The organism is Leisingera methylohalidivorans DSM 14336, from assembly GCF_000511355.1.
Taxonomy (GTDB): Bacteria; Pseudomonadota; Alphaproteobacteria; order Rhodobacterales; family Rhodobacteraceae; genus Leisingera; species Leisingera methylohalidivorans.
The window spans coordinates 3,731,887-3,789,268 of the sequence record NC_023135.1 but is presented as its reverse complement, the minus strand read 5'-3'; the positions used below and the strand labels follow the sequence as shown (position 1 = coordinate 3,789,268).

Genomic DNA, 57,382 nt, shown 5'->3' with positions numbered 1-57,382 from the left:
CGGAGCAGCGGCTGTCCGAGAAATGACAGTCAGCCCGTGGTCCGCGGCAAAGGCGGCTGCGCCGCGTACCGGCACCAGCGCTGCGGCCGGCAGCAGGCGGGCCGATTTCACCAGCGCTATCGCCAGCCGGTGCAGGTCTGCGCTGCCGCCGCGCTGGCTTGCCAGCGGGCCCTTCATCGGTGTGTTCAGATCATCTGCCGGATCCGCCAGCGCCTGGATCCAGTCCAGGCCTTCGGATTCAGGCACGGTTACGCGGGCAACGTCTTCATCATAGACGCGGGCTTTAAGTGTTTCCGCCCTGCGCGCCGTCACCGCCAGTGACAGGTCTCCCAATGCCCGCATGGCATCCAGGCGGGCATTGGTCAGCGTCTCGACCGCTATGGCCAGAGCCGCGTCATCGCCGCAGGTCAGGACCACCGGCAGGCCCATGCGCAAATCGACCCGGGCGCGGGCCAGCAATTCGATCATGGTGGGCATCAGGCTCATTCGGGGTTTCCGGTGTTATTTTGTAACAAAGGCTCGCTGTCTTTACGCCCAAATGCAACGGATGTGAAACAATTTCCCTGCCATGGACACGTCGGCGTGAGAGTATTGCAGCAAATCTTGCCGAGGGCGCAAGGGATGCGCATGTGTGGTCATGTGAACAGGAGGGCGAGCCGATGGCGCAACTGAAAAAAATTCTGCTGGTTGACGATGATGAAGACCTGCGAGAAGCCTTGAGCGAGCAGCTGGTGATGACCGAGGACTTCGATGTATTCGAGGCTGAAAACGGTCAGGGCGCGATGGAGCGGGCCAAGGAAGCCCTGTATGATCTGATTATCCTGGATGTCGGCCTGCCGGACACCGACGGGCGCGAGCTGTGCCGTCTGATGCGCAAGCAGGGGGTGAAGGCGCCGGTGCTGATGCTGACAGGCCATGACAGCGATGCAGACACCATCCTGGGTCTGGATGCCGGCGCCAATGACTATGTCGCCAAACCCTTCAAGTTCCCGGTTCTGCTGGCACGGATCCGCGCTCAGCTGCGCCAGCACGAACAATCTGAGGACGCGGTCTTTGCGCTTGGGCCGTATACTTTCAAACCGTCGATGAAGCTTTTGATCGCCGAGGATGAACGCAAGATCCGGTTGACCGAGAAAGAAACCAACATCCTCAAGTTTCTCTATCGCTCCAGCGATGGAGTGGTGCCGCGCGACGTGCTGCTGCATGAGGTGTGGGGATACAATGCTGGCGTCACCACGCATACGCTTGAAACCCATATCTACCGTCTGAGGCAGAAAATTGAGCCTGATCCGTCGAATGCGCGCCTGTTGGTGACGGAATCCGGGGGCTACCGGCTGGTCGCCTGATGTATGCTGCGTTGACCCGGATCAAAGAAGACCCTTTGGTTCATCTTTGAAACAGGCCCTATCCCGCGCATATCCGGGTCACGATATGCACCTCCCTGTTGGACTTGGCCGGGCATGACGCCCGGCCTTTTTTGTCTGGGTTGTTTGCACCCGCTGAACATTTCATCTCTGGCCCTTCCCGGCCCAGGCAGGCAGTATCGCGCCCGAACCCGGATTTCATCATGAGGCGCGCGATGCCATTTACTCTTGCCACCTGGAATATCAATTCGGTCCGCCTGCGCGAACCGATTGTGCAGAAGCTGTTGCAGGAGGAGGGGCCGGACGTGCTCTGCCTGCAGGAGTGCAAAAGCCCGGTGGAGAAGATTCCGTTGGAAGGCTTTGCGGCTCTGGGCTACGGCCATGTGGTTGCGCGCGGCCAGAAAGGGTACAACGGGGTGGCGATCCTGTCGCGCCTGCCGATCGAGGATGCAGGGGATCAGGATTTCGCAGGTCTTGGCCATGCCCGCCATGTGGCCGGGCGGCTGGAGAACGGAGTGGTGATCCACAATTTCTACGTCCCGGCGGGCGGTGATGTTCCGGACCGGGAAAAGAATGTGAAATTCGGCCAGAAACTTGATTACCTTACGGAAATGCGCGACTGGTTCCAGTCGGATAAACCGGAAAAGTCCATTCTGGTCGGCGACCTCAATATCGCCCCCCGCGAGGATGATGTCTGGGACCACAAGAAGCTGCTGAAGGTCGTCAGCCATACGCCCATCGAGGTGGAGCATTTCGCAGAAGTGATGGACGCGGGCGGATGGTCTGATGTGACCCGGAACGATGTTCCCGACGGCCGCCTGTACAGCTGGTGGAGCTACCGGGCCAGGGATTGGGATGCCGCCGACAAGGGACGCCGTCTCGATCACGTCTGGGCGACGCCGGACATCAAGAACGCGGCCCACTCCAGCCGTATCCTGCGGGATGCCCGCGGCTGGGAAAAACCCAGCGACCATGCGCCGGTGTTTGCGACCTTCGATCTGTGACGGCAGGCGGAGCGCTCCCGCTTGACCCGTAACATCTCTGGGATGTTTCTCCTTCGTTGAGCATGGCACCGCGAGGGGGCTGGCGCCGAGAGATCCCGTTAACGGGGACGGGAGCACCGCCGCACAGCGCAACCGGCAGACCCGCACCCTGGTCCAGCCCTGCCCGCAAGCTGATGGCGGTTGTCACCAGAGGCGCAACCGTCATTATTATCGCAACGCTTCACAGGCTCGCATGCCGCGCCCGGGCGGCGTCATCCGTGGGCATCATCTTTCCCGGATAACGCCATAGGATCGGCTCTGCGGCAGGCCACCTGCAAACTCCTCTCTTGGTTTCCGGCGCTTAGGATTCCATATAGGGGACAAGTTCCAAGCGGAGAACAATCTGATGACCGAAATTCTTGGCAGCACCGCACCGGCAGGTGATCTGATCAAAGACGTGACCGAAGCCACTTTTATGCAGGACGTTGTCGAAGCGTCGATGCAGGCGCCGGTGATCGTGGACTTCTGGGCGCCCTGGTGCGGCCCGTGCAAGACCCTGGGCCCGATGCTGGAGGCGGCTGTTACCAAGGCCAAGGGCGCGGCCACCATGGCCAAGATCAACGTGGACGAAAACCAGCGCCTGGCGCAGGCACTGGCGCAACAGGGGCTGCCGTTGCAGTCGATCCCCACAGTGGTCGCCTTTGTGGAAGGGCGCCCGGTCGACATGTTTCAGGGCGCTCTGCCAGCATCGGAGATCGAGGCCTTTGTGAATAAGGCCATTGAGGCCGGCGGCGGATCAGCCGACGGCGGTCTGGCCGAGGCGCTGGAAGCGGCCGAACAGATGCTGGCTGAAGGCGCCGTGGCGGATGCCGCCCAGACCTTTGCCGCGATTCTGGGTGAAGATGACAAAAGTGCTGCTGCTTACGGCGGATTGGCACGCGCGCATATCGCGCTTGGCGATCTGGATCAGGCAGAGGCCGTTCTGAATGGTGCGCCCGCCGAAATCGCGGATGCAGCAGAGATCGAAGCAGCCCATGCGCAAATCGCCCTGGCGCGGCAGGCAGAGAACGCAGGCCCGGTGGGGGAGCTGAGCGCAGCGGTGGAGGCCAGCCCGGATGACCTGCAGGCGCGCTTCGACCTGGCGCAGGCGCTTCACGCAGCAGGAGACGCGGAAGCTGCAGTGGATCAACTGCTGGAGCTTTTCCGCCGTGACCGCGAGTGGAACGACGGCGCCGCCAAGGCGCAGCTCTTCACCATCTTCGATGCGCTTAAACCCAACGACCCGGTGGTTCTCAACGGGCGGCGGAAACTTAGCTCGATGATATTTGCCTAAGACCGGGGCAGCACTACACTCTGTCCCATGATCCAGCCTGCTGATCTGCCGGACACGATTGCCGTGTTCCCATTGCCCGGGGCGCTTTTGCTGCCCCGGTCGCGCCTGCCGCTGCACATCTTCGAGCCGCGCTACCTGCAGATGCTCGAAGACACTCTCAAAACGCCGCAGCGGCTGATTGGCATGGTGCAGCCCTGCCCGGGTCCGCAAGGGACGGGGGACGAGCTGCACGCGATTGGATGTGCCGGGCGCGTCACGCAGTTTTCCGAGACGGAAGACGGAAGATACCTGGTCACGCTTTCAGGCGTGTCCCGGTTCCGGATTACCCGCGAAGCCAACGGATTTACCCCCTATCAGCGTTGCGATGTCAGCTGGACGGGATTCGACCGGGACCTTGGCCGCTCCGAGGCGGATGATACCCTTGACCGGCCTTCCTTCCTGGACCTGCTGGAGCGTTTCTTTTCTGCCCGGAGCCTGTCGACTGATTGGGAAGCCTTGAAAGATGCGGACGACGAGCTGCTGATCAATTCCCTGGCGATGCTTCTGGAATTCGACATTGAGGAGAAACAGGCCTTGCTCGAAGCGCCCTGCCTTGCCACAAGGCGGGAAACGCTTGTCACTTTGATCGAATTCGCCCTGCGCGGCGGCTCTCAGGAGGAAACCCTGCAATGACCGAGACACAGGCGCCCGCCTTTGACCGCCGGATGCTGGAAGCATTGGTCTGCCCGCTGACCCAGGCGGTGCTGGAATATGACGCCCCGGCGCAGGAGCTGATTTCACGCAAGGCCAACCTTGCCTTTCCGATCCGCAATGGCATCCCGGTGATGCTGGTGGACGAGGCCCGCGCGCTGGAGTGACAGCGTATCAGGTCAGCGCCAAGGCAATCAGATTGCCTGCCCCTTCAGCAACTTGGGCAAATCGCCGGTCAGGCCCGCAGCCTCGCGCACGAAATTGCGGCGCAGGCCTGGAACTGCCCCTGCCAATCCCATGCCGATGTCCCGTCCCAGCCGCAGCAGCGGGTTATCGTTGGAAAACAGCCGGTTGAATACATCCGTGGCCGCGGCCAGTGAGGCGGTGTCGAAGCGGCGCCATTGCTGGTAACGTTCCATCACCAGGGATGAGCCGATATCTTCGCCCCGCCGTGTGGCTTCGGTGATGACTTCCGCCAGAGCGCCGACATCGCGCAAGCCCGCATTCAGCCCTTGGCCCGCTATCGGATGCATCCCATGCGCCGCATCGCCCACCAGCGCCATGCGGTCGCCGATAAAGCTGTTGGCGATGGTCAGGTTCAGCGGGTAAGTGAAACGCTTGCCCGCCAGGGAAATCTCTCCGAGGAAATCGCCAAAGCGCGGCCGCAGCGCCTGAATATATTCGGCGTCATCCAGCGCGTGGATGGCCCTGGCGGTCTCCGTCCGCTCGCTCCACACGATGGAGGAGCGGTTGCCCGGCAGCGGCAGGATCGCCAGCGGCCCAGGCGGCATGAAAAACTGATGGGCGATGCCGTGATGCGGTTTTTCGTGGTCGATGGCGCAGACCAGGGCCGTCTGGCCGTAATCCCAGCCGGTGCGCCTGATGCCTGCACGCTGCGCCGTGCCGCTGCGGCGCCCGTCCGAGCCGACCAGAACCTGGCCGCGCAGCTCTCCGCCATCGTCCAGCGTGACAGTTACACCGGTCTGGTCCGGCGCCTGCGCCACCACGGTGCGCCCGCACACCAGGGTGATTCCCGGCGCGTCTTCCATTGCCTGCAGGAAGGCCCGGCGCAGGAAACGGTCTTCAACCATATAGCCCATCGGGCCTTCTTCCAGCTCGGCATGATCGAAATGGATGAAAAACGGTGACGGGCCGTGACCCGCATGTCCGTCTGTCACCTTGATCTCCAGCATGGGTTGCGCCTTGTCCCCGACATGCTGCCAGACGCCGGTCTGCTGCAGCAGCCGCTGCGAGGCCAGCGCCAATGCATAACCGCGCCCGTCAAAGCCCTCGTCAGCAAGTTTGTCCGGGGTCAGCGCGTCGACCACAGTGACGCTGTGGCCGGTCTGCGCAAGGGCCAGGGCCAGCGCGGGGCCGTTCAGCCCGCCGCCTACGATCAGGATATCAGACGCATTTTTCATGCCCCGCAATATGCGCCTGCTGACGGGATTGTCCATCCGCCAAGCGCGGGATTGTGCCCGTGTCTTACTGCAGCTACCGTTTGCATTAACTGCATTTGGGGAGACGGGCTGATGCAAGATTGGCTGACAATGACCGCCGCTGATCTGGGGCGGGGGATCAAGGCGGGTGAAATCGGCCCGCTGGCGCTGACCAGCTGTTATCTGGAAGCCATTGACGCGCACCCGCTGAAGGACCGGATCTATAGCCAAGTGACCCATGATCGCGCCCTGGCCGAAGCCGAGGCTGCACAGGAGCGTGCGGATTTGGGCCTGCGCCGGTCGCTGCTGGACGGGGTGCCGCTCAGTTGGAAGGATCTGTTCGACAGCGCAGGCACCGCAACCGAATCCGGTTCGGATCTGCTCAAGGGCCGGGTGCCGGACCACGATGCAGCAGTCCTGCGCAACACAACCCTCATGGGGGCGGTCTGCCTGGGCAAGACCCATATGAGCGAATTGGCGTTCTCTGGCCTTGGCTTCAATCCGATCAAGGAAACGCCTCCCTGCGTGAATGATCAGCGTGCTGCACCGGGGGGATCGTCTTCCGGGGCGGCTGCGTCTGTAGCCTTTGGTCTGGCCGCCGCCGGGATCGGCTCTGATACGGGCGGCTCGGTCCGTATACCGTCTGCCTGGAACGATCTGGTGGGTCTCAAGACCACCGCAGGCCGGATTGCCCAGGAAGGCGTGGTGCCGCTGTGCCTGAAATTCGACACCATCGGCCCGCTGGCCCGCTCGGTGGAGGATGCCGGGCTGCTGCTGGGGGTCCTGGAAGGGACGACGGGACCGGATCTGCGCAATCCTGCGCCGCTCAAAGGGCGCCGTTTCGCGGATCTGCAAACCGTGGTGCAGAACGATCTGGATCCGCAAGTTGCCGCCGCCCACCGTGCGGCACTGGACAGGCTAAGACAGGCCGGAGCGGAGATTGTGCCGCTGGAAGTGCCCGAGCTTGAAGAGGCGATGGGGCTTAGCCCGATTCTCTATACCACCGAAGCCTACGGCCTGTGGAAAGACGTGATCGAAGCCGCGCCGCACCTGATGTATGCGGAAATCCTTGAACGCTTCCGCTCCGGCGCGCAGTTCAGCGGTTCGGATTATGTCGCGGCCTGGGGTAAGCTGGAACAATGCCGGATGGCCTGGGATCAAGCGGCAGCCGGGTTTGATGCGGTGCTCAGCCCGGTATCGCCGATCATGCCGCCAAATTTGGACAGGCTGCAAAGCGATCATGACTTCTATGTGCAGTCAAACCTGCTGGCACTGCGCAACACGCGGATCGGCAACCTGATGGGGCTGTGCGCGCTATCTCTGCCCACCGGCACTCCCAGCTGCGGCCTCCAGGTGCTCGGCCAGCCGGACTGCGAGGAAGCCTTGCTGCGCACCGGTGCGGCGATTGAGATGGCCTTGGCCTGAAAGCCACATTCGGCCCAGCGGGCCACTCACCGGGTGGACGCATCCGCCCGCCACCTGTAACCTGAGGCGCAAACGGGGCGCCAATGATCCTGTGACCGAGGCATTAGATATGGACTTTCCTGAGCGGTTTTCGAACCTGCCAGCCTATGCGTTTCCGCGCTTGAGGGCGCTTTTGGACCATCACACCCCCGGCGGGGATGTGGTGCATATGACCATTGGTGAGCCGAAACATGCGTTTCCGGCCTGGGTCACCGATGTCATCACTGAAAACGCTGCCGGGTTTAACCAGTATCCTAACAACGACGGCACGCCCGAGCTGCGCGGTGCCATCGCGGGCTGGATTGCCCGCCGCTACGGCGTGAGCACGGACCCGGAGACGCAAGTTATGGCGCTGAACGGGACCCGCGAAGGGCTGTACAATGCCGCCATGGCGCTGTGCCCGGAGCAGAAGAACGGGCAAAGGCCGGTGGTGCTGATCCCGAACCCTTTCTACCAGGTCTATATGGTGGCCGCGATTTCGGTGGCGGCAGAGCCGGTATTCGTGCCTGCAACGGCGGCCACCGGCCATCTGCCGGACTATGAGAACCTGCCCGAAGAGGTGCTGAACCGCACCGCAGCGGCCTATATCTGCTCGCCCGCCAACCCCCAGGGCGCTGTCGCGTCGCGCGGCTACTGGATCCGGCTGATCCAGCTGGCCGAGAAGTACGATTTCCGTATCTTCGCGGATGAATGCTATTCCGAGATTTACCGCGATGAAGCCCCCGTTGGCGCATTGACCGTCGCTCAGGAGCTGGGTGCCGACCCCGAACGTGTTGTCCTGTTCAACTCCCTGTCGAAACGCTCAAACCTGCCGGGGCTGCGCTCCGGTCTGATTGCCGGCGGCCCCGAAACCATCAAACGGGTCAAACAGCTGCGTGCCTATTCCGGTGCCCCGCTGCCGGCCCCCCTGCAGGCGGCCGCGGCCAAGGTCTGGGGGGATGAGACGCATGTGGTGGAAAACCGCGCGCTTTATCAGGAGAAATACACGATAGCCGACGAGGTCTTTGCCGGCCTCAACGGCTATATGGCGCCCGAAGCGGGCTTCTTCCTTTGGCTTCCGGTAGAGAATGGCGAGCAGGCCGCACTGAAGCTGTGGCAGGAGACCGGCGTGCGGGTGCTGCCCGGCGCCTATCTGGCGCAGGGCGCGCCCGGACAGAACCCGGGCGAAGGCTACATCCGGGTGGCGCTTGTCGCCCCGGCCGAGGACACCCGCAGGGCGCTGAGCACTCTGCGCGGCTGCCTATACTGAACTTTCGCAGCGCGGCTCCTGGCTGGGGGCCGCGCAGCCAAGACCAATAAACGGACAGGTTCGTGACTTTGCGGGTAACAGCGGGCACGGGCAAAGGAAACGGAACTGAGGTAGGCATGGCATTTCAAACACGCAGCCGCGATCCGCTGCTTGACAGCAATATGCAGGCGGCCATTGAAAAGCGCGGCAAGGAACTGATCGGGATTGCATTGATCCTCGCGGGGCTGGTGGTTGCCGCCATGCTGGGCTCGTATACGCCGGACGATCCGAACTGGACCGTGTCCACGGATGCGCCGGTGCAGAATTGGATGGGCCGTCCCGGCGCCTCTGTCTCCTTCATCCTGATTACCCTGTTCGGCAAAGCCAGCTGGGCCACGCCTCTGTTCCTGTCCGCCTGGGGGCTGCGGTTCGTGCTGCACCGGGGCGAGGACCGGGTGGTCTGGCCGCTGCTTTTGTCGGTGCCATGGCTGTTGGTGGTGGCGCTGCACATGGAAACCCTGAACGCCAGCAGCACCTGGCAGCAGAACTACGACTTCGGCCTTGGCGGCATGGTCGGCTACACCTTCCTGGGCGCATTGCTGGCGCTGCTGCCTGTGGGTCTGCATTTCATGGTGAAAATCATGTCGCTGCTGAGTGCTGCGGGAATGCTGGCGCTTGGCTGCGCGGTGCTTGGGTTCACATGGCCCGAGGTGAAGAAGGGCCTGCACAAGGTGATGATCGGTCTGATCCTGGGCTATGGCGCTGTGGCCGCCTTGCTCGGCCGCGGGGCGTCCAGCGGGCTGCAGGCTGCGATGACCTATCGCAAGGGGCGGGCGGAGCAGGTGGACGGTTCTGACTACGAGGGTGCAGAACCCGAGCCCGAGATGTTCGAGGACTATTCTGAAGACAGTTACAACGCTTACGATTTTCAGGAAGAGCAGGAAGAACCCGCGAAAGGCGGCCTGCTGTCGCGTGTGCCCGGGCTGATCCGCCGGGTTGCGCCCGGACCGGCACCTGAAAGTGTTTATGCTGCTGAGACGCAGGATGAGGATCTGCCCGAAGCCCTGACAGATGGCGAGGGTGGAGAAGACCGGATCTCCCAGAAAATCGCCAACGCCGTGCGCATTCGCCGGGCAGCAGAAGTGCCGCCGGAGCAGGATCCGGCCCTGCCGCTGACCAAAGGCCGCGGCCAGCGCCCTGCACCGCTGATCTACAACCCTGCCGCGGCCCACGACGGCCTGCCGCCGGAGCCGCCGCTGACCTCTGCGTTCGCACCGGTGCCGCCGGTGCCGGAAGATCCCTCGTTGTCCTGGCAGGCTCCCACTGATGACGCGTATGGTCCGGACGCAGCGGATACCGGCCTTCGGGACGAACCTGAGATTGCAGATTTCGCTCCGGATCACAGCATGATTGCCCCGGACCACGTGCCGGCCGAGGCTCTGCCGGATGCTGCGGAACCGCCTGCTCCGGTTCCCTCCGCGCCCGAGCCGCGCCCGGCGCCGGGACCGCGCCTGACCGTGGACCTGCCGGTGGCCGAGCCGCGCAAGGCGGTGGTTGAAAAAACGGCCCGTAAAACCGTGCAGCCCTCGGCGCGTGCCAAGGCCGAAGCTCAGCCCAACCTGGCATTCGATGACAGCGGCAGCGATTTTGAACTGCCGCCGCTGAGCCTGCTGACCAACCCGAACGGCATCGAGCGTCACCATCTGAGCGATGAAGCGCTGGAAGAAAATGCGCGGATGCTGGAGGCCGTTCTCGATGACTATGGCGTCAAGGGAGAGATTACCTCGGTCCGTCCCGGCCCTGTCGTCACGATGTATGAGCTGGAACCGGCTCCGGGCCTCAAGGCATCCCGGGTGATTGGTCTTTCCGATGACATCGCCCGCTCGATGTCGGCGCTTTCGGCACGGGTATCGACTGTGCCGGGCCGGACGGTGATTGGCATCGAGCTGCCGAATGAGAAACGCGAAAAGGTGGTCCTGCGCGAGATCCTGTCGTCCCGGGATTTCGGCGACGGCAACCACGCGCTGCCGCTGGCGCTGGGCAAGGATATCGGCGGTGATTCCATGGTCGCCAACCTCGCCAAAATGCCCCATCTGCTGATTGCAGGCACCACCGGCTCCGGTAAATCGGTGGCCATTAACACTATGATCCTGTCGCTGCTGTATAAGCTGACGCCGGATGAATGCCGCCTGATCATGATCGACCCCAAGATGCTGGAACTTTCCGTCTATGACGGCATCCCGCATCTGCTCTCACCTGTTGTGACCGACCCGAAGAAGGCCGTGGTGGCCCTGAAATGGGTAGTGGGCGAGATGGAAGACCGCTACCGCAAGATGTCCAAGATGGGTGTGCGCAACATCGCAGGCTACAATGGACGCGTGAAGGAAGCGCTGGCCAAAGGCGAGATGTTCTCGCGCACCGTTCAGACCGGCTTTGATGATGACACCGGTGAGCCGGTGTTCGAGACCGAAGAGTTCCAGCCCGTTGTGCTGCCCTATATCGTTGTGATTGTTGACGAGATGGCAGACCTGATGATGGTCGCCGGCAAAGAGATCGAAGCCTGTATCCAGCGTCTGGCGCAGATGGCACGGGCTTCGGGGATCCATCTTATCATGGCGACTCAGCGCCCCTCGGTTGACGTGATCACCGGCACCATCAAGGCCAACTTCCCGACCCGGATTTCCTTCCAGGTCACCTCCAAGATCGACAGCCGCACCATTCTGGGTGAAATGGGGGCCGAACAGCTCTTGGGCATGGGCGATATGCTGTACATGGCCGGCGGCGCCAAGATCACCCGCTGCCACGGGCCGTTCTGTTCGGACGAAGAGGTCGAGGAAGTGGTCAACCACCTCAAGCAGTTCGGCCCGCCCGACTATGTCGGCAGCGTTCTGGATGGTCCGGCTGACGACAAGGCTGATAACATCGATGCGGTTCTGGGACTGAACACCGGCGGCAACACCGATACCGAGGATGCCTTGTACGACACCGCGGTTGCGATCGTGATCAAGGACCGCAAATGCTCCACCTCCTACATCCAGCGCAAGCTGGCGATCGGTTACAACAAGGCCGCGCGGCTGGTTGAACAGATGGAGGACGAGGGTGTCGTTTCGGCTGCCAACCACGTGGGCAAGCGGGAAATTCTGGTGCCAGAGCAATAGGCTGACAAAAATCTGCCGATGCCGGGCCCGCAGGGGGCCGGCATCTTCACTTCTGCCGCAGCGTGCCTATGTTGAGGCTATGAAACGGATTGTACTAGCCCTTGCGCTGACCTTTGCCGCCCCGGCCGCCCCGGCCGCCTGGGCGGCTGAACAGCTGAGCCTCAATGAGATTTCCCGCTATCTGAACGGGATTTCCACCGCGGCTTCGCCCTTCACCCAGATCAATGACGACGGCAGCCTGTCGACCGGAAAGCTTTACATGCACCGCCCGGGGCGGATGCGGTTTGAATATGACGGCAAGGGCGGCGGCACTGTGGTTGCCGGCGGCGGCGCAGTGGTGATCCACGATCCCAAATCAAACCAGCCGCCCGAGACCTACCCGCTCAAACGGACGCCGCTGTCGATCATCCTGGACCGCAACGTGAATTTGGGGCGGGCCAATATGGTGGTCGGCCACAGTTTTGATGGAACCTCCACCATCGTGCGGGCGCAAGACCCGGAACACCCGGACTATGGCAGTATTGAAATGATGTTCACCGGCGCCCCGGTAGAGCTGCGCAAATGGGTCATTCACGACAGCGCGGGCGGCCAGACAACCGTGATCCTGGGGGCAATGGAAACCGGCCAAAAACTGTCCTCCAGCCTGTTCACCAACAGCGGCAGATCCCGCTAGGGCAGCGGCTCCCGCGCCCGCGGCTGCTCCGGGTTTGCCGGAACAGCCTGGCGGCCTTGGGCCCGGCACCCGGCTGGCGCCCGGCGCAAAACCGTCTCAATTCAGCTGTCAGGGAACAATCGCACGGCCTGGCATTGCGCCTTGGCGCAGTGCCAGGCCCAATGGTGTCTGCGGCTTTAACAGAGAAAGCCGCAGACACGGGCGGGAGACCGCCCCTTAGGTATCTCAGCGGAACTTACGGCAGGTCGCGAGCTGGGCCTGATAGGCCTGGGCGCGGGATTCGACTTGCCCTGCAACACGCTGCAGCCACGGTTTGGACCGGTAGCTGCCGCGCGAATAGCCATAATGCCCTTCGTGGTAGGCGAGGTATTGATTGCGCGCGTCATAAAGCTGGATGCCGTTCTTTTCGCGGCTCTGGCGCATGTACCAGCCCATGAAATCAGCCGCATCGCTGATCCGGTCGCGTTTGGCCCGCCGCCGCCCGGTATCGCGCCGGTAATCGTCCCAGGTTCCGTCCAGTGCCTGGCTGTAGCCGTAAGCACTGGATTGCCGCCCGACCGGGATCACGCCCAGCAGGTACTGATGCGGCGTGCGGGCATCGCCGCGGAACCGGCTTTCGTGATAGATCGTTGCCATCTGCACATGCACCGGGACACCCCAGCGGCGCTGGGTAGCGCGGAAGGCTTTCAGGTATTCGGGCCGCTGCTGGATGATGCTGCACGCATTATCCAGATTGCGCGGCGGCGCTTTGTGCCCGCCTCCGCAAGACGCAACCGCCATGAGGAGAACGAGGGCGCTGAAGAGTCTGCTCATTGCCTCTGCCCATATTTTTTTGGGTTATTCTGCGGGAAGTTTAGCGGATTGCGGCATGCGAGGAAATCACATTTACAGAAGCCGCGACAGAAGCAGTGGCAGCAATGCCGCTGACATCAGGGTTGAAACCACCACAAGCCCGGCGACAGCGCTGGAATCGGCTTCAAACTTCTCTGCCAGCAGATAGGCGGTCACGGCAACAGGTGTCGCGAACTGCAGAATCAGCACCCCGGAGGCTGTCGGATCCAGCCCGAAAGCAAACGCCAGCGCCCAGCCCGCCGCGGCGCTGATCAGGAATTTCACCAGCGAAAATGCAATGGCGGTTCCCGTCTTGCCCGGGGTCAGCCGTGCGACCGCTGTGCCCAGGGTGATCAGCATCAGCGGCACCGCCATCTGCCCGGTCAATTCCAGCGCATTGGTCAGGAAACGCGGTGTTTCCCAATCCTGCCACAGGAACAACCCGCCCAGCAGGGTTGCCCAGACCATCGGCTCCCGGATTACTTTGCTGCCGGCGCTGCGGCCTGCTACCAGATAGATGCCGTAAGTGAAGGACAGGATCGCCGAAACGGCAAGCATGACAATGGCATAGCCAAGCCCGGCCTCGCCAAAGGCAAACATCGACAGCGGGATGCCCAGATTGCCGGTGTTGCCGAAAATGAAGGGCGCCAGATAGGTCCGGCGGTCCAGGTGCGCCATGCGGCAGGCAATTTCGCCTGCGCCGGCCAGCACCGCATGGCCTGCCAGCGCGGCCAGCATGAATGCGCTGAGCGCCCCTTTGTCCAGCTCCGATTTCATCAGTGCGGTGAAGATCAGGCAGGGCACGGCGAGCGTCATCGCCAGCCGGGTTACAAACTGGGTCCGGTACTCAAACCCCAGTTTCACCCAGATGAACCCGGCCATGGCCAGCAGGAACACCGGGGCAGTTATTTCGAGCACTGTCAAAGCGAGGTTCACAGTCTGTTTCCCTGAAAATTTACGTCAAGAGTTGGACAATTGCTTGGCGGGCGCGCTATTTACAATGAACGGGGGCGAACATGATCATGATGAGAACACGCGCAAAATACAACCTCGGGCAGGTCGTCCGCCACCGGAAGCATCCCTTCCGCGGGGTGGTCTTTGATGTTGATCCTGAGTTCTCCAATACCGATGAATGGTATGAGGCGATTCCGGAAGACAGCCGCCCGGTAAAGGACCAGCCGTTCTACCACCTGCTGGCGGAAAACGACCAAAGCTATTATGTGGCCTATGTGTCGGAGCAGAACCTTGTCGCGGACTATTCCGGGGAACCAGTTGGCCACCCGGATGTCCCTGAAATGTTTGGCAATTTCGATGGCGGCGCCTATTCGTTGCATTATCAGCTGAACTGAACTCCGCTGTTTCAGGCGGGCAGGAACACCCGGAAATCAATATCCCAGTGCGCAGCCGTCCTTGCGCGGATCACTGGCGCCTTCCAATACGCCTGAGGCGTGCATCCGTATCGCCTGAGCGCCGCCCAGCGGTGTGTCCGGCACAACCACACGGTGCCCCGCATCTGCAAGCTTCCGGCGGACCTCAGCAGCATAGCCGCGCTCCAGTTTCAGCACGCCGCCATCGGCAAAGCAGCGGGGCGCATCGACAGCGGATTGCAGGTCCATGCCAAAATCAGCGAGGTTTGAGACCAGCCGGGCGTGCCCGGTCGGCTGATATCCGCCGCCCATCACCCCAAAGGGCATGACCACCTCTCCGTCCTGCTGCAGCATGGCCGGGATGATCGTGTGCATCGGCTGTTTTCCGGGGCCGAATTCATTCGGATGGCCCGCCTCCAGGGTAAAGCCAGCGCCGCGGTTCTGCAGCAGGATGCCGAATTTTTCCGACGCAATGCCAGAGCCGAAGCCGTGGAAGATAGAATAGATCAGGGAGACCGCCATGCGGTCTTTGTCCACCACAGTTATATAGACCGTGTCCCTGTGCACCGCCTCCGTTAGCGGCTGCGCTGCCGGCAGGGCGTGCTTGGGGTCAATCAGCGCGGCAAGCCCGGCAGCCGTTTCAGGCGCCAGCATATGCGCCAGCCGGGTGGTGTGGCCAGGATCGGCGAGGAAACGGTTGCGCGCATCATAGGCAAGCTTGGCGGCCTCCGCCTCGATATGCGCACGGTCTGCGCCAAAGGGATCCATCCCGGCGATGTCGAAATGCTTGAGGATGTTCAGCAGCAAAATGGCGGTTGCGCCCTGGCCGTTGGGCGGATGTTCGGTCAGACCCAGGCCTTTGTAGCGGCCGTCAACCGGTTGCGTTGCAAAGCTGCCAGCCGCGGCGAAATCCTCCAAAGTGTGGACGCCTCCAAGCTCCGTCAGTGCGGCGGCCATATCTTCGGCCACTTCCCCGCAATAAAAGGCATCCCGCCCGTTTTTGGCGATGCGGCGCAGCACCTCGGCTTGTCCGGGCGCGCGGAACACATCGCCGGTTCTTAACGGCTGGCCGTCTCTTAAATAATGGCGCCGCGCAGCTCCCTGCAAAGCCTTCTTGCTGTTTTGCCAGTCAAAGGCGGTGCGCGGTGCCACGGGAACGCCCGCTTCGGCATAGTGGATTGCCGGTTGCAGCAGTGCATCCAGCCCAAGCCGCCCTTCGCTTTCGGCCAGGCGGCAGAACGCGTCAATCGCGCAGGGGATCGTCACCGCATCGGGGCTGTCCAGCGGCACGGTTTCCAGCCCTTGTGCCCGGAGTGCTGCAGCGCTGGCCCCGGCAGGGGCGCGGCCCGATCCGTTCAGCGCCTGAATGCCGTGTCCCGGGCGGGAATATAGAACAAAGCAATCCCCGCCGATTCCTGTCATTTGCGGTTCGCAGATCCCCAGCAAGACCGCCCCGGCCAAAGCCGCGTCCATTGCATTGCCGCCGCGTTTCAGGATGTCGACGGCGACACTGGTGGCCAGAGGATGCGAGGTTGCGCACAGGCCGTTTTGGGCAAAGACGGCTGATCGCCCCGGAAGATGGAAGTCGCGCATTTTCCTGCTCCTGCTGTCACTTGCCAAAGGCTAGGCGCACGCGGCGGGAACGCAACTTAAATCTACCGTGGTTCTGAAGGAACGGAACGTCATCGTGAAGCAGGAAAGCCGGCCGAATGAATTATCCCCGGAGCCGCGCACTGGTGGGGGCTAGAACACGCGGCACCGGGGGAAGCTCATTTCAGCTACAGTTCACACTTCGCATATCTATCTGGCTGAGGTGGGCCGGGAGTGCGGCAGGATTATGGCACAGCGTTAAAATGCAGCAAACCGGCGGCCGTGCCCGCCCCGGCGAAACAGGGTCCAGTTCAGACTTCGGCTGAAGGGCTGGTCACTTTGAACTCGAAGCAGAGCGACAGATTGTTGCTTCCTTCCGAGCGCTCATATTGGACTTGGCTTGCCAATTCGCGTATCAGAAACCAGCCGAACCCGCCTTCAGGCAGATTTTCGGCTGCAACGCTGATATCAGCGGGTTTGCCCTCCGGCAATTCGCCCTTAGGGTAGGGAGCGCCAGCGTCCTGGATGCTGATCCACAAGTGTTCAGGATAAAGCTCGCCCTGAATCCGCACGTTTCCTGGAGGTGCACTTTCATAGGCGTGTTCAACGACGTTGTTCACGGCCTCGGTCAGAGCAATTTGCACCTCATCCACACGGGCTCCCGGCACTCCCAGGGACCGAAGCCGGGCCACAATCGAGGAAATGCCGGAACGGGCATCCAAGTTTGTCGCCGTGAACGAGCAGGCAAAGGTTTTTACCATCGATTTCTCGCTTTACGCTGACAGCGCATTCGTCTTCAGGAGCTTGCGCCAGCCGGAGCGATTGCGTCGCTAAGCGAACCATAAAGGTCAAAGATCGTATCCATGCGGGTCAGCCGGAACACCTTTTCGACCATGGGGGTCAGTCCGGCGAGATCCAGTTTCCGGGTGCCGCCAAGCTGTTTCATCGCGGCGACGATCGCGCCAAGCCCGCTGGAGTCGATAAACTGCACTTCGGAAAGATCCAGGATGACACGGTCGGCACCGGATTCTGTTTCCGCGCGCATGTCCTCCTTGAACTGGATGGCCATGGCGGCATCAATGCGATCGGCATTGACTTTGACGATTTGTGCGTCGTCCGTCATGGTAGTGGTCAGGCTCATTTCAGTCCCCCGGGATGTAACGTCATTTGCCAGCACTCTAGACCGCAAAGCTTACTATTCTGTAGGTATTATTTTGACGATTGGAGGAAAATTGCATGAAAGATGTTGTTATCGCCGGAGCGGCCCGGACGCCTATGGGCGGGTTCCAGGGAATGTACGACGGGGTGACGGCTTCGGAGCTCGGCGGCGCGGCCATCCGGGCGGCCCTTGAAGGCGCCGGTGCTGCCACTGTCGATGAGGTGCTGATGGGCTGCGTTCTGCCTGCGGGCCAGGGCCAGGCGCCGGCGCGTCAGGCGGGTTTCGCCGCGGGCCTGGGTGAGGAGGTGCCGGCCACGACCCTTAACAAAATGTGCGGCTCGGGCATGAAGGCGGCGATGATCGCCTTTGACCAGATCGCACTGGGCCATGCCGGGACAATGGTGGCCGGCGGCATGGAAAGCATGACCAACGCGCCTTATGTGCTGCCCAAGATGCGCGGCGGCGCCCGTCTCGGTCATAGTCAGGTGATTGACCACATGTTCCTCGACGGGCTGGAGGATGCCTATGACAAGGGCCGCCTGATGGGCACCTTTGCCGAGGATTGCGCTGAAAAATACCAGTTCACCCGCGAAGCTCAGGACGAATACGCGCTGAAATCGCTCGCCAACGCGCTGGAAGCCCAGGACAGCGGCGCATTTGACGGGGAAATTGCGGCCGTTACCGTAAAAACCCGCAAAGGCGAGGTGGTGACCGATGCGGATGAGCCGCCGAAATCGGCGCGCCCGGAAAAGATCCCGACTCTGAAGCCGGCGTTCCGCAAGGACGGCACTGTAACGGCGGCGAATGCCTCCTCCATTTCCGACGGCGCGGCAGCACTGGTTCTTGCCTCAGCCGAGGCTGCCGCGGCACAGGGATTGCAGGTCCGCGCCCGGATCCTCGGCCATGCCAGCCATGCGCAGGCACCGGGCCTGTTCACCACCGCGCCGGTTCCGGCGGCGCAAAAGCTGCTGAAAAACATTGGCTGGCAGGTTGAAGACGTCGATCTGTGGGAAGTGAACGAAGCTTTTGCCGTGGTGCCGATGGCCTTCATGCATGAGATGGGCATTTCCCGCGACAAGGTGAATGTAAACGGCGGCGCCTGTGCGCTGGGCCACCCGATCGGGGCCTCCGGCGCGCGGATCATGGTGACCCTTCTGAACGCATTGGAAAAACGCGGTCTCAAGCGCGGCGTGGCCGCCATCTGCATCGGCGGCGGCGAGGGCACGGCGATTGCAATTGAGCGGGTCTGACATTCACCTTTGTAAAATTCTCCGAGGGTGAATTGACCGTCAGGTCAAGAGGGGGCATTGAGCCCCCTCAATGCGTTGAAGGAGAACCGGACATGCGGGCCGATTATGAAACCCTGGCCAAGACAATCGCGTCGCTGACCGAAGGCGAGACGGATGAGGTCGCGCTGATGGCCACTGTCACCTGCGAAGTGCATCATGCCGACGACCGGTTCGACTGGACCGGATTTTACCGTGCTGTTGCTCCGGAGTTGCTGAAGATAGGCCCGTATCAGGGCGGCCACGGCTGCCTGCAGATCCCGTTTTCCCGTGGTGTCTGCGGTGCGGCGGCGCGCACCGGCGAGGTGCAGCTGGTGGCGGATGTGGAGGCGTTCCCCGGCCATATCGCCTGTGCCTCCTCAACCCGTTCGGAACTGGTGCTGCCGGTCCGGAACGGGCAGGGGGAGTTGATCGGGGTGTTCGACATCGACAGCGACCAGCCGGACGCTTTCACAGCGGAAGATGCGGATCACCTGGCCGCAATCCTGCATGAGGTGTTCCGCCGCATCTGATTCGCGCATTCAGGGGCTTTGCCCCTCGGCCTGCGGCCTTATCCCAGAGTGTATTTGACCAGAAAGAAGCAGCCCGGCGCCTGATGGCGCTGGGTTTTTCCTTGCCGGTTACATGCGGCGTGAAAAAATGCTTGGAAATTTCACCCACATGCGGCATCGTGAAAAACGAGATGATTTTTTCACGAAGGGGGAGAGAGCCGGTGAACGATCAAGCCTTGGCAGCGGCGACATTGGGGGCCGATATCCGGGCCCTGCGCAAGGCGCGCGGGCTGACGCTGTCGGATATCGCGGCGATGCTGAACCGCTCGGTCGGCTGGCTGAGCCAGGTTGAGCGCGACATGTCCGAGCCTTCGATCTCCGACCTGCGCCAGATTGCCGAGGCCCTGGGCGTGCCGATGTCGATGCTGTTTGCCCATACCGGCGCCCCGGCGGACGAGCATGGCTACGTTGTCCGCGCTGGATCGCGCCGTCCGATGGGCTCGGGCGAGGAAGGGCTGATCGAAGAGCTGCTGTCGCCCGACCTGACCGACGATTTCGAGATGGTGCATTCCACCTTCCGCCCGCACTCAAAGATGCAGAAACCGGCGCACAGGCCGACGCAGGAGGTCGGCTATGTGATCTCGGGCAAGCTGGACCTGCTGATCGGCGGCCGCAGCTTCACTGTCGGCCCCGGCGACAGCTTCCGGATCAAGCACGAACCCTACCAGTGGTCGAATCCCTATGACGAACCTGCAGTGGCCGTCTGGGTGATCGCGCCGCCGGTTTATTAGGAGGGAACGATGATCAGGGGATCCTGCCTGTGCGGAGATATCCGCTTTGAAACCGCGGCGCAGCCGCAGGCGGCATCGATGTGCCATTGCAGCCAGTGCCGCAAGCAATCCGGCGGCATCTGGGCCTCGGCCGATGTGCATGACGAAGACCTCGCCATCACCGGACCGGTGAACTGGTTTGAAGCCACCGCCAAGGCCAAGCGCGGCAGCTGCCCGCGCTGCGGCTCCTTCCTGTTCTGGAAAGGCACCGGCGAGGACACCACAAGTTTTGCTTTGGGCGCGGTCGACGGGAACTCCGGCCTGCGTGTCGAAAAGCACATCTTCACTGCCTCCAAGGGCGATTACTACACACTCGCGGACGGTGTGCCGCAACAGGATTGACTAAGGGAGAGACCATGTCTGATTTTCCAACCAAGGCCCGCGTGGTCATCATCGGCGGCGGCGTCATCGGCACTTCCAGCCTCTATCATCTGGCCAAGAAGGGCTGGAGCGACTGTGTGCTGCTGGAAAAGAACGAGCTGACCGCCGGCTCCACCTGGCACGCGGCCGGCAATGTGCCGACCTTCTCGACCTCCTGGTCGATCATGAACATGCAGCGCTATTCGACCGAGCTCTATTCCCGTCTTGGTGAAGAAGTCGATTACCCGATGAACTACCACCAGACCGGTTCGATCCGTCTGGCGCACAGCAAGGAACGGATGCAGGAATTCGAGCGCGCCTGTTCGATGGGCCGCTATCAGGGCATCGGGATGGAGATCTGGACCCCGGAACAGACCAAGGAACACTATCCTTTCCTGGAAACCCACGATCTGGAAGGGGTGCTGTGGGATCCGTCGGACGGCGACATCGATCCGGCGCAGCTGACCCAGGCGCTGGCCAAGGGGGCCCGCGACATGGGCGCGCGGATCATCCGCTTCTGCCCCGCCACCGGTGTGACCCAAAAGGAAGACAAGACCTGGATCGTCCACACCGGCAAGGGTGATATCGAATGTGATTATGTGGTCAATGCCGCCGGCTATTATGCTCAGCGTGTCGGCGAATGGTTCAAGGAATACGGCGGCCGCACCGTGCCGATGATGGTCATGTCGCACCAGTACCTGCTGACCGAGCAGATCCCCGAGGTGGAAGCCTGGAGCAAGGAAAACGGCAAGAAGCTGCCGCTGATCCGCGATGTGGATGTTTCCTATTATCTGCGGCAGGAAAAGAACGGCTATAACCTCGGCCCCTATGAGCCGAACTGCAAAGGCCACTGGTTGACCGAAGACGACCAGATGCCGGACGACTTCTCGTTCCAGCTGTGGTCGGATGATCTGGACCGCATAGAAGACATCGTCACCGACGCGATGGAACGGGTGCCGCTTATGGCCACCTCAGGCGTCTCCAGCGTCATAAACGGCCCGATCCCCTATGCCCCCGACGGCCTGCCGCTGATCGGCCCGATGCCGGGTGTCGACAACGCCTTCGAGGCCTGCGTCTTCACCTTTGGCATCGCTCAGGGCGGCGGCGCCGGCAAGGTGCTGGCAGAATGGATCGTCGATGGCCAGACCGAGTGGGACATGTGGGCGGTCGACCCGCGCCGCTACACCGACTACACCGACCAGGATTACTGCAACCAGAAAGGCATGGAAGTCTACGGCAACGAATACGCCATGCACTTCCCGCACCACGAATGGCCGGCAGCACGCGACAAGAAGGTTTCGCCCGTGCACGCCAAGGTGAAGGAACTGGGCGGTGTGATGGGCGCCTACAACGGCTGGGAGCGGGCCAACTGGTTTGCCAAATCGCGTGACGACACTTCCGAGGAAGCCACCCACACCTGGGGCCGCTCCGGCCCTTGGCAGCAGCGCATCAAGGAAGAGTGCGAAGCGGTGCGCGACAGTGTCGGCGTGCTGGACCTGCCTGGCTTCTCGCGTTTCAACCTGGAGGGCGAAGGCGCTGCCGAATTCCTGCGCGGGCTGGTTGCCGGCGGGTTGCCGAAAGTGGGCCGGATGAACCTGGTCTATATCTCGGACCAGCGCGGCCGCATCCTGACCGAGATGTCCTGTATCCGGCATGGCGAAGATCACTTCACCATGATTACCGCAGGTTCGGCCCAGTGGCACGACTTCGAGATTCTGCGCAAGGCGCTGCCTGCTGGCCTGAGCCTCAGCGATCATACAACCGAGTATGGCACCATGATTGTCACCGGCCCGAAGTCGCGCGCGCTGTTTGCTGCGCTGTCGGACGCTGACCTGTCGCTGGGCTGGCTGACCCACCAGCAGGCCGCTGTGGCGGGCAAGCCGGCTTTCCTGGCACGGGTCTCCTTCGCGGGCGAGCTGGGCTGGGAGGTGCATTGCGCCAACGCGGACCAGCCGGCGATCTACGCCGCCATCCTGGAGGCCGGTGCTACGCCGTTTGGCATGTATGCGCTGAATTCCCTGCGCATCGAGAAGGGCTACCGCACCTGGAAGGGTGATCTGTCCACCGACTTCACCATGCTGGAAGGCGGGCTGGGGCGCTTCGTCAAACTGGACAAGCCGCAGGATTTCCCCGGCAAGTCCGCGATCCTGAACGAGCAGCAGCAGGGTCCGAAAAAGACCTTTGCAACAATGATCGTTGAAGCCGGTGATGCGGACGCGCCCTATATGTCCTGCATCTGGAAAGACGGTGAGATCGTCGGCGAGACCACCTCGGGCGACTGGGGCTACCGGGTCAACGCATCGATTGCGCTGGGCATGGTGCGCAGCGATCTTGCGGTGCCAGGCACCGAGCTGGAAGTCGAAATCTACGGCCAGAAGTGCCGTGCGGTGGTTCAGGAAGACGAACCGCTGTGGGATCCGGCCAACGAGCGCCTGCGCGCCTGATCAATTGCCACAGCCCGGGCTGCACTGGCCCGGGCTGAACCTGCCGGAATTGACAGCCTGCGCCGCCGGGTCGTTTCCTGAAATCTGGCGGCATGGGCGCCCGCGAAAGGACAGTTTGCCATGGCTGAGATCACGCTTCTTGACGGCTCGATCGGGCAGGAGGTTGTCAAACGGTCCGGCGACCGGGCAACCCCCCTTTGGTCCACCGCGGTGATGCTTGACAGGCCCGAAGTGGTCGGCGGCATCCATGCCGATTACTTCGCCGCAGGCGCCACGATTGCCACAACAAATACCTATGCGGTTCTGCGCGACCGGCTGCAGCGCGCCGGGCTCGAAGGCCGCTTCGAAGAACTGCTGGAAAAGGCTGCTGTCCAAGCTGTCGCCGCACGGAACACTCATGGCTCCGGCCGCGTCGCTGCAGCGCTTGGCCCGCTGATTGCCTCCTACCGCCCCGACATCTGCCCGCCGCATGACGAAGCGAAACACATCTACGCCGAGCTGGTCGCGCTGCTGGAGCCGTCTGCAGACCTTTTTCTGATCGAGACAGTTTCCTCGGCGGAGCATGCCAAGGGCGCGCTGCAGGGCTGTGCGGAAACGGACAAGCCGGTCTGGCTGGCCGCCTCCGTATCGGATGAGGATGGCACTTCTCTGCGCTCTGGCGAACCGCTGTCCGCACTGAAGCCGCTGATCGGCGAATTCCAGCCCGATGCGGTGCTGCTCAACTGCTCCCGGCCCGAGGTGATCAGTGCAGGGCTGGAGATCGCCAAATCCTTCGGCAGGCCTTTTGGCGCCTATGCCAACGGGTTCACCCGGATATCCGAGGGTTTCCTGCAGGACGCCCCCACCGTGGATGCGCTCGAGCAACGCCGGGATCTGGGGCCGGCGGCCTATGCGGACTTTGCAATGGCCTGGGTCGCTCAGGGCGCCGCAATCGTGGGCGGCTGCTGCGAAGTCGGCCCGCATCATATTTCCGAACTGGCCCGCCGCCTGCGCGCGGCCGGGCACCGGATCGTCTGACATCGTCGGGCAGGGGGATCAGCATGGCTACTCCGGTAAAACGCAAACCCGCCGAGCCGGCCCGGGTCTGGAATATCGACGTCATCGTCACCGAAGGGTTTGTGCTGATCGAGATGTCGGCGCTGCTCGAGGTGCTGCGGATTGCCAACCGGGTGCTGGCACAGCCGCCGTTCAAGTGGACGGTGCGCTCGCTGCAGGGCGGCCGGGTCGGCTGCCGGGCTGGTCTCAGCCTTGATACCGAACCCTTTGCGGTAAAGCCGGATGCGGATTTCGCCTTCTTCCTTGGCAATTCGGACCCGGATCACCCGGGTCTCAGCATGGGGCGGGTGATCTCCAGCTACACCTGCCGCGGCATCAAGGTCTACCTGCTGGCCGAGGCCGCAGCCCGCTACATCCGCGATCAGGGCGGCGCCGCCGGGCGGCTGACGACCCATTGGGAAAACTCAGCCCTGCTGCGCGAGCGCATGGGGCTGAACGATTCCAGCCATGCGCTGGCCAGCGAGGACGGGCTGGTGGTAACCTGCGCCGGCATGGGCTCCACCGTCGATATCGCGCTGGCGCTGGTCGGGCGGCTCACCTCTGCCGCGGCGCAGATGACCGTGGGCAACATCATGCTGCACGAGCAGGTGCGCGATTTCTCCTCGCTGCAGCCCTTTGCCGGCGCCAAACCGACGATCACCGGCGACAGCGACCTGGACCATTGCATCCGCATCATGCAGGACAATATCGAGGAACCGGTGCCGATCAGCGAAATCGTGGATGAACTCGGCATCTCGACCCGCTCCCTGGAACGCAAGTTCAAAACCTTCCTGGGCACCACCCCCAACGGGTTCTATCGTGAAATGCGGCTCTCCAAAGCAAATAACCTGCTGCTCAACACCACGATGAGCGTCCGCGAAATCGGTCTCGCCTGCGGATTCCCGAACGGGTTCTCGTCCCTTTACAAAAGCTTCTTCGGCATCACGCCTTTCACCCTGCGCAAACGCCGCCGGCTGGGACAGGACAGTTCGGAAATTATCCTCAAGACCGGAGAATAGCCGGGGGAGCTTGGCGTTTTTGATACATTTTGCGCCGTGTCCTCATGATAATCAGATCCAAACACTGACTGTGGAGCGATGACATGAGCGATCTTCCCAACACGGCCCGCGTGGTCATTATCGGCGGCGGCGTGATCGGCTGCTCAGTGGCCTATCACCTGGCGAAACTGGGCTGGAAGGACGTGGTGCTGCTGGAACGCAAGCAGTTGACCTCCGGCACCACCTGGCACGCCGCGGGCCTGATCGGGCAGCTGCGCGCCTCTTCCAACATGACCAAGCTCGCCCGGTATTCCGCCGAGCTGTATCTCGGCCTAGAAGAAGAAACCGGCGTCGCCACCGGCCTGCGGCAGGTCGGCTCGGTTTCTGCCGCGCTGACCGAGGAACGGCGCGAAGAGCTGTTCCGCAATGCCGCAATGGCACGTGCCTTTGGCGTCCCGGTTGAAGAACTGTCGCCGAAAGAGGTGAAAGAACGCTACGAGCACATCAACCTGGACGGCGTGACCGGCGGTGTCTGGCTGCCGACCGACGGCCAGGCAGACCCGGCCAATATCGCCCTTGCCCTGGCCAAGGGCGCCCGCCAGCGCGGTGCGCTGGTCAAGGAGCGGATCAAGGTCACCGGAATTTCCAAGGACGGCCGCCGCGTCACCGGGGTGGATTGGGTCAGCGACGACGGCCAGTCCCAGGGCCATATCGAGGCCGACATGGTGGTGAACTGCGCCGGCATGTGGGGCCACGAGGTTGGCCGCATGGCGGGCGTCAACGTGCCGCTGCACGCCTGCGAGCATTTCTACATCGTGACCGAAGGCATCGCGGGTCTCGGCCAGATGCCGGTGCTGCGGGTGCCGGACGAATGCGCCTACTACAAGGAAGACGCCGGCAAAATCCTGCTGGGCGCCTTTGAACCAAACGCCAAACCCTGGGCGATGAACGGCATCCCCGACAGTTTCGAATTTGACCAGCTGCCCGAGGATTTCGACCACTTCGAGCCCATTCTCGAGGCCGCCTGCAACCGGATGCCGATGCTGGCCGAGGCCGGTATCCATACCTTCTTCAACGGGCCTGAATCCTTCACCCCCGACGACGCCTACCACCTGGGCCTGGCGCCCGAGATGGACAACTTCTGGGTTGCTGCGGGCTTCAACTCGATCGGCATTCAGTCGGCCGGCGGCGCTGGCATGGCGCTGGCGCAGTGGATGGAAGACGGCCAGAAACCGTTTGATCTGGGCGATGTGGACATCTCCCGCATGCACCCGTTCCAGGGCAACAAACACTACCTGTTCGAACGTTCGAAAGAGACCCTGGGCCTTTTGTACGCCGACCATTTCCCGTACCGCCAAAAGGCCACCGCCCGCGGCGTGCGCCGCACCCCCTTCCACCACCATTTGCTGCAGCAGGGCGCGGTGATGGGTGAAATCGGCGGCTGGGAACGCGCCAACTGGTTTGCGAACGAAGGCCAGGAACGCGAATACCAGTACAGCTGGAAGCGGCAGAACTGGTTCGAAAACTCGGCTGCCGAACACAAGGCGTTGCGCGAAAACGCCGGCATGTACGACATGTCCTCCTTTGGCAAGATCCGCGTCGAAGGCCCGGATGCCGAAGCCTTCCTGAACTACATCTGCGGCGCCAATGTATCGGTGCCCGCGGGCAAGATCGTTTACACCCAGTTCCTCAACCCGCGCGGCGGCATCGAGGCTGACGTCACTGTCACCCGCCTGTCGGAGACTGTTTATCTGGTGGTCACCCCGGCAGTGACCCGTCTGGCCGACCAGACCTGGATGATGCGGCACAAGGGCGATTTCAACGTCGTGCTCACCGATGTGACGGCGGGCGAGGGCGTGCTGGCAGTAATGGGGCCGAACGCCCGCAAACTGCTGCAGAAAGTGTCGCCCAACGATTTCTCCAACGAGGTGAACCCTTTTGGCACCGCGCAGGAGATCGAGCTGGGCATGGGCCTCGCCCGTGTGCACCGGGTGACCTATGTCGGCGAACTCGGCTGGGAGATTTATATCCCGGCGGAAATGTCCGGCCATGCGTTCGAAACCCTGTGGGAAGCCGGTCAGGACATGGGGCTGAAACTCTGCGGCATGCACATGATGGACAGCTGCCGGATCGAAAAGGGCTTCCGCCACTTCGGCCATGACATCACCTGCGAGGACAATGTCGTCGACGCAGGCCTCGGCTTTGCGGTTGCCACCGGCAAGGACGATTTCATTGGCAAGGCGGCGGTGCTGGCACGCAAGGAAACCGGTCCCAAGAACCGCATGGTTCAGTTCAAGCTGACTGACGCCGAGCCGCTGTTGTTCCACAACGAACCGATCCTGCGGGACGGCGAATACGTGGGTTACCTCAGCTCCGGCAACTACGGCCACACGCTGGGCGCTGCCATCGGCATGGGCTATGTGCCCTGCGAAGGCGAAAGTGCAGCGGATGTTCTGGGCTCCACTTACGAGATCGACGTCTGCGGCGTGAAGGTCAAGGCCGAAGCCTCCCTGAAGCCGATGTATGATCCGAAATCGGAGCGGGTGAAGGCCTAAGCACCTCTCCAGTGTTTGCCCGCCCCGTATCACGCCCCGGCCGCAACGCCGGGGCGTTTTCCGGTACTGTCCCGGCGGGGACGGCATCGGGTTCTGCTGCAACGTTTTCCACGGTTTGGCCTTAATGCCGCCTGCCGCCTCTTGACCCCGCCGGGAAACCCTTGGAGAAATCCATAAAAGCCTTGTGCGGCAGGGGTAAACCGGTAGGTTGCTTGTCCCGGCCACTGACACGGGCATGACGAAGAGGATTTGGGACATGAAGATCAGCATCGAACGCGGCACGCTTCTCAAGGCTGTGGCTCAGGCACAGTCTGTGGTTGAGCGCCGCAATACCATTCCAATCCTGGCGAATGTGCTGATCGAAGCCGAGGGCGACAGCGTCCAGTTCCGCGCCACCGACCTGGATATCGAAGTGGTCGACAAGGCGCCCGCCCAGGTGGAACGCGCCGGTGCCACCACCGTGGCTGCCACCACCCTGCACGAGATTGTCCGCAAGCTGCCCGACGGTGCGCTTGTCACCCTCAGTGCTGACGCCGCCACCGGCCGTCTGACGGTGGAGGCGGGCCGGTCGAACTTCTCGCTCGCGACCCTGCCGCGGGAGGATTTCCCGGTGATGGCCTCGTCGGAATACCATTCGAACTTCGCCGCCAAGGCCGCGGTGCTGCGCCGTCTGTTCGACAAGTCGAAATTTGCGATCTCCACCGAGGAGACCCGCTACTACCTGAACGGTGTCTATCTGCATGTCTCCAACGGGACGGAAGGCGGCAAGGCGCTGCGGGCCGTGGCCACCGACGGCCACCGTCTGGCCCGGATTGACGCCGAACTGCCGCTGGGCGCCGAGGACATGCCGGGCGTGATCGTGCCGCGCAAAACCGTGGGCGAGCTGCGTAAGCTTTTGGATGATGATGACATGGACATCGCCGTGTCGGTCTCGGAAACCAAGGTGCGCTTTGCCACCCCGAACATCACCCTGACCTCCAAGGTGATCGACGGCACCTTCCCCGACTACACCCGGGTGATCCCGGCCGGAAACACCCGCCGTCTGGAGGTGGACGCCGCCGAGTTTGCCCAGGCGGTGGACCGGGTCGCAACTGTGTCCTCGGAACGCTCCCGCGCGGTGAAGCTGCAGTTGGAAGAAGACCGCCTGATCCTGTCGGTGAATGCGCCGGACAGCGGTGCCGCGGAGGAAGAGCTGGCAGTGGCCTATAACGACGAACGGCTGGAAATCGGATTTAATGCCAAGTACTTGCTGGAGATCGCCAATCAGGTGGACCGCGAAAACGCTGTGTTCATGTTCAACTCCTCCGGCGATCCGACTCTAATGCGCGAAGGCAGCGACGAAAGCGCCGTTTACGTCGTGATGCCGATGCGGGTTTGATCGCCTGACGGCGCTGCCTGCCCTGCCGGGCGGCGGCAGGCGAGTATTTTTGCAAAGATGAAACGGGAGCGCGCCGCGTGCTGGCCCTGACTGCCCTGACCCTGTCCCACTTCCGCTCGCATTTGCGGGCGGAATTGCGTTTGGACGGGCGTCCCGTGGCCATTCACGGTGACAACGGCGCGGGCAAGACCAATATCCTGGAAGCGGTGTCGCTGTTTTCGCCCGGCCGCGGGTTGCGCCGGGCCAGCGCGGCGGAAATGGCGCGCCAGCCCGAAGCGCTGGGGTGGAAGCTGAAGGGCGAGCTGCGGGCACAATCGCAGACTTATGAGGTGGAAACCTGGTCCGAGGGCGGCAATGCCCGGCAGGTGAAGATCGACAACAAATCGGCCAGCCAGGTTGCGCTGGGCCAGGTGGCGCGGGTGGTCTGGCTGATCCCGGCGATGGACCGGCTGTGGATTGAAGCCGCTGAAGGCCGCCGGCGCTTTCTCGACCGGATCGCGCTGAGCTTTGAGCCCGCCCATGCCGAGGCCTCGCTGGCCTATGAAAAGGCGATGCGGGAGCGCAACCGGCTGTTGAAGGAGCAGGTGCGCGATGCGGCCTGGTACCGGGTGCTGGAAGACCGGATGGCTGCCGCCGGGCACCGGATCCACTCCGCCCGGGTGCAGTCGGTTGATCTGCTGCGGATGGCGCAGGCGGAGGCGGAAACCGCCTTTCCCGCGGCTGAGCTGGAGTTGCTGCAGTCCGAAGGCAGCATGCCGTCCTCCGAGGCGGATTTCAAAGAAGCCTTGGAGGAAAGCCGGTTCAGGGATCTCGCGGCGGGCCGCACCCTTGTCGGGCCGCACAGAACCGATCTGATCGGCACCTACCAGGCAAAAGGCATCCCGGCCAAAGAGTGCTCCACCGGCGAGCAGAAGGCGCTGCTGGTGTCGCTGATCCTGGCCAACGCGCGGGCGCTGGCACAGCGCGAGGGCGCGCCGCCGATCCTGCTGCTGGACGAGGTCGCCGCGCATCTGGATGCCGCCCGCCGCGCCGCGCTCTATGACGAGATCTGTGCCTTGGGCACCCAGGCCTGGATGACCGGAACCGGGCCGGAGCTGTTTGCCGAATTGGACGGGCGGGCGCAGGTGCTGGAGGTGTCCGACAGCGGCGGCACATCGGAGGTTCTGCAGAAATGACCGTTTCTCCCTGGGATCTGACCCTCTATGCGGGGGCGCTGCTGATCTTGTTCCTGACTCCCGGCCCGGTGTGGCTGGCGCTGATGGCACGCTCGGTCTCGGGCGGGTTCCAGGCGGCCTGGCCGCTTGCGGTGGGGGTGGCTTGCGGCGACATCCTGTGGCCGCTGATCGCAGTGGCCGGCATGTCCTGGGTGGTCTCGGAATTCACCGGCATCATGACCGCGCTGCGCTGGCTGGCCTGCCTGATGTTCCTTGGCATGGGCTATTTGCTGATCCGGCATGCCGGCGAGGCGGTTGAAGAAAACCGGGCACTCACCCGCCCTGGCATCTGGGCAGGGTTCATGGCCGGCATAGCTGCGATCCTGGGCAATCCCAAAGCCATTCTGTTCTACATGGGCGTTCTGCCCGGATTTTTTGACCTGTCGTCCACGTCCTGGGCGGATGTTGCCGCGATCGTGACGCTGTCCTTCGTGGTTCCGCTGGCGGGCAATCTTGCATTGGCGGGCATGGTGCACCGGGTGCGGCGTGCGGTGACCTCGACGCGGATCCGGCGGCGCATCAACCTGATCTCCGGCGGCCTGCTGGTTTGCATCGGGCTGGTGATCCCATTCACCTAAGGGATGGGTTGCAGCCAGGCTTGCAAATAAGGCGTTAGTGCCTTTGCGGGCGGGGTTTCATCATCGTGTTCCATGCAAAACCACACACCCAGGACGTGGTTCAGAAAGGCCTGAATGCCTTCGGACAGCAGTTCCGGTGGCTGGTCGCAGCGGATTCGGCCTGCGGCCTGCAGGACTTGAATCCAGCGGGTCAGCAGGGCAACCTGACGGATAAAACCGGCGGTCACCACCTCATCCGGCTCAGCAGCGGTGGTTCCTGAGTAGCGCAGCAGCAGATCAAAGATCACTCGGTCCTGGCCGACGTAGTTAAGATGCGGCGCCAGCCGGGCTGTCAACTCGGCTGTGTCCTGAGGGGCGCCGGCAGCCTCCATCCCGTCCAGCAGGCGCATCACCTCATCCCCGATCAGCACGGCCAGCAGCCCATCCTTGTCCTTGAAATGCGAAAACAAGGTGCCCTTGGCCACACCGGCGCGCGCGACCACATCCTCCACCCGCAACCCGCTGTAGCCCTGCTCTTGAACGATGGCGGCTGCCACCTCCAGCAATTTCGCCCGGGTTTCCAGCCGCCGTTTCTGTGGTGCACGTGTCATGCCTAAGCCTCACGATCTGATTATTGACCGTGGTCACTTTTATAATTGACCGCGGTCATTTTTAATTCCATAAAGTGACCGCGGTCAACTTATTCTATGGAGATTGAAATGTCTGCCCGAAAAATCCTGATCCTGAATGGCCACCCGGCTGAGAACACCTTCACGCAAGCCCTAAGCGATTCCTATGAGTCCGCTGCTGCTGGCGCCGGACATGATGTGCGCTTGCACAAGCTGTCGCAGCTGGAATTCGACCCTGATTTCGGTCAGGCCGGGTTTTCGGGAGCGAAGCGGCTGGAGCCTCAGATCGAAGCGGTGCTGGCGGATTTCGAATGGGCAGACCATGTGGTCGTTGCCTTCCCGCTGTGGTGGGGTGGCATGCCGGGCAAGCTGAAAGGGCTTTTTGACCGCATTCTGCTTCCAGGCCGGACTTTCGATCCGCGCGTTGTCACAGACGGTCTGCCTAAACCGCTGCTGACCGGAAAGTCGGGCCGGGTCCTTGTTGCCGCGGACACGCCGCCCGAATTGATGGCGCAGTACTACGACAATGCCGCGCATGTTCAGGTGGAGCGCCAGATCCTGAATTTCGTGGGAATTGATCCGGTTGAGACCTGCCATTTTGGTGCGCTGCAGGGGGCAAGCAGCGAAGAGCGCGCGGCTTGGCTCGGCACCGCGGCTGAGCTTGGTGCCTTAGGTGTATAATCGTCTGAATCAGCCATGAAAAAAGGGGGCTTGCGCGTGACAATCCCGGCCAGACTTCGTATAAAATCCTGAAGCAAAGACAGGAAGATGCGAATGTCCGGAAACGAGCAGGCCCCCGCAGAATATGGCGCGGATTCCATCAAGGTTCTCAAAGGGTTGGAGGCGGTTCGCAAGCGCCCCGGCATGTATATCGGGGACACCGACGATGGCTCGGGCCTGCACCACATGGTCTATGAAGTCGTGGACAACGGCATCGACGAGGCGCTGGCGGGCCACGCCGATCATGTGACGGTGAAAATCCACGCCGATTCCAGCGTTTCCGTCAGCGACAACGGGCGCGGCATTCCGGTCGGCATCCACGAGGAGGAAGGCGTCTCGGCAGCCGAGGTCATCATGACCCAGCTGCATGCCGGCGGCAAGTTCGACAGCAACTCCTACAAAGTCTCGGGCGGCCTGCACGGCGTGGGTGTTTCGGTGGTGAACGCGCTCTCCGATTGGCTGGAACTGCGCATCTGGCGCGACGGCAAGGAGCATATCGCCCGGTTTGAACGCGGCGAGACCGCCAAGCATCTTGAGGTGGTCGGCGATTGCGGCGATCGGACCGGCACCGAGGTGCGCTTCCTGGCTTCGACAGACACGTTTTCCAACCTCGACTACATCTTTGAAACGCTGGAAAAGCGGCTGCGGGAACTGGCCTTCCTGAACTCCGGCGTCCGTATCATCCTGATCGACGAACGCCCGGCGGAACGGCTGGAAATCGAGTTGTTCTACGAAGGCGGCGTCAAGGAATTCGTCAAATACCTGGACCGCCACAAGACCCCGGTAATGGAAACCCCGGTGTACATCATCGGCGAAAAGGATGAGATCGTTGTCGAAATCGCCATGTGGTGGAATGACAGCTATCATGAAACGGTGCTGCCGTTTACCAACAACATTCCGCAGCGCGATGGCGGCACCCATGTCGCGGGCTTCCGCGGCGCGCTGACCCGGACCATCAATAATTACGCGCAGACCTCGGGCATCGCGAAGAAGGAAAAAGTCAGCTTCACCGGCGACGACGCCCGCGAAGGGCTGACCTGCGTGCTGTCGGTGAAAGTTCCGGATCCGAAATTCTCCAGCCAGACCAAGGATAAGCTGGTGTCGTCCGAGGTGCGCCCGGTGGTCGAAAGCCTGGTAGGGGAAAAACTGTCAGAGTGGTTTGAGGAAAACCCCGGCCAGGCCAAGCAGATCGTCGGCAAGATCGTCGAGGCCGCTCTGGCCCGCGAGGCCGCCCGCAAGGCCCGCGAACTGACCCGCCGCAAGACTGCGATGGATGTGAATTATCTGGCCGGCAAGCTGAAAGACTGTTCCGAGAAAGACCCTTCCAAGACCGAAGTCTTCCTCGTCGAGGGGGATTCGGCCGGCGGCTCGGCCCAGACCGGCCGGGACCGGCAGACGCAGGCGATCCTGCCGCTGAAAGGCAAGATCCTGAACGTGGAGCGCGCCCGCTTTGACCGGATGCTGGGCAGTCAGGAGATCGGCAACCTGGTGATGGCGCTGGGCACCGGCATCGGCCGTGACGAGTTCAATATCGAAAAACTGCGCTACCACAAGATTGTCATCATGACCGATGCGGACGTCGACGGCGCCCATATCCGCACCCTGCTGCTGACCTTCTTCTACCGGCAGATGCCGGAGCTGATCGAAGGCGGCTACCTCTATATTGCGCAGCCGCCGCTCTATAAGGTCAGCCGCGGCAAATCCGAGGTCTACCTGAAGGATCAGGCCGCTATGGATGATTACCTGGTCAACCAGGGGGTCGAGGGCGCGGTTCTGAAGCTGGGAACGGGCGAAGAGCTGTCCGGCCAGGATCTGAAACGCGTGGTCGATGAGGCGCGCCAGCTGAAACGGGTGCTGGATGCCTTCCCGACCCATTACCCGCGCCACATTCTGGAACAGGCCGCCGTGGCAGGCGCCTTCGTCCCCGGTGCGGTGGATTCCGATCTGCAGGGCGTCGCCGATAAGGTTGCGGCGCGGCTGGACGCCATTGCGCTGGAATATGAGCGCGGCTGGCAGGGCCGGATCACTCAGGATCACGGCATCCGCCTCGCCCGCATCCTGCGCGGCGTCGAGGAAGTGCGCACCCTGGACGGCCCGATGCTGCGCTCCGGCGAGGCGCGCAAGACCGGCAGCTTCACCCAAAGCCTGCAGGAAGTCTACGGCACCACCGCCCAGCTGCACCGCCGCGACCGCAGCCAGATTATTCACGGGCCGCTGGAGCTTCTGAAAGCGATCCTGGAGGAGGGCGAAAAGGGCCTCTCGCTCCAGCGCTACAAAGGCCTCGGCGAAATGAACCCGGACCAGCTGTGGGAGACCACGCTGGATCCTGATGCCCGCACCCTGCTGCAGGTGCGGATCGACGATATGATCGAGGCGGATGACCTGTTCACCAAACTGATGGGCGATGTCGTCGAACCCCGCCGCGAGTTTATCCAGAAGAACGCGCTCAGCGTCGAAAACCTGGATTTCTGATCGCTCGCAGGACGCCCCCTCAGCACGGCGGATACCGCATCGTTTTGCGGAATTGCCCCATAGTGCTGCGGAATGAGGGTGGCGAATTTGCCGGCGCGTTGCTCAGCATTCAAAGTGCCCCGCTTGCGAAAGGCGGGGCACATTCTTTTGCGGGGCACTGCCGGCCCCTGGTCCCTTGCTGCCATCACGGCCTGGCCCGGATGCCGCCAGCCCGCTAGCGCGCCCGCGGATTATTCCGCTGAAAACCCGGATCGCTGACAACGTTGCGAATGCTTTGCGACAGGGTGCGTGCCCTTCAGGCCATGCCGGGCAGGCGGTGTCCCGGGCCGTGGAGGCCGGGACCGGCTGGCGCCTTTTCCAAACATCCTTTCAAACACGGGTTTGTCCCGTAATCGTTTTCAGCATTTACGGTTGGAAGCGTTTCGGCGGTGCCGGTCATCTCCAGCCCCGGCAGATTGAATATCCGGTTAAGGCAAATCGGCTGCCCGCAGCATGATTCAGATCAAAGTGCAGAACGGCTGTCCTGCGCATTCTCCTGCCAGCGAAGCAGCGCTGTTCAGAACACCGGACTTCAGGCGCGGCCATTTCGGGCTGACCTGCTGCGCTGCATCAGTATGAGCCAAGGAGGGCAAAAATGTCCGGACAGCCAAGCAAAGCTGAAGAGCGGAACACCTTCCTGTTCCTTGCCGTGGTTCTGGCGCCGGTTCTGGCGGTGGGATTGGTCGGCGGATACGGCCTGGTTATCTGGATCTCCCAGATCTTCCTGGGACCGCCGGCAGGATAAGGGCTCAGGCCAATGCCAGCACATGCCAGCACAGCTCCCTCGCGGCGCGCCTTCCTGACCGGGAAAGTGGCCCGCCCGGATCCGGAATTCCGCCCGCCCTGGACGGATGAAGAACGGGTGCAGGGCGATTGCACCAGCTGCAATGCCTGCGGGGAGGCTTGCCCGGAAGGGATCATCGAATTCGACAGCCGGGGCCGCCCCCGGATCAATTTCCGCGGCGGCGAATGCACCTTTTGCGCGGCCTGTGCCGAGGCGTGCCCGGAATCGGTGTTCGACCTCGCACTGCCCATCCCCTGGCCCGTGACCGTGCAGATCACCAGCAACTGCCTGAACGCTGACGGAATTGCCTGTCAGCTGTGTACCGACATTTGCGACCCGTGCGCGCTGCGGATGGACCTGTCGGTCCGCCCCGTCGGCGCCATCCAGGTCGATGCCGGGGCCTGCACCGGCTGCGGCGCCTGCCTAGCCGCTTGCCCGAACAACGCCATCGCATTCTGCGACCCCCGCCAGCAAAGGACGTCCGCGTGACAGAAGAAATCCATATTTCCAGCCTGCTGGTGCGCAGCAACCCGGCGCAGATGGAGGCCGTCCTGGCCGGCATCAAATCCATGACAGGCGCCGAGATTTCGCAAACGGATCCCTCGGGCAAAATCGTCGTGCTGTTCGAGGCCGGCAGCGACCGGGTCATTGGCGATGCCTTGGCCAGGATCCAGCTTCTCGACGGCGTCGCCAGCGCGGCGCTTGTCTTTCATCAGACCTGCGATGCGCAGGACCTCGCCATTGAAGAAGGAGTCCCGCAATGACCGGACTTACCCGCCGCGGCGCCATCAAGGCGCAGGCCGCCGCCGCAGCAGCCCTTGCCGCGGGGCTGCCGATCCCCGCAGCCGCGCAGAACCTTGTCACCGACGCTGATGTGACCGAATTGAAATGGTCCAAGGCGCCTTGCCGTTTCTGCGGCACCGGCTGTTCGATTATGGTCGCCACCAAGGCCGGCCGCGTGGTCGCCACCCACGGCGACACCCAGGCCGAGGTCAACCGCGGCCTGAACTGCGTCAAGGGATACTTCCTCTCGAAGATCATGTATGGCGCCGACCGCCTGACCCAGCCGCTGTTGCGCAAGACCAATGGCGTTTATGACAAAGAGGGCGAATTCACCCGGGTCAGCTGGGATGAAGCCTTCGACATCATGGCCGAGAAGTGGAAGAAGACCCTGGCCGAGAAAGGCCCCGAGGGCATCGGCATGTTCGGCTCCGGCCAATGGACTGTCTGGGAAGGCTATGCGGCATCGAAGCTGATGAAGGCGGGCTTCCGTTCCAACAATATCGACCCCAACGCGCGCCACTGCATGGCCAGCGCCGTGGGCGGCTTCATGCGGACCTTCGGCATCGACGAGCCGATGGGCTGCTATGACGATTTCGAGAACGCCGACGCCTTCGTGCTGTGGGGCTCGAACATGGCGGAGATGCACCCGATCCTGTGGACCCGCATCTCGGACCGCCGCTTCAGCTATCCGCATGTGAAGGTGGCGGTGCTGTCGACCTTCACCCACCGCAGCTTTGACCTGGCCGATATCCCGGCGGTGTTCACCCCGCAGACCGATCTGGTGATCCTGAACTACATTGCCAATTACATCATCCAGAATGATGCGGTGCATAAGGATTTTGTTGCCAAGCACGTCAACTTCCGCCGCGGCAATCAGGACATCGGCTATGGCCTGCGCCCGGAACACCCGCTGGAACAAGCAGCTGAAAACAACGGCAAGGCTGGCGGCTCCGAGCCGATGAGCTTTGAGGAGTTCGCCGAGTTCGTATCCGAATACACACTGGAAAAGGCAGAGGAAATGTCCGGCGTCCCGGCCGTGACCCTGGAAAAGATCGCCAGGCTTTATGCCGATCCGGATACCAAGGTCATGTCGCTGTGGACCATGGGCTTTAACCAGCACACCCGTGGTGTCTGGGCCAACAATCTCTTGTACAACATCCACCTGCTGACCGGCAAAATCTCCACCCCCGGAAACTCGCCGTTCTCACTGACCGGCCAGCCCTCGGCCTGCGGCACCGCGCGCGAGGTCGGCACCTTCTCGCACCGTCTGCCGGCAGATATGGTGGTGAACAACCCCGAACACCGCGCAATCGCCGAAAAGATCTGGAAACTGCCTGCAGGCACCGTTCCCGGCTGGGTCGGCTCCCACGCGGTGAAGCAGAACCGCGACCTGAAGGACGGCAAGATCAACTGCTATTGGGTGCAGGTGAACAACAACATGCAGGCCGGTCCCAACATGATGGAGGAAGGGCTGCCCGGTTACCGCAACCCGGACAACTTCATCGTGGTGTCGGATGCCTACCCGACGGTGACGGCCGAAGCCGCCGACCTGATCCTGCCCGCCGCAATGTGGGTGGAAAAGGAAGGCGCCTATGGCAACGCCGAGCGCCGCACCCAGTTCTGGCACCAGCTGGTCAACGCCCCGGGCGAGGCCATGTCCGACCTGTGGCAGCTGGCCGAATTCTCCAAGCGCTTCACCACGGATGAGGTCTGGCCGGCCGCGCTGCTGGACACCAACCCCGAATACAAGGGCAGGACCCTGTTCGAGGTGCTGTATGCCAACGGCAAGGTCGACCAGTATGAGCTGACCGAAAAGGCCCGCGAATACGGCAACCACGAATCCGAGGATTTCGGCTTCTACATCCAGAAAGGCCTGTTCGAGGAATACGCCGAGTTCGGCCGCGATCACGGCCATGATCTGGCGCCCTTCGACCGCTACCACGAGGAACGCGGGCTGCGCTGGCCGGTGGTGAACGGCCAGGAAACCCGCTGGCGGTTCAAGGAAGGCTCCGACCCCTATGTGACACCCGGCTCGGACTATGAATTCTACGGCAAGCCCGACGGCAAGGCGGTGATCTTTGCACTGCCCTATGAACCGCCGGCAGAAAGCCCGGACGATGAATATCCGATGTGGCTGGCAACGGGGCGTGTGCTGGAGCATTGGCACTCCGGCTCGATGACCCAGCGGGTGCCGGAGCTGTATCAGGCCGTCCCCGATGCGCTCTGCTACATGCATCCGGATGACGCCAAGGCCCAGGGCTTCCGGCGCGGCACCGAGGTGCGGATCATCTCGCGGCGCGGCGAAATCCGCACACGGGTGGAAACCCGCGGCCGCAACAAGCCGCCCAAGGGGCTGGTGTTTGTGCCGTGGTTCGATGCGCGGCGGCTGATCAACAAGGTCACGCTGGACGCCACCGATCCGATCTCGAAACAGACGGACTTCAAGAAATGCGCAGTCCGTATCGAAGCAGTGTGAGGCCCGTCATGAAACATCTCCGTCTCGCCATCCTGGCTGCTCCGCTCCTGCTGCTGGCCTCGGCCGCCTTTGCCCAGGACCAGGTTGCCACGCTGCGCAACATCGCGCCGCTGGACAAACAGGGCGAAGTCACCCAGATCCCCGGTATCGTCAACACCGACATCCGCCAGGTGCGCAACTACCCGGATCAGCCGCCGCTGATCCCGCACAAGACCGACAACTACCAGGTCGATCTCAACTCCAACAAATGCCTGACCTGCCACAGCCGCACCGCGGTGGAAGTCAGCCAGGCGCCGATGATCTCGGTCACCCACTTTATGAACCGCGAGGGCCAGACCCTCGGCGCGGTCAGCCCGCGGCGCTATTTCTGCACCCAATGCCATGTTGTGCAGACCAATGCGCGGCCGCTGGTCGAAAATGAGTTTGTCGATGTCGACAAGGTGCTGGACTACGTGCATTCGAAACAGGGCGGGGCGGACTGATGTGGAGCTTCATCAAACGCGCCTGGTGGATCATCACCCGCCCCAGCGCCTTCTTCTCGCTTGGCTTTCTGACCATGGGCGGCTTTGTGATGGGGATCACTTTCTGGGGCGGCTTCAACACCGCGCTTGAGGTGACGAATACCGAGGCTTTCTGCACCAGCTGCCATGAGATGCGCGACAATGTGTTCGAGGAGCTGAAGCCGACGATTCACTATTCCAACCGCTCGGGCGTCAGGGCGTCCTGCCCGGACTGCCACGTGCCGCACCAGTGGTCCAACAAGATCGCCCGTAAGATGCAGGCCTCCAAGGAGGTTTGGGGCAAGATCTTCGGCACCATCAACACGCGGGAGAAATTCATGGAGCACCGGCTGGAACTGGCGCAGCACGAATGGGCCCGGCTTGAGGCCAACGACTCGCTGGAATGCCGCAACTGCCACTCGGACGAGTCGATGGACATCACCCGCCAGTCCAAACGCGCGGCAGATGCCCATGAGCGGTTCCTGTTCACCGGCGAAAAGACCTGCATCAACTGCCACAAGGGCATCGCCCACCAGCTGCCCGACATGGCCGCAGCCGAAGGCAAAGATCATGCAGGCCTGCTGGCCCCGGCCCATGGCGAGGGGCTTTTGGACAGCACCCGCAGCTATCTGGGTCTGAGCAGCGACTGACGCTGCCAGTTCCGGCAAACATCTGAAAGGCCGCCGTCCCGATGGGCAGCGGGTTTTATCAGGGCCGGCTTATGCATGTTCTCCCGCCCGTCGCGCCAGCGGCGGCACGCGCCTGTCCGCCCCACGGCGGGCGCGTGCCGCACCCGCCCGGGCAGCTGCTCACCGCCCGGCCGCGCCGGCGCGGCAGTTTCGAAGGGCTGATTTAGCGCCGCAGGCTTACAGCGGGATGCTGCCCAGATGACCCTCGCCGCGCGCGCGGGCCAGCTTCATCTGCTTCTGCCGCTCGCGGAACCGCGCCTTGTCCTCGTCCGAGGTCCGATCGATGCACAGGTGGCAGGACACGCCCTGTTCGAACCCGGGGCGGGCCTTGTCTTCCGGCAGGATCGGGCGGCGGCAGCCGTGGCACAGCTCATGCGGGCCTTCCACCAGCCCGTGGCCGACCGACACCCGGTTGTCGAAGACAAAGCATTCGCCGTCCCAGGTGCTGTTCTCCGCCGGCACTTCCTCCAGATAGCGCAGGATGCCGCCTTTCAGGTGGTAGACATCCTCCACCCCCTGACCCAGCAGGTAGTTGGTCGATTTCTCACAGCGGATGCCGCCGGTGCAGAACATGGCGACGCGCTTGTTGTGAAAGCGCGCCTTGTTCTCCTCCCACCATGCGGGAAAATCGCGAAAGCTCTCGGTTTTGGGGTCGATCGCGCCCTGAAAGGTGCCGATCGACACTTCGTAATCGTTACGGGTATCGATCACCACAACGTCGTCCTGCTGGATCAGCGCGTTCCAGTTTTCCGGCTCGACGTAGTTGCCGACGCTGGCCCGCGGGTCGACGTCGGGCTGACCCATGGTCACGATCTCTTTCTTCAGCCGCACCTTCATCCTGCCGAACGGCGGCTCGGCGGCGGTGGCTTCTTTCCACTCCAGATCCGCGCAGCCGGGCAGCGACCTGATATGCGCCAGCACCGCATCGATTCCGGCCCGCGGGCCGGCAATGGTGCCATTGATCCCTTCCTGCGCCAGCAGCAGCGATCCTTTGACGTCCTGAGCCTGGCACAGTTCCAAAAGCGCCGGGCGGATCGCGGCGGGATCGGGGAAACGGGTGAAGTGATAGAGGGCAGCAATCGTGTACATGCCCCGGCCTTAGAACCATGGCGCGCGGTTTTCAAGAGAAAGAACCCCCTCCGCGGCGCCAATAAAATAAGGGCTTTGGATATATGTTTTCCGCGGCACCGGGCGGCCGGCGGCCAGCAGGAGTTCCCAAGACGCAGCTGTACCGCTACAAATTGTGTAAGCCAGCAAAGGAGTTGCCGATGACCGAGGCCCTGATCGTTATCGATGTGCAGAATGATTTCTGCCCCGGAGGCGCACTGGCGGTGCCCGGCGGGGACGAGGTGGCGGCCCTCATCAATGCGATGATGGACCGGTTCGACGCCGTGATCCTGACCCAGGACTGGCACCCGGCGGGGCATTCCTCCTTTGCGTCTTCGCATCCGGGAAAGGCTCCGTTCGACACGGTGGAGATGCCCTATGGCCCACAGGTTCTGTGGCCGGATCACTGTGTGCAGGGCAGCAACGGGGCGGACTTTCACCAGGATCTGCGCACCGGCGGCGACCTGATCATCCGCAAGGGCTTCCGGCCGGGAATCGACAGCTACTCCGGGTTCTTCGAGAATGACCAGACCACCCCGACCGGGCTGGAGGGATATCTGCGAAGCCGCGGCATCACGGCGCTGACCCTGGCTGGCCTGGCCACAGATTTTTGCGTTGCTTTCACAGCCCTGGATGCGGCGCGGCTTGGCTTTTCAGTCACGGTTGAACTGGCGGCCTGCCGCGCAATCGATCTGGACGGATCGCTGCAGGCAGCACTGGAGGGGATGGCGAGTGAAGGTGTGAATCTACAGCCCTGAGGGGAGTGTCGAAATATTAACAAACGTGTTGCTATGCTGCCCAGGCACCCGGACAGACGCCAAGGCTGACTGATGGACACTTCGGACTGGGCCGGCAATGGACCGCTGGCCAACTTTAACAGGCGATACGGTTCGCTTGAGCTGCTGCTGCGCTATTGCCGCGGCCATGTCCGGGCGTTCCGGGCCCGTCTGCTGTTCATGACCTTTGCCTTCGCCGTTCTTGGCCTGGCCGTGCCGCCGGTTTACGCATTGCTGGCTTTTGCGCTTGCCGTTGCCGGGGATGTTGCGGACTGCCTCCTGCTGCGCCGTGCGGATCATCTGGTCTGCCGCGGAATGGGCGAGGAGGGGCTGCGGCGGCTGACAGCGCTGACCGCCTTTTTGCACGCCTTGGCGCTTGGCGCGGCCGCGGCGGTCCCTTTCTGGGGCGAAACGCAGGCACCGCTGTCGCACGCGCACTATGAGCCGCTGTATACCATCTGTCTGCTGACCGGGATGGCGATCAATGCCGGGCTGGTGCTGCCGTATCACCCGCTTGCGGTCACTGCCAGACTTGTCACCTATGCTGTGCTGCCAGTTGTTTTTCTGGCAGTGGAGATCGTTAAAATCCCGGTCATGGCGCCAGTGTATTCGCTGCATCTGGCCGGAGTGCTTGCGCTTATTGCCTCCTTTATCTGGTTTCTTACCCATGTCATGCGCAATTTCACCCGGAACCGCAGCGTCCTGCTGGCCCAGGCCCTCCAGCAGGAGGAACTGGAAGCCGCCTATGTCCGGCTTTCCGATCAGAAAATGGAGGCCAAGCGCCTGGCGCTGGTCGCCAAAAATGCCAACGACAGCGTGATGCTGATGGACCGCGACGGGCGCATCACCTGGGTGAACGACAGTTTCACCCGGATCACCGGTTACAGCTTTGACGAGGCGCAGGGCCAGTTTCCCGGCGATCTGCTGAACAGCGGCGAAACCGATCCTGCGACGATCCAGCTGCTGCAAGACAGCCTGCGTCATGCGCGGCCTGTGCGGGTGGAGATCCGCAACCGCTGCAAGGACGGGCGGCGGGTCTGGATCGAGACCAACCAGGTGTCGATGCTGAATGCGGCCGGCGAACTGGAAACCCAGATCGCGGTGGAGCGGGACATCACCGCGGCCAAGGAGCATTCCCAGCAATTGGAACAGGCCCGTGCCGCTGCCGAGGAAGGCGCCCGCGCCAAGGCCGACTTCCTGGCCACGATGAGCCATGAAATCCGCACGCCGATGAACGGGGTGATCGGCATGGCGCAGCTGTTGCGCGAGAGCAGCCTGACCGAAGAGCAGGCCCTGTACGCCGATACCATCCTCAGTTCGGCGGATACCCTGCTGGCGCTGATCAATGATGTCCTCGATTTTTCGCAAATGGATGCCGGGGAGCTGAACCTCAGCCAGGTCAACTTTGATCCGCACGCCTGCTTTGAGGAAACTGTCCGCCTGCTGCAGGCCCAGGCAGACGCCAAAGGGCTGGAGCTGGTTCTGAACATCACGGGCCGTGTGCCCTGCCAGCTATGCGGGGATGACCGGCGGATCCGGCAGATTCTGATGAACCTCACCGGCAATGCGATCAAGTTCACGGAGCAGGGCCGGGTGCTGGTGACGCTGGATGCCGAACCGGCGGCATCGGGGGCAGGCCACGATCTGGTGTTCTCGGTGGCGGATACCGGAATTGGCATCGCCGCCGAAAAGCTTGGCAAGGTGTTTGAGCGGTTTTCCCAGGCGGATGCTGCGATCAGCCGCCGCTTTGGCGGCACCGGGCTTGGGCTGGCCATTTGCCGCCGCTTGGCGGAAGCAATGGGCGGCAGCATCGCGGCCGCGTCGGAACCGGGCCTGGGGTCCTGTTTCACGGTGCGGCTGCGGTTGCAATCGCCTCTGGCGGAACCTGCAAAAACGACCGCCGCAGCGGCCTATCCGGAGGGTTCCGCGGCACTGGACGGTCTGCGGGTTCTGGTCGCCGAGGACAACGCGGTGAACCGGGTGCTGATCGAAAAATTCCTGCAATCCTCCCCGGTGGAGCTGGCCTTTGCCAAGGATGGCCGCGAGGCCGTGGCGCGTTTTGAAGACTTTGCGCCAGATGTCATTCTGATGGATATGTCGATGCCGCAGATGGACGGGCTGGAAGCCACCCGGGCGATCCGTGCCGGGGCCCTGCCGCAGCCGGCCATCGTGGCCCTGACCGCCAACGCCTTTGAGTCCGACCGCAAGGCCTGCCTGGATGCCGGTATGGATGATTTCATGAGCAAGCCGATCAGCCGGAGGGCGCTTCTGGACGTGCTGGGCCAGGTGGCCCTGCAGGCGCAAGCCCGCCGCGCGGGTTGATGTCCTTGCCCCGGCAGGCGGGCTAATCTATCAATCAGTGACCCTTATGCACGAGGCTGCCGGTGGATATTGCAACCCGCGTTTACAATCACAAATGGAAGATCGATCCGATCGTCCGGTCCCTGATTGATACCGACTTCTACAAGCTGCTGATGTGCCAGTCGGTGTTCCGCAACAAGCCGGACACCACGGTGACCTTCTCGCTGATCAACCGCTCCACCCATGTGCCGCTGGCCCGGCTGATCGACGAGGGCGAGCTGCGCGAGCAGCTGGATCACATCCGCTCGCTTTCGCTCAGCCGCGGTGAAAGCACCTGGCTGCGCGGCAATACATTCTATGGCAAGCGGCAGATGTTCCGCCCCGATTTCATGGAATGGTTCGAGGGGCTGCGCCTGCCGCCCTACCATCTGGAACGCAAGGGCGACCAGTATGAGCTGACCTTCGAGGGCAAATGGCACGAGGTGATGCTGTGGGAAATTCCGGCGTTGGCGGTGCTGATGGAGCTGCGCAGCCGTGCGGTGATCAACAGCATGGGCCGCTTCGAGCTGCAGGTGCTCTATGCCCGCGCGATGACCAAGGTCTGGGAAAAAATCGAACGCCTGCGCGGCATTGACGGGCTGACAATTGCCGATTTCGGCACCCGCCGCCGCCATTCCTTCCTGTGGCAGGACTGGTGCGTGCAGGCGATGCACGAGGGGCTGGGGGGCAAATTCACCGGCACCTCCAACTGCCTGATCGCCATGCACCGCGAGGTGGAGGCGATCGGCACCAACGCGCATGAGCTGCCGATGGTCTATTCGGCACTGGCAGACAGCGACGCGGCGCTGGCCCGGGCGCCCTATGACGTGCTGTCCGACTGGCATGACGAGCACGAGGGCAACCTGCGCATCATCCTGCCGGATACCTATGGCACCCAAGGTTTCCTGGACCGCGCACCGGACTGGCTGGCCGGCTGGACCGGCATCCGCATCGACAGCGGCGACCCGGCCAAGGGCGCGGAGGTGGCGATCAACTGGTGGCAGCAGCGGGGCGAGGATCCGGCGGACAAACGGGTGATTTTCTCGGATGGCCTCGATGTGCAGCAGATCGCGGACCTGCACGCCCGGTTTTCCTCCCGCACCAAGGTCTCCTTCGGCTGGGGGACGCTGCTGACCAATGATTTCCGCGGGCTTGTCCCCGGCGACGCGCTGGCGCCGTTCTCGCTGGTCTGCAAGGCGGTTGCCGCCAATGGCCGTCCCACGGTGAAACTCTCCGACAACCCGGAAAAGGCGATGGGACCGGCGGCAGAAATCGCGCGCTACAAGCGGGTGTTCGGCGTTGGCGATCAAGAGCGGCAGGCGGTAATCGTTTGATAAGACTTCGCCAGTCTTGCGGCGGGTTTCAGGCAAGGCGGTACAATTAGCGGCAGAACCTCTGCCCCAATGTTTCGCGCGCGAAACATTGGGTAATAACTGCTGACCTGAATATCCACCCTACCCGTGATGCGCCGCAACGGTCTTGAGCTGCGAGAAACCGTACAGCGCCTCAAACCCCTTTTCCCGCCCGTGGCCGGATTTTCCGACCCCGCCGAAGGGCAGTTCCACGCCGCCGCCGGCGCCGTAATTGTTGAGGAACACCTGCCCCGCGCGCAGGCGTTTCGCCAGCCGCATCTGCCGCGCCCCGTCACGGGTCCAGACGCTGGCGACCAGCCCGTAATCGGTCGCGTTGGCGATCCGCAGCGCGTCTTCCTCCGTGTCAAAGGGGATCAGCACCTGAACCGGGCCAAAGATCTCCTCGCGCGCCAGCACATGGTCCTCCGGCACGTCAGCGAACAGGGTGGGGCGCACATAGGCGCCGGTCTTTGGCGCCTGCGGAACGATGCTGCCTTGCGCCGCCACCGGCAGGTCCGCGCCCTGCTGCAGATAGCCTTCGACAATCTGCTTCTGCCGGGCAGAGATCAGCGGCCCCAGCCGCAAGTCCGCGACGGCCGGCCCCACGGTCAGCGCGCCATAGGCCGCTGCCATCCGCGCCTTCACGTCGTCATAGACCGCGCGCTGCACCAGAATGCGGGAGGAGGCCGAACAGGTCTGGCCGGCATTCTGAATGCCCGCGTTCACCAGAAACGGCAGCGCCGCATCCAGGTCCGCGTCGTCAAACACCAGCTGCGGGGATTTCCCGCCCAGCTCCAGCGTCACCGGAACCACATTGGCGCCCGCCGCCTGCTGCACCAGCGCCCCGGTCCTGACCGACCCGGTAAAGGAGATATGCTGCACACCGGGATGCCCCGCCAGCGCTGCGCCGGCGTCCCGTCCCAGACCCGGCACCACATTCAGCGCCCCGGCGGGCAGCCCGGCCTCCATCGCAATATGAGCAAAAGCCAGCGCCGTGAGGCAGGCCTCTTCGGCGGGTTTCAGCACGCAGGCATTGCCCATCGCCAGCGCCGCCCCGACCGAACGCCCGATGATCTGCATCGGGTAATTCCAGGGCACGATATGGCCGGTTACCCCATGCGGCTCGCGCAGGGTATAAACGGTGTAGCCGTCGAGATAGGGAATGGTCTCCCCCGTCACCTTGTCCGCCGCGCCGCCGTAGAATTCGCAGTAGCGCGCCAATGCCACCGCATCGGCGCGCGCCTGGGCCAGCGGCTTGCCCACATCCATCGCCTCCAGCGCAGCCAGAAGTTCCACCCGCTCCAGCACGAACTGGCCGATCCGGGTCAGGATGCGGCCGCGTTCCAAGGCACTCATTTGCCCCCATCCGCCATCCAGTGCGGCCCCGGCCGCATGCACGGCGGCGTCGATATCTGCCGCACTGCCCCGGGCAATCCGGCAGATCTCGCTGCCATCCGACGGGTTTGCCAGCGGCAGGGTCCCGCCGCTGGCGGCAGGCCGCCAGTTGCCGCCGATCAGGCAAAGCGCGGGATCAAACCAGAGAGGGTCAGACATGCTGCGGGCTCCTTTCGGTATCGGTCAGCTCCGGCAGCACCGGGGCTGCGGCGATCAGCTGCCGGGTATAGGGGTGCTGCGGGTTGGAGAACACATCCTCGGTTGCGCCCTGTTCGACGATCTCTCCCTGCTGCATCACCAGGCAGCGGTCGGTGATCGTCCGCACCACGCTCAGGTCATGGCTGATGAACAGATAGGTGAGGCTGTAGGCCGCGCACAGTTCTGCCAGCAGGTCGAGGATCCGGGCCCGCACCGAAACGTCGAGAGCAGAGACCGCCTCGTCAAAGATGATCAGTTCGGGCCGTGTGATCAATGCGCGGGCAATTGCGAGGCGCTGGCGCTGTCCGCCGGAGAACTGGTGGATGTATTTGCCGCCATCTTCAGGCTTCAGCCCGACGGCGGAGAGGGTTTCGGAAATCAGCCCGGCGCGCGCCGCCCCGCTTGGCGGATCGGGCAGCGAATAGAAGGGTTCGGTGATCAGACGCTCCACCTTATGGCGCGGGTTGAAGCTGCCATAGGGGTCCTGGAACACCACCTGCATCTTGCGCCGGACCGTTGAACCGGGGTGAGTCGCGACGGGCGCGCCATTCAGGCGAATCTCCCCGCCTTGCAATGGTTCCAACCCCAGAATCGCCCGTGTCAGGGTCGATTTTCCGCAGCCCGACTCACCCACCAGCCCCAGCCGTTCACCGCGGTTCAGGGTGAAGGAGACATCGTTCACGGCGCGGAATGTGCCGGGTTTTCCAAACCATGATCCGCGCGGGGTTTTGTAGTCTCGGACCGCATTCCTGACCTCCAGCAGCGGCGCCGGGGCAGGCGGGTCCGGCAGCGCCACCTGATGGTTTGAAGCGGCAAACAGCATCCGCGTGTAGGGATGGCGCATGTTGCGCAAAAGCCAGCTGGTGTGGCCGGTCTCCACCACCGCGCCATCCCGCATGACGACGATCCGGTCGGCCAGATCCGCGACGACGGCCAGGTCATGGGTGATGATCAGCAGCCCCATGCCATAGTCCTGCACAAGATCTTTCAGCAGGTCGAGGATCTGCGCCTGGGTGGTGACATCCAGCGCGGTGGTCGGTTCATCCGCGATCAGCAGCTTGGGGCGCAGGGCGATGGCCATGGCGATCACCACCCGCTGCCGCTGGCCGCCCGACAGCTCATGCGGGTAGCGCGCGAGGGGAAACCGGTCCGCCGGCAGGCCCACCCGCTCCAGCACCTCGCGGGCGCGGGCTTCGGCCTGCGCGCGGGGCATCGCCTGGTGGATCAGGATCGTCTCCATCACCTGATCGCCGATGGTTTTGACCGGGTTCAGCGCGGTCATCGGCTCTTGGAACACCATGCCGATGGACTGGCCGCGGATGGCGCACATCTGCGTCTCGGACTGCTCCTGCAGCTGGGTTCCGTTCAGGGTGATGTAGCCCTTGGCGTGGACTGTTTCCGGCAGCAGCTGCATGATGGCCAGCGCTGTCATCGACTTGCCGGATCCGCTTTCGCCGGTGACGGCGACGGTTTCGCCCGGATCGACGTGGAAGCAGACGTCCTTCAGCACCTGAAATGCGCCGATCCTGACCGACAGGCTGGTGACATCAAGCAGGGTCATGCGCGCGCCACCCGCAGCTTCGGGTCCAGCCAGTCGCGCAACCCGTCGCCCAGGAGGTTCAGCCCCAGCACGGTGAGGATGATGGCAGTGCCCGGCACCAGCGCCAGATGCGGGGCAAAGCTGACCATTGTCTGCGCATCCGCCAGCATCCGGCCCCAGCTGGGCGTGGGCGGCTGGGCGCCGAGGCCGACATAGCTGAGCCCCGCTTCCGCCAGGATGCCCAGCGAAAACTGGATGGTGCCCTGCACGATCAAGAGGTTCATCACATTCGGCAGGATGTGCTCGGCCGAGATCCGCGCGGCCCCCTTGCCGGCAACCCGCGCGGCGAGAATGAACTCGCGTTCCCACAGCGACAGCGCCGCGCCGCGAGTGATGCGGGCAAAGACGGGGATGTTGAAAATGCCGATGGCGATGATGGCGTTGACGGCCCCGGCGCCCAGGACAGCGGTGATCAGGATGGCAATCACCAGCGCGGGGAAGGCAAAAACCAGATCATTGCCGCGCATGATCGCCTCATCCAGCCAGGTGCCCTTGCGCGCCGCAGCGGCAAGGCCCAGCGGCACACCGGCGCCCATGCCGATGCCGACAGCCACCAGCGCCACGGCGATGGAGGTGCGGGCCCCCACCATGATCATCGACATCAGGTCGCGGCCGAAATGATCGGTGCCCAGCCAGTGCTGCGCATTGGGCGGCTGCAGCTTGGCGGGGATGTTCATGGCTGCGTGGTCAAAGGGCGTCCACAGGAACGACATCAGCGCCGCCAGCAGCACCAGCGCCGACAGCGCACCGCCAAGGATCAGGCCGCGGGTCATGTCCGGCTCCTCAGCCGCGGGTCCACCAGCGCATAGGTAAGATCGACCAGGAAATTCACCGTGATCACTGCAAAGACCAGCAGCATCACCACCGATTCCACCACGATCAGATCCCGTGCCGAGATCGCCTGGAACACCAGCCGCCCAAGGCCGGGCAGAAAAAACACCTGCTCAATGATGATGGCGCCCGCAAGCAGGAAGGAAAACTGCAGGCCGATGATGGTCAGCACCGGGATCAGCGCATTGCGGACCCCGTGCCGCCACAGCGCCTGGCGCCGGGTCAGCCCCTTGGCGCGGGCGGTGCGCATGAAGTCTTCGCCGAGAATGTCCAGGAGTGCTGAGCGCATCACCCGGGTCAGGATCGCCGCCTGCGGCAGCGCCAGCGCGATGGCCGGCAGGGTGAGCGCATGAAGACCCGTCCAAAGCCCGGCCTCCCAGCCGGGAAAACCGCCGGCCCCGAACCAGCGCAGGTTGATGGCAAAGACCAGCACCAGCATCATGGCGAACCAGAAATTCGGCACTGCTACGCCCAGCTGGGTGGCGCCCATCACCGCCATGCCGCCCGGCTTGCCGCGGCGGGCGGCGGCATAGATGCCGGCCGGAAAGGCGATCAGGGTGGACAGTGTCAGCGCATAAAGCGCCAGCGGCAGCGATACCCACAGACGGTCGGCGATCATGCCCGCAACCGGCGTGCGGTAGGTATAGGAGGTGCCGAAATCACCGTTCAGCAGGCCCGCGGCCCATGTCAGGTAGCGGGCCGCCTTGGCCTGATCCAGCCCCAGCTCTGCCCGAAGGGCCGCAACCGTATCGGGCTGCGCATTGACCCCCAGCATAAAGGCCGCAGGATCGCCCGGCGCCACCTCCACCACAAGAAAAATCACCAGCGAGGCAACGGCCAGGCTGACGATCAGCGACAACAGGCGTTTCAGGGCATAACGCAGCATGGCCGCCACGTTAGGAGCGCAGCGCTGCGCGGTCCAGAGGGGATCCGGAGAGCAGAGCCAAAAAGGGGAAATAATCTCCCGTTCTCAGCGGGTTGAATGTGCAGCATCTGGAATATGCGCGGCTATCGCACAGATCATGGGGGCCGTGCCTGCGGCTTGTTTCCAGACGGGGTCTTCCGCATTGCGGGCCCGGCAGGGTATCACATGCTTCATGCTGGCGCGTCCCTTGTTCATCGGATCGGAAATCTACCGTGGCTCCTCTTATGGCGGCACCCATCCCCTGCGGGTGCCGCGGGTGTCGACCGTGATGGACCTGTCCCGGGCGCTGGGCTGGCTGCCGGCCGGGGCCTATGTGAATTCCCCGCGGGCGAAACCGGCGGTGCTGACGGCCTGGCACACGCCGGAATATGTCGCGGCGCTGCAGGCGGCCGAGGCGGCGCAGGCCGTAACCGGGGCGGTGCGCGCGCGGCATCATCTGGGGACGATCTCGAACCCGGTGTTTCCGGAGATCTTCCGCCGCCCGGCCACCGCGGCCGGCGGCTCGGTCCTGGCGGGGGAGCTGCTGGCGGATGGCGGCATTGTCTATAACCCGGCGGGTGGCACCCACCACGGGATGCCGGACCGGGCCAACGGGTTCTGCTATCTGAACGATCCGGTGCTGGCGATGCTGTCGCTGCGCCACCACGGCGCGCAGCGGATCGCCTATGTCGACATTGACGCCCATCACGCGGACGGGGTGGAGCATGGCTTTGCCGGTGATGCGGACGTGCTGATGATCTCGGTGCATGAGGAAAACCTGTGGCCCAAGACCGGCAGGCTGACGGAGGATGCAGGCGGGTCGGCGCTGAACCTGCCGGTGCCGCGCGGCTTCAATGATGACGAAATGGCCCATGCGCGCGACGGGCTGATCCTGCCCGCGGTCGCGGCTTTTGCGCCGGATGCCATCGTGCTGCAATGCGGGGCGGATGCGGTCAGTGAGGACCCGCTGCCGCATCTGGATCTGTCGAACAACGCCCATTGGGCAGTGGTACGGGCGCTGATGGGGATGGCACCGCGGCTGCTGGTGCTAGGCGGCGGCGGCTATAACCCTTGGTCTGTCGGGCGGCTTTGGACTGGTGTCTGGGCCGCGCTGAACGGGTTCGAGGTGCCGGAGCGGCTGCCTGCGGAAGGTGAGGACGTGCTGCGCGGACTGGAGTTCAACGGCAACCGCCTGGGCCGCAACCCGCCGGAACATTGGTTCACCACGCTCAGGGATCAGCCGCGCGGCGGAAACGTTCGGCAGGAGATCCGGGAGCGGGTGGCCTATTTGCGGGCAAGGCGGGGAGTATAACCCGGCCTATCGGCCGGGCGGTTTTCTTGCATTACAGGCTCTACTCTGCCCAGCTGATCGCGGTCAGGTCGATGGCGGCGGTGGGGGCGTTCTCCCACAGCCCTTGCAGCCCGGCCTTGGCCACGCCCAGCTTGGCCAGCTGGAACAGGTAGCCGTTGACATAATCCGCCGAAATCATCTCTTGCGCCTTCTGCAGCAGCGCGGTGCGGGCGTCGGGATCAGTGGTGGCGTTCAGCTTGGCCATCAGCTCCTGAAAGGCTTTGCTGTCATACTGAAAGTAGTAATCGGGCCGGGCATAGATGCCGATGTCCATCGGCTCGGTATGGCTGACGATGGACAGGCCGAAGTTCTTGCCGCGGAAAACTGTTTCCAGCCATTGCGCCCATTCCACGTTGATGATCTCGGCCTTAATCCCCACTGCGGCCAGCTGCGCGGCCACAATCTCCCCGCCGCGGCGGGCATAGGAGGGCGGCGGCAGGTGCAGGGTGGTTTCGAAACCCTCGGCAAGGCCAGCTTCGGCCAGCAGCGCCTTGGCCTGTTCCGGGTCATGGGCAGAATTGCCGGTCAGGTCTGTGTAGGCCGGGTTGTGCGGCGCAAAATGGCTGCCGATGGGGGTGCCATAGCCGAACATCGCGCCGTCTATGATCGCCTGCCGGTCAATGGCATGGGCCACCGCCTGGCGCACGCGCAGATCATCAAACGGCGGCTGCTTGTTGTTGATCGACAGGATCGTCTCGCCCTCGGTTGACCCGACCAGCACCTGGAACCGCGGATCGGCCGCAAACTGCGGCAGGTTTTCCGGTGCCGGGAAATTATCGAAGGCGTCGATATCCTCGGCCATCATCGCGGCAAACGCAGCGGTCGGGTCGGAGATGAATTTGAAGGTGGCCGACGCCAGTGCGGGCTGTTCGCCCCAATACTCCGGATTGCGGGCCAGGCTGATCCGGTCGCCCTGCACCCATTCCTGGAAGGTATAGGCGCCAGTGCCGACCGGGGCGGTCTTGATGTCTTCGATGCTTTCGGACGCGACAATCACCGCATCGCCCCAGGCAAGATTGAACAGGAAACCGCCGTTCGGGGCGTCCAGCGTGACTTTGACGGTATGCGGATCCACCGCCTCCACCGATGAAATCCCCTCGAACAGTGTCTTTTGCGCGTTGGTGCTGTCGTCGGCGCGGGCGCGGTCGAGCGAGAATTTCACGTCCTCCGCATCCATCGCGCTGCCGTCATGAAAGGTCACGCCCGCACGCAGGCGAAAGGTATAGACCGTGCCGTCTTCGGAAATTTCCCAGCTTTCGGCCAGGCCGGGCACCACAGATCCATCGCCCATGAACCGGGTCAGCCCTTCGAAGATGTTGCTGTAAACCACCGAGTCGATGGCCTGAGCCGCGGCGCTGGTCGGGTCCAGATGCGGCGGCTCCAGCTGCAGCGCAATGGTGACGCTGTCCTTGGCCCAGGCGCTGCCTGCCGCCAGTGCAAGCGCCGAACCGGCGGCGAAAACGTAGGATCTGAAAGCCATCGGAAAACTCCCTGTGTGCAAATTACGGGCCGGTTATGGCGCCTATTGGAAACGAGTTTCCCCTTTTCCCAAGCGTAATCAAGGCCGGGCGGCATTTCGCGCACTGGAAGCACGCGGCGTTAATTGATAATCCGTGTCCACTCTTGAACCGCGGACAGGACACCATGAGCGCAACAGCCAAAAAACAGGCGCCCAACGCCGAAGACATCCGGGCCCGCAAAGGCGGCACGCCGCTGGTGAGCCTGACAGCCTATACCACGCCGATGGCGCGGCTGATGGACAAGCACTGCGATTTCGTGCTGGTCGGCGACAGCGTCGGCATGGTGCTGCACGGTCTGACCTCGACCCTGGGCGTGACGATGGAGATGATGATTATGCACGGTCAGGCGGTGGCGCGCGGGCTGGAACAGGCGATGCTGGTCATCGACATGCCGTTCGGGTCCTACGAGGAAGGCCCGCAGCAGGCGTTCCGCAATGCCGCCCGGCTGATGGCCGAGACCGGCTGCGCCGCGGTCAAGCTGGAAGGCGGCGTCGAGATGGCCGAGACCATCCGCTTTCTGGTCAAGCGCGGCATCCCGGTGATGGCGCATATCGGCCTGACGCCTCAGTCGATCAACACCCTGGGCGGCTACAAGGTGCAGGGCCGCGATGCGCAAGCGGAGGCGGTTCTGGCGGATGCACGTGCCGTGGCGGAGGCCGGGGCGTTCTCGGTGGTGCTGGAAAAGGTGCCGCAAAAGCTGGCCGACAGCATCACCGCCGAGCTTGCCATTCCCACCATCGGCATCGGCGCCAGTGCCGGCTGCGACGGGCAGATCCTGGTGGTTGACGACATGCTGGGCTTTTTCACCGCCTTCAAACCGAAGTTCGTGAAGCGTTACGCCGATCTGGGCCCGCTGGCCGAGGCAGGCATTGCCGAATATTCCGCCGAAGTGCGGGCGCGCGCTTTTCCGGCGGCGGAACACGTCTTTGCCGATCAGGCGCCCGCGGGCAAAGCCACCGCCGTCAAAGCGCCCTCGAAAGGATGACTTCCGACATGACTGCACCGATCCTGCGCCGCCTGTCCGATTTGCGCGCCAAGACCGCGGACTGGCGCCGCAACGGCGAGACCATCGGCCTGGTGCCGACCATGGGCGCGCTGCATGCGGGCCATTTGTCTCTGGCTGAAGCGGCCAAGGCGTCCTGCGACCGGGTGATTGTGACGATCTTCGTGAACCCCAAGCAGTTCAACACGCCGGAAGACCTGGAAAACTATCCCCGGACCGAAGCTGACGACGCGCAAAAGCTCGCGCATCTGGGGGTGGATCTGATCTATGTCCCGGACCCGGATCAGATCTACCCGGACGGCTATGCCACCAATGTCTCGGTCGGCGGCAGCATCACCGATGTGATGGAAGGGCCCTTCCGCCCCGGCCATTTCGACGGGGTGGCTACGGTGGTGGCCAAGCTGTTCCTGCAGACCAGCGCGGACAAGGCGTTTTTCGGCCAGAAGGATTACCAGCAGCTGATGGTGGTGACCCGGATGGCCCGCGACCTGGATATCCCGATCGAAGTCGTCGGCTGCGAGACGGTGCGCGAGGCGTCGGGGCTGGCGATGTCCTCGCGCAATCTGCGCCTGTCCGCGGATCAGCTGGCGCGGGCGGCCGCTCTGAATGCGGCAATGCGGGAGGCCGCTGCCAAGGCATCGGCGGGAGAACCCTGGGCGCCGCTCGAGGCTGCCGCGCGCAAAACACTGGCCGAGAGCGGGTTCGGCGATGTGGAGTATTTCGACCTGCGCTGCGCCGGGACGCTGGAAGCCCTGGAAGCACCCGCCCGGCCCGCCCGTCTGCTGGCTGCCGCCTGGATGGGAAACATCCGGCTGATCGACAATATCGAAGTTCTTCAACTAAAATCTTAGTAGGGGCTGGCAGCGGTAACACATTTGCGTTTATGCTCCCCGGTCAGAGGAGACTGGAGGGCAGCAGATGACCTATATTCTGGCAATTGATCAGGGCACCACGTCGACCCGGGCAATCCTGTTTGATGCGGGAATGCAGGTCGCGGGGACCGCACAGCAGGAGTTTGCCCAGCACTACCCGCAGGCGGGCTGGGTGGAGCACGACCCTGAGGAGATCTGGGACACCACCGTCGCGGTCTGCCGCAAGGTGATGGCGGACCTGGATGTCACTGCTGCCGAGATCGCCGGCATTGGCATCACCAACCAGCGCGAAACCACCGTGGTCTGGGACAAGGCCAGCGGCAAGGCGATCCACAATGCCATCGTCTGGCAGGACCGCCGCACCGCCGCCATTTGCGAGCAGCTGCGTCAGGACGGCCATGAGAACGTGGTGATCGACCGCACCGGGCTGCTGCTCGATCCCTATTTCTCCGGCACCAAGGTGAAGTGGATCCTCGACCTGGTGCCTGGCGCGCGGGACAGGGCGGCGGCGGGGGATCTGCTGTTCGGCACGGTGGACAGCTTCCTGATCTGGCGCCTCACCGGCGGTGCGTCGCATGTGACCGATGCCACCAATGCCGCGCGCACGCTGATGTATGACATCCGCAAGGGCCGCTGGAGCCGCACCATCAGCGACCTTTTGGAGGTGCCGCAGCAGATGCTGCCGGAGGTGAAGGACAGCGCTGCCGATTTCGGCACCACCGATCCGGAGATCCTGGGCGGCGCTGTTCCGATTCTGGGCGTGGCCGGCGACCAGCAGGCGGCCACCATCGGCCAGGCCTGCTTCCGCCCGGGGATGATGAAATCGACCTATGGCACCGGCTGTTTTGCCCTGTTGAACACCGGCGATGCGCCGGTTGTGTCGAAGAACCGGATGCTGACCACCATCGCCTATCAGCTGGATGGCAAGCCGACCTACGCGCTGGAAGGTTCGATCTTCATCGCCGGGGCCGCGGTGCAATGGCTGCGCGACGGGCTGGGGATCATCGAACAGGCATCCGACTCGGGCGAACTGGCGCTGCGGGCGGATCCGGGCCAGGACGTGATTCTGGTGCCCGCCTTCACCGGCCTTGGCGCGCCTTACTGGCAGCCGGAGTGCCGCGGCGCGGTGTTCGGCCTCACCCGCAATTCCGGCCCGGCGGAATTTGCCCGCGCAGCCCTGCAAAGCGTCGCCTATCAGACCCGCGATCTGTATGAGGCGATGCGGGCTGACTGGGAGGACGACAGCCACCACACCGTGACCCTGCGCGTCGATGGCGGCATGAGCGCCAGCGACTGGACCATGCAAAGCCTCGCCGACCTGCTGGGGGCCGCGGTCGACCGCCCGGTGATGCAGGAAACCACCGCGCTGGGCGCGGCCTGGCTGGCGGGGATGCGGGCCGGGATCTATCCGGACCAGACCGGTTTTGCCGATACTTGGAAGCTCGACCGCCAGTTCGTGCCGCTGATGCAGCCTGCGGCCCGCCAGGCGGCCTATGCCCGCTGGCAGCGTGCCGTGCAGGCGGTGATCGGGGTCTGACCGCGGTGAGATAGGGCAGGGCGGGGGCTCCCGCCTGCTGCTGCCCATTCACAGAATGTGCATCACAGTTGGGCGTGGCGCCGCGCTTTGCGCGGCGTTTTCTTTTTTACTGAGAAGCGATTGAAGGGCAGGACTGCCCTTCAATGCGCCTTTCCAACTGTGTGTCCGCCCATCCGCGCCTCAACGGGGAACCGAGCCTGCGGCACGGCGGCTGCGCCGCCCTTGACCCGCGGCTGGCCGCGGGCGGGCCTCAGCTGACGCGGGCGCCTGTGGGTATGGTCGGGGGGCGGGCGTTCAGCCCCTCGATGGAAAAGCCGGCAATCGACTTGTATTTGGCGGCATGGGCGGCCAGCTCCGCCTGCGGGATCACCTCGCCGATATCCCTGAAGTTGCCGCCGCAGAGATCCTCGACCCGCTGCAGCACCCCGTCCGGCCCGCTGCCTGCGCGATTGGCACGCCCCACCGCTGTGGTCAGCGGGCGCAGCTCTGCCTCATAGGCCTGCAGCGCCTTTGCCGTCACGCCGTGTTCCAGCAGCCGCGCACCGATCACCCGCGCATCGACGATGGCCTGGCTGGCGCCGTTCGACCCGACCGGATAGGTCGGATGCGCCGCGTCGCCCATCAGGGTCACATTGCCGGTCGTCCAGCTGTCCAGCGGATCACGGTCCACCATCGGGTATTCATAGACAACCTCCGCCCCGCGGATCAGCGCCGGCACATCGATCCAGCCGAACCGCCATTCCGCGAAGTCGGGCAGGAAGTCATTGATATCCGCAGGCCGGTTCCAGTCCTCCCGGCGCCAGGGCGCGGAAGGGTCAAAGCTCTTTTCCGCAATCCAGTTCATTGCGACGCGGCCCGCCGCGTCCGGGGCCGAGATCGGATAGGCCACCAGCCGCAAATGGTCGTGCCCGATCATCGCCATCGCCGCGCCGCCCTTGAAGGCAGGCGCGCGGGCGGTGGCGCGCCACAGGATGCGGCCGTTCCAGACCGGGGCGCCCTCCTCCGGCACCATTTGCGCGCGCAGGGCGGAGTGGATGCCATCCGCCGCTATCACCAGGGAACCGTCAACCCGCCGTC

At 63.3% G+C, this 57,382-nt stretch carries 51 protein-coding genes (2 of these 51 running past the window's edge); 36 read left to right on the top strand and 15 right to left on the bottom strand.

The genetic code is table 11. The annotated features are described in order from the left end of the window. Positions 1-486, bottom strand: partial view of a GTP cyclohydrolase II gene (ribA, locus tag METH_RS18355; protein WP_024091976.1) — the start only. Its footprint begins 603 nt before the window's first position; 486 of the gene's 1,089 nt are visible here — the first part of the coding sequence; its start codon is at positions 484-486; its stop codon lies beyond the left edge, outside the window. A gap of 173 nt (positions 487-659) precedes the next feature. Here ribA and METH_RS18350 point away from each other — a divergent pair, with 173 nt between their 5' ends. The 5 genes from METH_RS18350 (at position 660) to METH_RS18330 (ending at position 4,537) form a co-directional block, all read left to right on the top strand. Continuing rightward, the gene (locus METH_RS18350) at positions 660-1,346 is read left to right on the top strand and encodes a response regulator transcription factor (RefSeq protein ID WP_024091975.1); all 687 of its coding nucleotides are present in this window, start codon (positions 660-662) and stop codon (positions 1,344-1,346) included. A gap of 233 nt (positions 1,347-1,579) precedes the next feature. Continuing rightward, positions 1,580-2,368 carry an exodeoxyribonuclease III gene (locus tag METH_RS18345; RefSeq protein WP_024091974.1) on the top strand — a complete coding sequence of 263 codons (789 nt, stop codon included), beginning with the start codon at positions 1,580-1,582 and terminating at the stop codon, positions 2,366-2,368. A 385-nt stretch (positions 2,369-2,753) separates the two neighbouring features. Then, a complete protein-coding gene (locus METH_RS18340; RefSeq protein ID WP_024091973.1) occupies positions 2,754-3,680 on the top strand; it encodes a tetratricopeptide repeat protein in 927 nt (308 codons plus the stop codon). A 27-nt stretch (positions 3,681-3,707) separates the two neighbouring features. Next, positions 3,708-4,352 (top strand): LON peptidase substrate-binding domain-containing protein, encoded by a 645-nt coding sequence (locus tag METH_RS18335; protein WP_024091972.1) that lies wholly within the window; start codon positions 3,708-3,710, stop codon positions 4,350-4,352. Then, a complete protein-coding gene (locus METH_RS18330; protein WP_024091971.1) occupies positions 4,349-4,537 on the top strand; it encodes a Trm112 family protein in 189 nt (62 codons plus the stop codon). The genes METH_RS18335 and METH_RS18330 overlap by 4 nt, the downstream gene beginning before the upstream one ends. Before the next feature lie 27 nt (positions 4,538-4,564). Here the strand turns inward: METH_RS18330 and METH_RS18325 are convergent, their stop codons facing one another. Continuing rightward, positions 4,565-5,791, bottom strand: coding sequence for an FAD-dependent monooxygenase (locus METH_RS18325; RefSeq protein ID WP_024091970.1), 1,227 nt, complete (start codon positions 5,789-5,791; stop codon positions 4,565-4,567). Positions 5,792-5,902: 111 nt separating this feature from the next. On the opposite strand from METH_RS18325, the gene METH_RS18320 reads away from it, so the two are divergent. The 4 genes from METH_RS18320 to METH_RS18305 all read left to right on the top strand — a co-directional run bounded on the left by METH_RS18320 (position 5,903) and on the right by METH_RS18305 (position 12,332). Continuing rightward, positions 5,903-7,234: an amidase gene (locus METH_RS18320; RefSeq protein WP_024091969.1), complete on the top strand. Its 1,332-nt coding sequence runs from the start codon at positions 5,903-5,905 to the stop codon at positions 7,232-7,234. Between the two features lie 109 nt (positions 7,235-7,343). After that, positions 7,344-8,522 carry an aminotransferase class I/II-fold pyridoxal phosphate-dependent enzyme gene (locus METH_RS18315; protein ID WP_024091968.1) on the top strand — a complete coding sequence of 393 codons (1,179 nt, stop codon included), beginning with the start codon at positions 7,344-7,346 and terminating at the stop codon, positions 8,520-8,522. A gap of 116 nt (positions 8,523-8,638) precedes the next feature. Further along, positions 8,639-11,659: a DNA translocase FtsK gene (locus METH_RS18310; protein WP_024091967.1), complete on the top strand. Its 3,021-nt coding sequence runs from the start codon at positions 8,639-8,641 to the stop codon at positions 11,657-11,659. Positions 11,660-11,738: 79 nt separating this feature from the next. Next, positions 11,739-12,332 (top strand): LolA family protein, encoded by a 594-nt coding sequence (locus METH_RS18305; RefSeq protein ID WP_024091966.1) that lies wholly within the window; start codon positions 11,739-11,741, stop codon positions 12,330-12,332. Positions 12,333-12,557: 225 nt separating this feature from the next. Here the strand turns inward: METH_RS18305 and METH_RS18300 are convergent, their stop codons facing one another. Both METH_RS18300 and METH_RS18295 read right to left on the bottom strand, forming a co-directional pair. Beyond that, a complete protein-coding gene (locus METH_RS18300) occupies positions 12,558-13,145 on the bottom strand; it encodes a transglycosylase SLT domain-containing protein (RefSeq protein ID WP_024091965.1) in 588 nt (195 codons plus the stop codon). A 72-nt stretch (positions 13,146-13,217) separates the two neighbouring features. Further along, complete coding sequence (locus METH_RS18295; protein WP_024091964.1) at positions 13,218-14,099, bottom strand: AEC family transporter; 882 nt, start codon at positions 14,097-14,099, stop codon at positions 13,218-13,220. Positions 14,100-14,185: 86 nt separating this feature from the next. Between METH_RS18295 and hspQ the strand changes: the two genes are divergently transcribed. Beyond that, positions 14,186-14,512 carry a heat shock protein HspQ gene (hspQ, locus tag METH_RS18290; RefSeq protein WP_024091963.1) on the top strand — a complete coding sequence of 109 codons (327 nt, stop codon included), beginning with the start codon at positions 14,186-14,188 and terminating at the stop codon, positions 14,510-14,512. A 36-nt stretch (positions 14,513-14,548) separates the two neighbouring features. Here hspQ and METH_RS18285 read toward each other — a convergent pair whose 3' ends face one another. The 3 genes from METH_RS18285 to METH_RS18275 all read right to left on the bottom strand — a co-directional run bounded on the left by METH_RS18285 (position 14,549) and on the right by METH_RS18275 (position 17,261). Further along, positions 14,549-16,123, bottom strand: coding sequence for a gamma-glutamyltransferase family protein (locus METH_RS18285; RefSeq protein WP_024091962.1), 1,575 nt, complete (start codon positions 16,121-16,123; stop codon positions 14,549-14,551). Positions 16,124-16,431: 308 nt separating this feature from the next. Beyond that, on the bottom strand, positions 16,432-16,881 hold the full coding sequence (locus METH_RS18280) for an ATP-binding protein (protein ID WP_024091961.1): 450 nt from the start codon (positions 16,879-16,881) through the stop codon (positions 16,432-16,434). Positions 16,882-16,916: 35 nt separating this feature from the next. Then, complete coding sequence (locus METH_RS18275) at positions 16,917-17,261, bottom strand: STAS domain-containing protein (RefSeq protein WP_024091960.1); 345 nt, start codon at positions 17,259-17,261, stop codon at positions 16,917-16,919. 95 nt (positions 17,262-17,356) lie between these two features. Here METH_RS18275 and METH_RS18270 point away from each other — a divergent pair, with 95 nt between their 5' ends. The 11 genes from METH_RS18270 (at position 17,357) to METH_RS18220 (ending at position 30,448) form a co-directional block, all read left to right on the top strand. After that, a complete protein-coding gene (locus METH_RS18270; RefSeq protein WP_024091959.1) occupies positions 17,357-18,529 on the top strand; it encodes an acetyl-CoA C-acyltransferase in 1,173 nt (390 codons plus the stop codon). Between the two features lie 92 nt (positions 18,530-18,621). Continuing rightward, on the top strand, positions 18,622-19,077 hold the full coding sequence (locus tag METH_RS18265) for a GAF domain-containing protein (RefSeq protein ID WP_024091958.1): 456 nt from the start codon (positions 18,622-18,624) through the stop codon (positions 19,075-19,077). 200 nt (positions 19,078-19,277) lie between these two features. Further along, the gene (locus tag METH_RS18260; protein ID WP_024091957.1) at positions 19,278-19,847 is read left to right on the top strand and encodes a helix-turn-helix domain-containing protein; all 570 of its coding nucleotides are present in this window, start codon (positions 19,278-19,280) and stop codon (positions 19,845-19,847) included. Between the two features lie 9 nt (positions 19,848-19,856). After that, positions 19,857-20,228, top strand: coding sequence for a GFA family protein (locus METH_RS18255; protein WP_024091956.1), 372 nt, complete (start codon positions 19,857-19,859; stop codon positions 20,226-20,228). A gap of 14 nt (positions 20,229-20,242) precedes the next feature. Continuing rightward, a complete protein-coding gene (locus METH_RS18250) occupies positions 20,243-22,690 on the top strand; it encodes a GcvT family protein (RefSeq protein WP_024091955.1) in 2,448 nt (815 codons plus the stop codon). A 120-nt stretch (positions 22,691-22,810) separates the two neighbouring features. Then, the gene (locus METH_RS18245) at positions 22,811-23,707 is read left to right on the top strand and encodes a homocysteine S-methyltransferase family protein (protein WP_024091954.1); all 897 of its coding nucleotides are present in this window, start codon (positions 22,811-22,813) and stop codon (positions 23,705-23,707) included. A gap of 23 nt (positions 23,708-23,730) precedes the next feature. Continuing rightward, positions 23,731-24,744, top strand: a complete 1,014-nt coding sequence (locus METH_RS18240; protein ID WP_024091953.1) for a GlxA family transcriptional regulator — start codon at positions 23,731-23,733, stop codon at positions 24,742-24,744. An 83-nt stretch (positions 24,745-24,827) separates the two neighbouring features. After that, the gene (locus METH_RS18235) at positions 24,828-27,278 is read left to right on the top strand and encodes a GcvT family protein (RefSeq protein WP_024091952.1); all 2,451 of its coding nucleotides are present in this window, start codon (positions 24,828-24,830) and stop codon (positions 27,276-27,278) included. Positions 27,279-27,534: 256 nt separating this feature from the next. Next, a complete protein-coding gene (dnaN, locus tag METH_RS18230) occupies positions 27,535-28,656 on the top strand; it encodes a DNA polymerase III subunit beta (protein ID WP_024091951.1) in 1,122 nt (373 codons plus the stop codon). A 77-nt stretch (positions 28,657-28,733) separates the two neighbouring features. Continuing rightward, positions 28,734-29,831, top strand: a complete 1,098-nt coding sequence (recF, locus tag METH_RS18225) for a DNA replication/repair protein RecF (RefSeq protein WP_024091950.1) — start codon at positions 28,734-28,736, stop codon at positions 29,829-29,831. Continuing rightward, a complete protein-coding gene (locus tag METH_RS18220; RefSeq protein WP_024091949.1) occupies positions 29,828-30,448 on the top strand; it encodes a LysE family translocator in 621 nt (206 codons plus the stop codon). Before recF ends, METH_RS18220 begins: the two co-directional genes overlap by 4 nt. Here METH_RS18220 and METH_RS18215 read toward each other — a convergent pair. Further along, positions 30,445-31,038: a TetR/AcrR family transcriptional regulator gene (locus tag METH_RS18215; RefSeq protein ID WP_024091948.1), complete on the bottom strand. Its 594-nt coding sequence runs from the start codon at positions 31,036-31,038 to the stop codon at positions 30,445-30,447. The genes METH_RS18220 and METH_RS18215 overlap by 4 nt on opposite strands. Before the next feature lie 108 nt (positions 31,039-31,146). Here METH_RS18215 and METH_RS18210 point away from each other — a divergent pair, with 108 nt between their 5' ends. The 8 genes from METH_RS18210 to METH_RS18175 all read left to right on the top strand — a co-directional run bounded on the left by METH_RS18210 (position 31,147) and on the right by METH_RS18175 (position 39,480). Beyond that, entirely contained in the window at positions 31,147-31,737 is a 591-nt protein-coding gene (locus tag METH_RS18210) for an NAD(P)H-dependent oxidoreductase (RefSeq protein WP_024091947.1), read from the top strand. Positions 31,738-31,830: 93 nt separating this feature from the next. Beyond that, on the top strand, positions 31,831-34,248 hold the full coding sequence (gene gyrB, locus METH_RS18205) for a DNA topoisomerase (ATP-hydrolyzing) subunit B (protein WP_024091946.1): 2,418 nt from the start codon (positions 31,831-31,833) through the stop codon (positions 34,246-34,248). A gap of 634 nt (positions 34,249-34,882) precedes the next feature. Then, entirely contained in the window at positions 34,883-35,032 is a 150-nt protein-coding gene (napE, locus tag METH_RS18200; protein ID WP_024091944.1) for a periplasmic nitrate reductase, NapE protein, read from the top strand. A 12-nt stretch (positions 35,033-35,044) separates the two neighbouring features. Continuing rightward, entirely contained in the window at positions 35,045-35,560 is a 516-nt protein-coding gene (locus METH_RS18195; protein ID WP_024091943.1) for a ferredoxin-type protein NapF, read from the top strand. Next, entirely contained in the window at positions 35,557-35,835 is a 279-nt protein-coding gene (locus tag METH_RS18190; protein WP_024091942.1) for a chaperone NapD, read from the top strand. Before METH_RS18195 ends, METH_RS18190 begins: the two co-directional genes overlap by 4 nt. Next, positions 35,832-38,330 (top strand): nitrate reductase catalytic subunit NapA, encoded by a 2,499-nt coding sequence (napA, locus tag METH_RS18185; RefSeq protein ID WP_024091941.1) that lies wholly within the window; start codon positions 35,832-35,834, stop codon positions 38,328-38,330. Before METH_RS18190 ends, napA begins: the two co-directional genes overlap by 4 nt. 8 nt (positions 38,331-38,338) lie before the next feature. Further along, complete coding sequence (locus METH_RS18180; protein ID WP_024091940.1) at positions 38,339-38,812, top strand: nitrate reductase cytochrome c-type subunit; 474 nt, start codon at positions 38,339-38,341, stop codon at positions 38,810-38,812. Continuing rightward, positions 38,812-39,480, top strand: a complete 669-nt coding sequence (locus METH_RS18175; RefSeq protein WP_024091939.1) for a NapC/NirT family cytochrome c — start codon at positions 38,812-38,814, stop codon at positions 39,478-39,480. The genes METH_RS18180 and METH_RS18175 overlap by 1 nt, the downstream gene beginning before the upstream one ends. A 216-nt stretch (positions 39,481-39,696) precedes the next feature. Here the strand turns inward: METH_RS18175 and trhO are convergent, their stop codons facing one another. Then, positions 39,697-40,608: an oxygen-dependent tRNA uridine(34) hydroxylase TrhO gene (gene trhO / locus METH_RS18170; protein WP_024091937.1), complete on the bottom strand. Its 912-nt coding sequence runs from the start codon at positions 40,606-40,608 to the stop codon at positions 39,697-39,699. A 179-nt stretch (positions 40,609-40,787) separates the two neighbouring features. On the opposite strand from trhO, the gene pncA reads away from it, so the two are divergent. The 3 genes from pncA (at position 40,788) to pncB (ending at position 45,076) form a co-directional block, all read left to right on the top strand. Continuing rightward, the gene (pncA, locus tag METH_RS18165; RefSeq protein WP_024091936.1) at positions 40,788-41,384 is read left to right on the top strand and encodes a bifunctional nicotinamidase/pyrazinamidase; all 597 of its coding nucleotides are present in this window, start codon (positions 40,788-40,790) and stop codon (positions 41,382-41,384) included. 72 nt (positions 41,385-41,456) lie between these two features. Continuing rightward, positions 41,457-43,724: a hybrid sensor histidine kinase/response regulator gene (locus tag METH_RS18160; protein WP_024091935.1), complete on the top strand. Its 2,268-nt coding sequence runs from the start codon at positions 41,457-41,459 to the stop codon at positions 43,722-43,724. 62 nt (positions 43,725-43,786) lie between these two features. Next, entirely contained in the window at positions 43,787-45,076 is a 1,290-nt protein-coding gene (gene pncB, locus METH_RS18155) for a nicotinate phosphoribosyltransferase (protein WP_024091934.1), read from the top strand. 120 nt (positions 45,077-45,196) lie between these two features. Here pncB and METH_RS18150 read toward each other — a convergent pair whose 3' ends face one another. Genes METH_RS18150 through METH_RS18135 form a run of 4 tightly spaced genes read right to left on the bottom strand, consistent with a single transcriptional unit; the run spans position 45,197 to position 50,004 of the window. Beyond that, on the bottom strand, positions 45,197-46,648 hold the full coding sequence (locus METH_RS18150; protein ID WP_024091933.1) for an aldehyde dehydrogenase family protein: 1,452 nt from the start codon (positions 46,646-46,648) through the stop codon (positions 45,197-45,199). After that, positions 46,641-48,248, bottom strand: a complete 1,608-nt coding sequence (locus METH_RS18145) for an ABC transporter ATP-binding protein (protein ID WP_024091932.1) — start codon at positions 48,246-48,248, stop codon at positions 46,641-46,643. Before METH_RS18145 ends, METH_RS18150 begins: the two co-directional genes overlap by 8 nt. Then, positions 48,245-49,060, bottom strand: a complete 816-nt coding sequence (locus METH_RS18140; protein ID WP_024091931.1) for an ABC transporter permease — start codon at positions 49,058-49,060, stop codon at positions 48,245-48,247. Before METH_RS18140 ends, METH_RS18145 begins: the two co-directional genes overlap by 4 nt. Beyond that, positions 49,057-50,004: an ABC transporter permease gene (locus METH_RS18135; protein ID WP_024091930.1), complete on the bottom strand. Its 948-nt coding sequence runs from the start codon at positions 50,002-50,004 to the stop codon at positions 49,057-49,059. The genes METH_RS18140 and METH_RS18135 overlap by 4 nt, the downstream gene beginning before the upstream one ends. 211 nt (positions 50,005-50,215) lie before the next feature. Here METH_RS18135 and METH_RS18130 point away from each other — a divergent pair, with 211 nt between their 5' ends. Beyond that, positions 50,216-51,334, top strand: a complete 1,119-nt coding sequence (locus METH_RS18130) for an acetoin utilization protein AcuC (RefSeq protein ID WP_024091929.1) — start codon at positions 50,216-50,218, stop codon at positions 51,332-51,334. 40 nt (positions 51,335-51,374) lie between these two features. Here the strand turns inward: METH_RS18130 and METH_RS18125 are convergent, their stop codons facing one another. After that, positions 51,375-52,853, bottom strand: coding sequence for an ABC transporter substrate-binding protein (locus METH_RS18125; RefSeq protein ID WP_024091928.1), 1,479 nt, complete (start codon positions 52,851-52,853; stop codon positions 51,375-51,377). A gap of 164 nt (positions 52,854-53,017) precedes the next feature. On the opposite strand from METH_RS18125, the gene panB reads away from it, so the two are divergent. The 3 genes from panB (at position 53,018) to glpK (ending at position 56,305) form a co-directional block, all read left to right on the top strand. Further along, entirely contained in the window at positions 53,018-53,878 is an 861-nt protein-coding gene (panB, locus tag METH_RS18120; protein WP_024091927.1) for a 3-methyl-2-oxobutanoate hydroxymethyltransferase, read from the top strand. A gap of 8 nt (positions 53,879-53,886) precedes the next feature. Then, positions 53,887-54,747 carry a pantoate--beta-alanine ligase gene (gene panC / locus METH_RS18115; protein ID WP_024091926.1) on the top strand — a complete coding sequence of 287 codons (861 nt, stop codon included), beginning with the start codon at positions 53,887-53,889 and terminating at the stop codon, positions 54,745-54,747. Between the two features lie 67 nt (positions 54,748-54,814). Next, positions 54,815-56,305 (top strand): glycerol kinase GlpK, encoded by a 1,491-nt coding sequence (gene glpK, locus METH_RS18110; RefSeq protein WP_024091925.1) that lies wholly within the window; start codon positions 54,815-54,817, stop codon positions 56,303-56,305. A 250-nt stretch (positions 56,306-56,555) separates the two neighbouring features. Here the strand turns inward: glpK and METH_RS18105 are convergent, their stop codons facing one another. Then, positions 56,556-57,382, bottom strand: the 3' portion of a protein-coding gene (locus tag METH_RS18105; RefSeq protein ID WP_024091924.1) for a flavin-dependent oxidoreductase. The gene runs 430 nt beyond the window's last position; 827 of the gene's 1,257 nt are visible here — the last part of the coding sequence; the start codon falls outside the window, past its right edge; the stop codon is at positions 56,556-56,558.

Bases quoted from the DNA above. Each gene is read 5' to 3' on its own strand.
- METH_RS18350 (WP_024091975.1), top strand. From the start codon at position 660: ATGGCGCAACTGAAAAAAATTCTGCTGGTTGACGATGATGAAGACCTG.
- METH_RS18345 (WP_024091974.1), top strand. From the start codon at position 1,580: ATGCCATTTACTCTTGCCACCTGGAATATCAATTCGGTCCGCCTGCGC.
- METH_RS18340 (WP_024091973.1), top strand. From the start codon at position 2,754: ATGACCGAAATTCTTGGCAGCACCGCACCGGCAGGTGATCTGATCAAA.
- METH_RS18335 (WP_024091972.1), top strand. From the start codon at position 3,708: ATGATCCAGCCTGCTGATCTGCCGGACACGATTGCCGTGTTCCCATTG.
- METH_RS18330 (WP_024091971.1), top strand. From the start codon at position 4,349: ATGACCGAGACACAGGCGCCCGCCTTTGACCGCCGGATGCTGGAAGCA.
- METH_RS18325 (WP_024091970.1), bottom strand. From the start codon at position 5,791: ATGAAAAATGCGTCTGATATCCTGATCGTAGGCGGCGGGCTGAACGGC.
- METH_RS18320 (WP_024091969.1), top strand. From the start codon at position 5,903: ATGCAAGATTGGCTGACAATGACCGCCGCTGATCTGGGGCGGGGGATC.
- METH_RS18315 (WP_024091968.1), top strand. From the start codon at position 7,344: ATGGACTTTCCTGAGCGGTTTTCGAACCTGCCAGCCTATGCGTTTCCG.
- METH_RS18310 (WP_024091967.1), top strand. From the start codon at position 8,639: ATGGCATTTCAAACACGCAGCCGCGATCCGCTGCTTGACAGCAATATG.
- METH_RS18305 (WP_024091966.1), top strand. From the start codon at position 11,739: ATGAAACGGATTGTACTAGCCCTTGCGCTGACCTTTGCCGCCCCGGCC.
- METH_RS18300 (WP_024091965.1), bottom strand. From the start codon at position 13,145: ATGAGCAGACTCTTCAGCGCCCTCGTTCTCCTCATGGCGGTTGCGTCT.
- hspQ (WP_024091963.1), top strand. From the start codon at position 14,186: ATGATGAGAACACGCGCAAAATACAACCTCGGGCAGGTCGTCCGCCAC.
- METH_RS18285 (WP_024091962.1), bottom strand. From the start codon at position 16,123: ATGCGCGACTTCCATCTTCCGGGGCGATCAGCCGTCTTTGCCCAAAAC.
- METH_RS18280 (WP_024091961.1), bottom strand. From the start codon at position 16,881: ATGGTAAAAACCTTTGCCTGCTCGTTCACGGCGACAAACTTGGATGCC.
- METH_RS18275 (WP_024091960.1), bottom strand. From the start codon at position 17,261: ATGAGCCTGACCACTACCATGACGGACGACGCACAAATCGTCAAAGTC.
- METH_RS18270 (WP_024091959.1), top strand. From the start codon at position 17,357: ATGAAAGATGTTGTTATCGCCGGAGCGGCCCGGACGCCTATGGGCGGG.
- METH_RS18265 (WP_024091958.1), top strand. From the start codon at position 18,622: ATGCGGGCCGATTATGAAACCCTGGCCAAGACAATCGCGTCGCTGACC.
- METH_RS18255 (WP_024091956.1), top strand. From the start codon at position 19,857: ATGATCAGGGGATCCTGCCTGTGCGGAGATATCCGCTTTGAAACCGCG.
- METH_RS18250 (WP_024091955.1), top strand. From the start codon at position 20,243: ATGTCTGATTTTCCAACCAAGGCCCGCGTGGTCATCATCGGCGGCGGC.
- METH_RS18245 (WP_024091954.1), top strand. From the start codon at position 22,811: ATGGCTGAGATCACGCTTCTTGACGGCTCGATCGGGCAGGAGGTTGTC.
- METH_RS18240 (WP_024091953.1), top strand. From the start codon at position 23,731: ATGGCTACTCCGGTAAAACGCAAACCCGCCGAGCCGGCCCGGGTCTGG.
- METH_RS18235 (WP_024091952.1), top strand. From the start codon at position 24,828: ATGAGCGATCTTCCCAACACGGCCCGCGTGGTCATTATCGGCGGCGGC.
- dnaN (WP_024091951.1), top strand. From the start codon at position 27,535: ATGAAGATCAGCATCGAACGCGGCACGCTTCTCAAGGCTGTGGCTCAG.
- METH_RS18220 (WP_024091949.1), top strand. From the start codon at position 29,828: ATGACCGTTTCTCCCTGGGATCTGACCCTCTATGCGGGGGCGCTGCTG.
- METH_RS18215 (WP_024091948.1), bottom strand. From the start codon at position 31,038: ATGACACGTGCACCACAGAAACGGCGGCTGGAAACCCGGGCGAAATTG.
- METH_RS18210 (WP_024091947.1), top strand. From the start codon at position 31,147: ATGTCTGCCCGAAAAATCCTGATCCTGAATGGCCACCCGGCTGAGAAC.
- gyrB (WP_024091946.1), top strand. From the start codon at position 31,831: ATGTCCGGAAACGAGCAGGCCCCCGCAGAATATGGCGCGGATTCCATC.
- napE (WP_024091944.1), top strand. From the start codon at position 34,883: ATGTCCGGACAGCCAAGCAAAGCTGAAGAGCGGAACACCTTCCTGTTC.
- METH_RS18195 (WP_024091943.1), top strand. From the start codon at position 35,045: ATGCCAGCACATGCCAGCACAGCTCCCTCGCGGCGCGCCTTCCTGACC.
- napA (WP_024091941.1), top strand. From the start codon at position 35,832: ATGACCGGACTTACCCGCCGCGGCGCCATCAAGGCGCAGGCCGCCGCC.
- METH_RS18180 (WP_024091940.1), top strand. From the start codon at position 38,339: ATGAAACATCTCCGTCTCGCCATCCTGGCTGCTCCGCTCCTGCTGCTG.
- METH_RS18175 (WP_024091939.1), top strand. From the start codon at position 38,812: ATGTGGAGCTTCATCAAACGCGCCTGGTGGATCATCACCCGCCCCAGC.
- trhO (WP_024091937.1), bottom strand. From the start codon at position 40,608: ATGTACACGATTGCTGCCCTCTATCACTTCACCCGTTTCCCCGATCCC.
- pncA (WP_024091936.1), top strand. From the start codon at position 40,788: ATGACCGAGGCCCTGATCGTTATCGATGTGCAGAATGATTTCTGCCCC.
- METH_RS18160 (WP_024091935.1), top strand. From the start codon at position 41,457: ATGGACACTTCGGACTGGGCCGGCAATGGACCGCTGGCCAACTTTAAC.
- METH_RS18150 (WP_024091933.1), bottom strand. From the start codon at position 46,648: ATGTCTGACCCTCTCTGGTTTGATCCCGCGCTTTGCCTGATCGGCGGC.
- METH_RS18145 (WP_024091932.1), bottom strand. From the start codon at position 48,248: ATGACCCTGCTTGATGTCACCAGCCTGTCGGTCAGGATCGGCGCATTT.
- METH_RS18140 (WP_024091931.1), bottom strand. From the start codon at position 49,060: ATGACCCGCGGCCTGATCCTTGGCGGTGCGCTGTCGGCGCTGGTGCTG.
- METH_RS18135 (WP_024091930.1), bottom strand. From the start codon at position 50,004: ATGCTGCGTTATGCCCTGAAACGCCTGTTGTCGCTGATCGTCAGCCTG.
- METH_RS18130 (WP_024091929.1), top strand. From the start codon at position 50,216: ATGCTGGCGCGTCCCTTGTTCATCGGATCGGAAATCTACCGTGGCTCC.
- METH_RS18125 (WP_024091928.1), bottom strand. From the start codon at position 52,853: ATGGCTTTCAGATCCTACGTTTTCGCCGCCGGTTCGGCGCTTGCACTG.
- panB (WP_024091927.1), top strand. From the start codon at position 53,018: ATGAGCGCAACAGCCAAAAAACAGGCGCCCAACGCCGAAGACATCCGG.
- panC (WP_024091926.1), top strand. From the start codon at position 53,887: ATGACTGCACCGATCCTGCGCCGCCTGTCCGATTTGCGCGCCAAGACC.
- glpK (WP_024091925.1), top strand. From the start codon at position 54,815: ATGACCTATATTCTGGCAATTGATCAGGGCACCACGTCGACCCGGGCA.